Below are 57,671 nucleotides of genomic sequence, written 5' to 3'. Positions count from 1 at the left end.
CCTCGGCGCCGACGACGAGCTCGGCCGGGCCCTTGACGACTCCGGCGCCGACTGCGCCGACATCACCGTGCCCCTCGACTACACGGACCCCGGCGGCCGCACCGTCACCGTCGCCATATCCCGCCGGAAGGCCACCGACACCACCCACCGCGTCGGCGCGCTGCTGCTCAACGACGGGGGACCGGCCGGCGCCAGCCTCCACATGCCCCTGACCAAGCGGGAGGTGATGGGAGAGGTCGCCGACCGCTACGACCTCATCGGCATGGACCCGCGTTTCGTCGGCCGGAGCACCCCGCTGGACTGCGGCTGGGACCTCGGCTCGGCCCCCCTGCGCTCCGCGGGCGCCGACCGGGCGGCGTACCGCGAGGAGGTCGTCCTCGCGCGTGACCTGGCCGAGCGGTGCAAGCAGACCCAAGGCGACGTGCTGCCGTACGTCACCACCCGCAACACCGCCCGCGACATGGACGTCATCCGCGCCGCCCTCGGCGAGAAGACCCTCTCCTACCTCGGCTACTCCTACGGCACCTACCTCGGCGAGGTCTACACGCAGCTCTTCCCCGGCCGCACCGACCGCATCGTGCTCGACGGCGTGATGCCGCCGGAGCGCTACAGCTCCACCCTGCTGCGCGGCTCCGAGGCGGCCAACGAGGCGGCCCTGCACGCATGGGCGTCCTGGACCGCCGCACGGGACGACACCTACGGGCTCGGTGCCACGCGCGCCGAGGTCCTGGCGACGGTGGACCACATCCTCGACGCCGCCGCGGAGAAGCCGCTGCGGATAGGTAAGACGTACCTGCTTGACGAGCACGTCGTCCCCGCCTTCTTCATCGGCGGCCTCGGCAGCGACCTCGACGAGCGGCGCGCCGAACTGGCGGCGACCGTCCGCCTCCTGGCGCGCGCCGCGGACCGGAAGCCGGTCGAGCCGTCCGAAGAGCTCGCAGGGCAGCTGGAGTTCCTGCTGACCGGGGCGGGCTCGGCACCCGCCAGCCAGATGACCGCGATCCTCTGCGGCGACATGGCCGAGCGGCGTGGCGTCGGCAGCTACTGGCGCGCGGTCGAGGAGTCCCGCGACCGGTTCCCCCTCGCCGGGCCCCTGGCGAACAACATCAACCCCTGCGAGTTCTGGGACAGGCCGGTCGAGGAGCCGACCGTGCTCGACAACGACATACCGGCCCTGCTCGTCGCAGGGACCGGCGACCCCCGCACCCTCTACTCCGGTGCCCGGGCCATGCGCGAGCAGTGGTCGAGCTCCCGACTGCTCACGGTGGACGGCGCCCGCCAGCACGGTCTGTACGGGGAGTACGGCAACGCCTGCGTCGACGAGCGGGTCAACGCCTACCTGAGCACGGGCCGGCTCCCGGCGCACGACCTGACCTGCGAGGCGTAGCCGCGCGGGTGGACCCGGCGGATCCGGTGGACCCGGTGGATCCGGCGGGAAGCCGGACGGGCCGGGTCCGCCTCCTCACTCCAGGAACGCCGGCGCCAGCGCCGCCGTCATCAAGCGCTTCGGGGCGCCCGAGCCGTCGGCCGGGACGGTGTAGAGGTCGGCGCCGTAGTCGCCCGGCAGGGAGTAGGAGACCGTGCGGTCGTCGAGCCAGACCGCCTGGTCGTCGACGCTGCGGCGCTCGGCGAGCGCGGTCTCGCGCAGGGTGGACAGGTCCAGGGCGTATTCGTGCCAGGGCGCGTCGGCGGGGGCGCCCGCCACGCGCTTCTTGTACACGACCCGGGTCTCGTCGGGGGAGAGCGACGGACACTCGACGTTCTGGTGGAGCGTGGTGACGGTACGGGCCGTCAGGTCGCCGCGCACCAGATAGGTCTGGCCTGCGGTCGCCATGGTCGCGTAGAAGTGCCGGTCGTCGCGGGAGAAGGTGACGCCCCAGAAGTTGGTGTCGGCGGCGCGGTGGTCCTTGCCGTCCTTCACCACCCGGAACTCCTCAAGCGACGGGGTGAGCCGGTTCGTCGAGGTGTCCAGGACGGCGGTACGGGTGGAGAAGTTCGCGCTGGCGTACGAGTCGCCGCCGACGAACACCGTCCAGGCCACCAGCCGCCCCGACGGCGAGACCCGGGCGCGGGTCGGGATGCCGGGCAGCGGGTAGTGGGCCCGCTCCTTGAGCGCCGGGTCGAGGACGACCGCCCGGTAGCTGTCCTCCACCGCGCCCCGTACGGCCTGGAGGCAGATCCCGGTGCCGCCGGCCGCGTGGAAGCGCAGGCACTTCACCCCGGACGCGGTGCGCGGGCCCGAGGGGGTGCCGGCCGGCACGGTGACCAGCTCGTCGCGGTGCGGGCCCCAGGCCATGTTGCGGAAGACGATCCTGCGGTCGGATCCTGCGGCGAGCGAGACCCGTCCGGATCCGATCGCCGGGCCGCCCGCCTGCGGGCGGTCCTTCTCGGCGGCCCGGTCCGCCGCGTGCAGCAGCGACGCGGCGGCCACACCGCCGAGCACGGCGAGCGCCGCGAGCAGGACGAGCAGTTTGCTGCGCAGGGTCAGCGGGGTCATGCGGGGGATTCCTCCGAAACCGTGGGGGTGGGCGAGACCGTGCCGGGGCCGGTGGGCCGCAGGGCGTACGCGGCCGCCACGGACACCGCGAGCACGACGGTCGCCGCGCCGACCGCCCAGCGGTCGCCCCACGCGGTCCAGGCCGCCCCGAACGCGATCGAGCAGCCGAACCGGGCGAGCGCCTGCCCCGTCTGGATCAGCGCGAGCCCGGACGAGCGGAGCTCCGGCGGCACGCAGCCGGCTGCCGCCGCCATCAGGACGCCGTCGGTCGCCGCGTAGAAGCCGCCGTGCAGCGCGAGCACCAGATAGGGGAGGGCCGGGCTCTGCCAGCCGCTGAGCAGCGCTCCGTACACGAGCAGCAGGGCGGCGTGGCCGCCCAGGAACACCTGTCGGCGGCCGACCCGGTCGGCGAGCCGGCCGAGCGGCACGGCGAGCAGCAGGAAGGCGGCCGCGGTGCCGAGCGGCAGCAGCGCGAACCAGTGGTCGGTGACGCCGAGCCGCCGCTGCAGCAGCAGGTAGACGAAGGAGTCGCTGACCGTGGCGAGCCCCAACAGCAGCGCGGACAGGGCGAGTCGGCGGACATCGGGCACGCGCAGCAGGCCGATCGCGGCCTTGAGCGAGGCGCGCGGCGCGCCGTCCGGAGGTGCGGCCAGAGGCCGGGGGCGCGAGGGGACGAAGAGCAGCAGGACGAGGACGCCGATCGCGGCCACGGAGAAGCTGACCGTGAACACGGCGTCGTAACCGTCCGCCGCCCGGCGGAGGATCAGGAAGGCGACCAGCGGGCCGATCAGGGCTCCCGCGGTGTCCATCGCCCGGTGCACCCCGAAGGCGCGGCCGCGCGACTCCTCCGAGGACGCGAGGGAGATCAGCGCGTCGCGCGGCGCGGTCCGCAGGCCCTTGCCGGTGCGGTCGGCCGCCAGCACGGCGCTGATCAGCGGTACCGAACTCGCCACCAGGAGAAGGGGCTTGCACAGCGCGGAGAGGCCGTAGCCGAGCGCGGCCACGGTCTTGTGCCGGCCGCCGCGGTCGGCGAGATGGCCGCCGACGAGCCGGACGAGTGCGCTGAAACCGTTGTACACGCCGTCGAGCAGGCCGAAGCCGAGCGGCGAGAGGCCGAGCCCGGCGACCAGGTAGAGCGGCAGCACGGCCGTGACCATCTCCGAGGACACGTCCGTGACGAGGCTGACCGTGCCGAGTGCGAGCACGGTCGGTGCGACGGCGGCGCGCCGCCCGGGACCGAGGTCCCGGGCGGCGGCCGTCGCGGGGGTGCTGCGACTGTCCGCTACGTACACGTCACGGAGTCCAGATGCCGGTGATCGGGGCCGCGTTGGCGGCCTGGCCGGCGTGCGTGGTGCCGTACATGTCCTCGATCGTGCGGAGCAGGTTGTAGTGGTTGTACGTGGTCGAGGACGTCGAGCCCGGGACCACCTGCTGGCCGTAGAGGACGGTCGCGATCTTGTTGCCGGCGAGGCGGTTGTCCTCGTCGAAGGTGACGACGAGCAGGCTGTTGTGGGTCTTCGCCCAGGTCGCGTAGGCGCCCAGGTTGTTCTTCAGCCAGGTGTCACCGGTGCCGACGGAGCAGTCGTGCATGTCGTTGCACAGGTTCGGGACGACGAACGACACCTGCGGAAGCGTGGTGTAGTCGGTCGGGAACTGCGCCATGGTGTACGCCGACGAGGTCGGGACGTTGTTGAAGCCGAACCAGGGGTTGTGCTTGCGGGCGTACTTGCCGCTGCTGCACGTGGTCGAGCCCTGGCTGGGCAGCGTCTCGTTGTAGCTCTTCCAGGTCTTGCCCGCGGCGATCAGCTCGGAGGCCAGGTTCGGTGCGGACGAGAAGCCCGGCGTGTAGCAGGAGTCGTCCGTGATGCCCTGGGTGGAGCCCGAGAACATCGCGAAGTAGTTGGGCTGGCTGGGGTGGGTCTCGGCGTACGACTGGGTGAGGTTGGCGCCGCCTGCCTTCAGGGAGTTGATGTACGGGGCGCTGGAGCTGTCGATCACCTGGTTGTACGCGTGGTTCTCGAAGACGACGACCACCACGTGGTCGGGCGTGGGGACGGTCGCCGCGGTCTGGGCCTGCGACGTGCCGCCGAAGCCGGCCCACAGGCCGATCGACGTGGCCGCCAGGCCGAGGGCGGAAAGAAGAGCGGTGCGGCGATTCCTGGGCGCGCCGGACACGGCTACCTCCGGTTGAGGGTGGGGACTACGGAGCGGTGCAACCGGCAGGCTAAGAGTGAGCATGTCAACCTGGAAGGTGTTCCGCGTGAAGACCCGGGAAACGTCTCGTGCCACGACCCGGGACCCACCCGGAAATGCCCGCTCACCTGCCCGATCGTCCCCCTTTCCCGTCCTGTGCTCCTCTGCCCCCAGTGTCCTCCTGTCGGCGCTCGGCCGCGGCTGGAGGAAAGCGGCACAAGGCCCTATGCGGGTGGTGGGAGAACGCTGCGCGGCCCCGTGCAGCGGGCGCCTTCCCGCTCCACGCGCCGGCGCAGCTCGCGGTCGGCCGTGACCACCAGGCAGGGGCGGCCGTGCGCGTCGCGGGCCAGTTCGGCGATCAGGTCGTCGCCGCTGCCGGGCGCCTCCTCGACCCGCACTCCCGGTACGGAGGCCACGCCCCGGGCGCGGCCCTCGACGACCAGGACGATCTCGTACGGGCCGGGGTGCGGGCCGTCGGCCGGGCCGCCGGTCGCGGCGAGCCGGTCACGCAGCCGCTCGGCGGCCCCGCGCCGGTCGCGCCACCAGCCGTCCGGCACCGATCCCACGACGTTGGCGCCGTCCACGACCAGCAGGGGCCGGAGGGGCAGGTCTTCGGAAGTCACGGTTCCAGGATGTCAGGGAAACCCATCGGGAATCGTGGTGACGGTGGCCGGGAGGGCCCGGTAGTGTCGTGATCTTCGGTCGGCGGAAGCCGCCCGGAGTCCCCTTGAGGCTGCCGACGACGATGAACCTCGACGACACTCCCGCACGGCTCCGACTCGACCGCGCACTGGACCGCCTGGACCTCACCTTCCGCGGCATGACCGCCCGCGGTGACGAGGTCCAGTGCGAGTGCCACTGGGGCGGCGAAGAGGAGCTGGAGCGACTGAAGGCCCCGGACCTGGTACTCGCCCCGGACCTTCTGCGCCGTACCTGGGACGCCCCCGACTGGAGCGACCACGGCGCCGTGCTGCGCCGCATCCTGCCCCAGTTCGCCAGGGCGCTGGTCAAGGGCGAGGTGGAGCCCGTGTTCGGCATGTACGAGGTCGGGCGCTCCTTCGGGCGCGGGCGCTGGTGGGAGTGGCCTTCGCTCCAGAGCGCGGCGGTGTGGGAGTTCCTGCGCGCCTGGTGGGCTCACACCCTCGCCGAAGAGGACCCCGTCGTCCCCGCGTACGAGGTCCTGGCGCTGTGCGCCGAGGCCTCCGGCACGCTCGGGCCGTGGCTCCGGACCTGGGAGGCACTCGACGACCGCGTCGCCGACCGGCACCTGGCCGACGCGGTCGACCGCTGGGAGTACGACCTGCTGGGCGATGAACTCCCGTGGGACGCCTGGGACGACGCGGATGCCCTGTGCACCGAGCTGGCAGCCTGGTTGGTCCGCCACGCCCCTGCGCGGCTTCGGGCCCTGGACGCTCCCGAAGAGCTGCTGCACCGCGTACGGCTCATCGGACTCACCGGCGCCGCCCGCTGGGAGGACCCGCACTGGCCCGACTACCGCTACTGAGCCGGAGCCACCGCCACTGATCCCGAACTCGCGGTCCGTGTTCAAGAGTTGTGCGCGCGAGGGGTTGACGGGGCGGTACCGCCTCCATAACTTCACACCTTGATAAAAGCCTTGCCGTCTCGCGGTACGCGCAGCGGTCCGGGTTCGCCGGTCCGCTGTGCGGCGTGCCGTCCCCCACCGAAAGGCCTATCAGGTGCACTACAGTTCTTGGTCGCTCGCGCGGCGCGGTCGGTCGCGTCCGCGCCGCCTCGCCGCCGCCCTCGTGACCGGCGCCCTCCTCGCGAGCGGCCTGGTCATGGGCGGCCCCGGCGTCGCGCAGGCCGCCGGCGAGCGGGTCGACGTCTGGCTGACCACCACCTCCGACGCCGGAGGCCGTACCGTCACCCGGGGACTCGCCCCGCAGACCCCGACGGCCTTCGGCCCGGCCGGCGGCAGCGCGAGCCACACCATCGCCGTCGACGAGTCCACCACCTACCAGCAGTTCGAGGGCGGCGGCGCGTCGATCACCGACACCACCGCCCACCTCCTGCGCGGCGGGGCGATCAGCGCCGCCACCCGCGACGACGTGATGCGCAAGCTGTTCTCGCCGACCGACGGCATCGGGCTCTCCTTCCTCCGCAACCCCATCGGCGCCTCCGACCTCTCCCGTCCCGGCAACGTCTCCCTCGACGACACCTGCTGCGACCTCGACGACTTCGGGGCCAACGGCTACGACACGAACGTGCGGCTGCTGACCGGCCAGGCCAAGCAGCTCAACCCCTCACTCCGGCTGATGGCGGTGCCGTGGAGCGCCCCCGGCTGGATGAAGGACAACGGCCGCATGGACCAGATGGGCTGGCTGAAGTGGGAGTACTACCCGCTCTACGCCCAGTACCTGGCCAAGTACATCCAGAGCTACCAGGCGGCCGGGATCAAGGTCGACTACCTCTCCGTGCAGAACGAGCCCAACTGCTGCCAGGCGGCCAACCCCACCGCCATGAACTACCCGGGCATGAGCTGGAACCCCTCCGGCCTGGTCGAGTTCACCAGGAACCACGTCTATCCGGCCTTCCGCGCGGCGGGCATCGACACCAAGGTCCTGGTGCACGACTGGAACTACGGCGACTACGCGAACTTCGGCTCCGGCGTCCTCGGCGACGCGGGCGTGCGGAACGACCCGCTGTTCGGCGGCATCGCCTGGCACGGCTATGCCGGCGACCCGGCCGTCGGCAGCCAGGTCCACGACCAGTACCCGTCGGTGCGCCAGTTCAGCACCGAGCACTCCGGGGGCACGTGGATCGGCAACCAGCACAACGAGGACATGAAGGACATCGTCGACTACGCCCGCAACTGGAGCAGCAGCCTGACGAAGTGGAGCCTGGCGCTCAACCAGAACATGGGCCCCCACAACGGCGGGTGCGGCACCTGCACGGGCCTGATCACCGTCCAGGAGGGCGGCGCGCGCGCCGGGCAGGTCGACTACACGGTCGAGTACTACACGACCGGCCACCTCACCAAGTTCGTGCGCCCCGGCGCGTACCGGATCGCCTCGACGGCCGACTCCACCGTGCAGAACGTCGCCTGGCGCAACCCGGACGGCTCCAAGGCCCTCATCGCCCACAACGGAGGCGCCTCGGCCCAGTCCCTCCGCGTCGACTGGGGCGGCCAGTCCTTCACGTACACCCTGCCCGCCCGTACCACCGCCACCTTCACCTGGTCCGGAACGACGGCGGGCGCCCCCACCGGACCGATGACCGGCCTCGCCGGCAAGTGCCTCGACGTCGCCGGCGCGGCCACCGCCGACGGCACCCCGGTCCAGCTCTACACCTGCAACGGAACCACGGCCCAGCGGTGGACGCTCAGCGCCGACGGCACGGTCCGGGCCCTCGGCAAGTGCCTCGACGTCACCGGCGCGGCCACCGCCGACGGCACGAAGGTGCAGCTCTACACCTGCAACGGGACCGGCGCCCAACGCTGGTCGTACGACCCCGGCACCCACGACGTCGTCAACACGGCCGCGAACAAGTGCCTGGACGTCACGGGCAACACCTCGGCCGACGGCACACGCACCCAGATCTGGACCTGCACGGGCGGTGCCAACCAGAAGTGGACCCACCAGCCGTCCTGAACCAGCCCCCCGTACCCCTCTCCCGAGGAGCCCGCATGCCGCACCCGCGCCACCGAAGAAGGGCGAGCGCCGCCGCGCTCGCCGCCACCGCCGTCCTCGCCGGACTGCTCGCCGCCGCCGTGCCCAGCGCCGCCGCGCCCGACGAAGACCCGGCGCCCCAGGCCGTCGACCGCTTCGAGGGAGAGGTCCCCTTCGCCGGACCGCCCGCCGAAGGCCTCTTCACCTGGGGCAGCGACACCGACGACCACCCCGCCCTCACCCTCGCCGAGCGCACCGACGCCCCCGAGGGCGGACACGTCCTCGAAGGCCACTACGACATCAGCGGCTGGGGCGGATTCACCCACGACTTCGCCTTCGACGAGCCCGCCCGGGACTGGACCGCGCACAAGGGCATCCGCTTCTGGTGGTACGGCCAGAACACCGCCCCCCTGCCGCCCGGCTCCGGAAAGCGGATCAACTTCGAGATCAAGGACGGCGGGGCGAACGGCGAGGCGTCCGAACTGTGGACGACCTCCTTCACCGACGACTGGGAGGGCTGGCACCAAGTAGAGATCCCCTTCTCCGACTTCCACTACCGCGCCGACTACCAGCCCGTCGGCGGCATCGACCAGGTCCTCGGCCTCGACCGCATGTGGGGGTACGCGCTCACGCTGCCGACCGGCGCGCCCGGCCGCTTCGCCCTCGACGGCGTCGAGCTGTACGGGAAGGCGGACCCCGCCCGCAACACCCGGGTCACCACCGGCGCCGTGGTCCACCCCGTCCACGAAGGAGACACCGCCCGGATCGACGTCACGGTCGCCACCACCGGCTCCGCGCCGACCGGCGAGCCCGTCACCGTCACGTACACGACGGACGACAGCGGCCCCGCCGAGCCGGGCAAGGACTACACCCCGGTGACCGGGAGCGTGGAGTTCCCGGCCGGGACGCCGTCCGGGACGACCCGCTCGATCACCGTGCCCACCCTGAAGGACGGGGCCGGCGAGGAGGCCGAGACGATCCCGGTGAAGCTGACCGTCGACGGCGCCAAGGAACCCTCCGAGACACCGGTCGTCGTCATCGACGCCCACGGACTGCCCTACCTCGACAAGCGCCTGCCGGTGAAGAAGCGGGTCGCGGACCTCCTCTCCCGGATGACGCTCCGTGAGAAGGCCGGCCAGATGACCCAGGCCGAACGCAACGCCCTGCGCTCGCCCGGAGACATCGCCGGCTACGGCCTCGGCTCCCTGCTCTCCGGCGGCGGCTCCGTCCCCACCCCCAACACGCCGGAGGCGTGGGCCCGCATGGTCGACGCGTACCAGCTGCGCGCCCAGGCCACCCGGCTGCAGATCCCGCTGATCTACGGCGTGGACGCCGTTCACGGGCACAACAACGTCGTCGGCTCCACGATCATGCCGCACAACATCGGCATCGGCGCCGGACGCGACCCCGGCCTCGCCGCTCGGACCGGTGCCGTCACCGCGAAGGAGGTCCGGGCCACCGGCGTCCCCTGGGACTTCGCCCCCTGCCTGTGCGTGACCCGCGACGAACGCTGGGGCCGCTCGTACGAGTCCTTCGGCGAGGACCCGGCGCTCGTCACCGCGATGGAGACCGTGATCGACGGGATGCAGGGCGCGCCCGACGGCCGGGACCTCCACCGCAACGACAAGGTGCTGACCACCGCCAAGCACTTCGTCGGCGACGGCGGCACCGCCTTCGGCTCGTCGACGACCGGCTCGTACACCATCGACCAGGGCGTCACCCGCGTCACCCGCGAGGAGCTGGAGGCCGTCCACCTCGCGCCGTTCGCCGAGGCCGTGAAGCACGGCGTGGGCACCGTCATGCCCTCGTACTCCTCGCTCGACGTCCTCGGCGACGACCAGGGCCCCGTGAAGATGCACGCGAACGCCGAGATGATCAACGGCGTCCTGAAGGACCGGATGGGATTCGACGGCTTCGTCATCAGCGACTGGCAGGCCATCGACCAGATCCCCGGCGACTACCCGAGCGACGTGCGGACCTCGGTCAACGCCGGCCTGGACATGATCATGGTGCCGACGAACTACCAGGACTTCACCCGGACCCTGATCGCCGAGACGGAGGCCGGCCGCATCCCCAGCGCACGGATCGACGACGCCGTCGCCCGGATCCTCACCCAGAAGTTCCGCCTCGGCCTCTTCGAGAAGCCGTACGCGGACACCACGAATCTCGCCACCGTCGGTTCGGCCGAGCACCGCGCGGTCGCTCGGGAGGCGGCCGCCGCCTCGCAGGTGCTGCTGAAGAACGAAGGCGGCGTACTGCCGCTCAAGCCGACCCAGAACGTGTACGTCGCCGGCTCGAACGCCGACGACCTCGGCAACCAGGCCGGCGGCTGGACCGTCACCTGGCAGGGCGCCTCCGGACGGACGACCACCGGCACCACGATCCTGGAGGCCATGCGGAAGTCCGCCGACCCCGGCACCACGCTCACGTACTCCAAGGACGCCTCCGCGCCCACCGCCGGACACGACGTCGGTGTCGTGGTCGTCGGCGAGAAGCCGTACGCCGAGGGCATGGGCGACGTCGGCAACGGCCACGACCTGGAACTGAGCGCGGCCGACAAGGCGGCCGTCGACCGGGTCTGCGCCGCGATGCCCTGCGCGGTCCTCGTCGTCTCCGGCCGTCCCCAGCTCATCGGCGACCGGCTGCCCGCGATCGACGCCCTGGTGGCCTCGTGGCTGCCCGGCACGGAGGGCGACGGCGTGGCGGACGTCCTGTACGGCCGGCGGCCCTTCACCGGACAGCTCCCGGTGAGCTGGCCGAAGTCGGAGAACCAGCTGCCGCTGAACGTCGGCGACACGCGCTACGACCCGCAGTTCCCGTACGGCTGGGGCCTGAGCACACTCCGCGGCACCCCGCAGGGAGGCGAACCGGCGCTGCGGGCGATCGGGCTCGCCGCCCGGGCCCTCCAGACGGCCGGACACGGGGACTCCACCGCGGCCCGGCAGCTCGTCGCCCGGGCCCGGCTGATCGTCCAGAACCGCATCGGCCAGAACATCACGGAGCCGGTGGCGAAACCGTTCGCCGAGGCCGACCACCTGCTGCTGAGCGGTGACCCGGCGGGCGCGGTCGCCAGGCTGACCGCGGCCTTCCGCGCCGCCCGCTGACCGACCCACCCGGCCCCGCCACCCGCACGGGTGGCGGGGCCGTCGGCACGGGCACGCCCCCTCAGGGGGTGGACAGGCCGTTGTCGGGAGTCAGGCCGCCGAGCTTGTCGGGGTTGACCTGGAAGCGCAGGCGGTGAACGCGGCCGTCGGCGATGTCGAAGGAGAGCGCGCCGACCGTGTGCCCGTCGATGGCCGCGAGGACGCCGAGTTCGCCGTTGATGACGGCCGGCTCCATGGTCAGGGCGGCCGGCTCCGGCTTGGCCAGGAAACCGAGCAGCCAGCGCGCGACGTGGTCGACGCCGTGGAGCGGACGACGGGCGGCGGTGACCTTGCCGCCGCCGTCGGACCAGGCGACCACGTCCGGGGCGAGCAGTTCCCTCACGGAGTTCAGATCGCCGCCCGCGCAGGCCGTCAGGAACTGGTCGGTGACCTGCCGCCGCACCCCGGGGTCGGTGTCGAAACGGGGGGCGGCGGGCCTGGACGTGCGCACGGGCGCGATGGGCGATCTGACGGACCGTCGCCTCGGGCCGCTCCAGGGTCTCGGCGATCTCCGCGTGCGCGTAGCCGAAGACCTCGCGCAGCAGGAAGACGGCGCGCTCGACGGGGCTGAGGGTCTCCAGGACCACCAGCATGGCGGTGGAGACGGAGTCGGCCAACTCGGTCTCCGAGGCGATGTCCGGGGATGTCGGCAGCGGTTCGGGCAGCCACGGGCCGACGTACGTCTCGCGGGTGGCCCGCGCCGAGGCGAGGCGGTTGAGCGAGAGGTTGGTGACCGTGCGCACCAGGTACGCCTTCGGATGTCGGACCGTGTCGCGGTCCGTGGTGCTCCACTTCAGCCAGGCGTCCTGCAGGACGTCCTCCGCGTCGGTGACGCTGCCCAGCATGCGGTACGCGGTGGCGAACAGCAGCCTGCGGTGCTCGAGGTACGGGTCCTGCCCGGTGCCGGTGGAGATCACCGGATCATGCTGCCGGCGCCGCGAAAGAGACGGCAAGGAACGCGGCGCGGCGCCGGCGGCCGACGTGCCGTTCATGCCACGGGCTCGCGGGTGGCACGGCCACCCCTGGAGACGATCGTGGAGACGTTCACGCGCTTGCTGTACCGGTACGTCGTCAGCGGGCTGCCGCTGACGAACTCCTTGTACCAGACGGCGCCGCGCCCGGTCAGACGCATGCCGACGGGGCTGGAGTCGGCCTTCGTGAACTGGATGACGGCGTCTCGCCTGCCGAGGCTGACGGGCTGGTGGAAGTAGCCGAAGCGGAACGGCTTCACGGACTTGCCGCGCACCAGCCGTGCGATCGTGTCGGCGGTGTACTGGGCGGTCGGCAGCCCGCTCTGGCAGGAGCCGTGGAGCTGACCGTACGCGAGCCGGACGGCGGCGGCGTCACCGACCGCGTGGATCCGGGGGTGGGACACCGAGCGCAGGATGGCGTCGGTCAGGATCAGGCCGCGGTCGTCGGTGGCGATCCCGGCGTCGGCGGCCAGCGACGGGACCTTGACTCCGGCGGTCCAGAGGCAGGCGTCGGAGCGGAGGGTCCGCCCGTCGGCGAGCTCCACCGCGTCGGGCAGCACCTTCGCCACTCGGACCCCGGTCACCAGCGTGACGCCGAGGCGGCCGAGAGCGCGGTGCAGATACGCGCGGGCCTTGTCGCCCATCATGGAGCAGGGCTCCTCCGAGCTGATCAGGGTGACGTGAAGACCGGGGTGGGCCTCCGCGATCTCCGCGGCCGCCTCGATGCCGGTCAGGCCGCCGCCGCAGACGGTGACCGTGCCGCCGGCCGAGGCGACCTCGGTGAGGCGAGCGGCGAGGCGTCCGGCGACCTCCGGGCTGTTCAGCGTGAACGCATGGGCGGCGGCGCCGGGGACCGTACCGGTGTCGGTGGAGCTGCCCAGCGCGTACACGAGCGTGTCGTACGAGAGGGACGTGCCGCCGTCGACGGTGACGCGCCGGGCCTCGGGGTCGATGGCGGTGGCGGCGCCCCGTACGAACCTGACGCCCGTACCGTCGAGAAGATCGGTGATCCGGTGGTGGGGCAGCTCCTGACCGGCCGCGATCTGGTGCATCCGCAGCCGCTCGACGAACCGGCCCGACGGGTTGACCAGGGTGATCTCCACGCCGGTCCGGCGCGTGCGGTGAGCCAGCCGGATGGCGCTGAACATACCCGTGTAGCCCGCGCCGAGAACGACGATGCGGTGGCCGTCGGTCATCTCAACCTCCCTGGATCGGGCACCGGCCTCGGTGCCGGTGACGCCCATGGGACAAGCGACCCGCACCGGACGTGACAGCCCGCCGGTGTGAACCGGGTCACCCGGCGAAAGCGCTGCGGCCCGCCCCACCCTCGGTCACTCCGGACCGCCCTGCGTACACGGCTCTGCCCTGGCCAGGGGGCCGAGGCGGCCCGCGCCGGGCGGGGCCGGCCTCCTGGTGGCACGCTGAAGGAAGAAGGATCCGCGCCGCAGAGCCCCGGGAGGATCCGATGGGTCGTGACGTCCCGGCACTGACGTTCACACGCGACGACCGTCGCCGTTTCCGCGACAGGACGCACGCCTCCCTCGACGTCCTCGCCCGCATGCTCCGCGAAGCCCGCTTCGACGTCGAGCGGCCACGGGTCGGCCTCGAGATCGAACTGAACCTCGTCGACGAGACCTCCAGACCCGCCATGCGCAGCACCGAGGTCCTGGAGGCCATCGCCGACCCGGCCTGGTCGAGCGAGCTGGGCCGCTTCAACCTGGAGATCAACATCCCGCCCCGCCGTCTCACCGCGGGCGGCCCCGACACCTGGGAAGGGGAGATCCGCAACGCCCTGAACCACGCCGAGGAGAAGGCCGCCGCCATCGGCGCGCACCTGGTGATGATCGGGACGCTCCCGACCCTCGAACGCGAGGACGTGAACCGCGAAGCGCTGTCCGAGAACCCGCGCTACCACCTCCTGAACGACCAGATCTTCGCGGCACGCGGCGAGGACCTCCTCATCGAGGTCGACGGCGTGGAACGCCTGCGCACGTACGCGGACACCATCACGCCCGAAGCGGCGTGTACGAGCACCCAGTTCCACCTCCAGGTCGCGCCCGAGCAGTTCGCCGCGCACTGGAACGCCGCGCAGGCCGTCGCCGGCGTGCAGGTCGCGCTCGCCGCGAACTCGCCGTTCCTCTTCGGCAAGGAACTGTGGAGCGAGACCCGCATCCCCCTGTTCGAGCAGACCACGGACACCCGGCCGGACGAGATCAAGATCCAGGGAGTGCGGCCCCGCGTGTGGTTCGGCGAACGCTGGATCACCAGCGTCTTCGACCTGTTCGAGGAGAACACCCGCTACTTCCCGGCGCTCCTGCCGCTCTGCGACGACGAGGATCCCGTGGAGACCCTCGAGCGCGGCGAGATCCCGCACCTGGCCGAACTCACCCTGCACAACGGCACGGTCTACCGCTGGAACCGTCCCGTCTACGCGGTCGTCGACGGCGTCCCGCACCTCCGCGTCGAGAACCGGGTGCTGCCCGCCGGGCCGACCGTCGCGGACGTGATGTCGAACGGCGCCTTCTACTACGGCCTCGTCCGCGCCCTGGTCGACGAGGACCGACCGGTGTGGAGCCGGATGTCCTTCGCGGCCGCCGAGGACAACCTGCACGCGGCGGCACGCCGCGGCATCGACGCCGAGCTCTACTGGCCGGGTACGGGCCAGGTGCCCGTGACCGAACTGGTCCTGCGCCGCCTCCTCCCGCTCGCCCACCGGGGCCTGGACACCCTGGGCCTCGACGCGCAGTGGCGGGAACCGCTGCTCGGCATCGTCGAGCAGCGCTGCGTCTCCGCCCGCAACGGGGCCGTGTGGCAGGCGGAGATGTTCCACCACCTCCACGACGTCGCCCACCTGGACCGGCCGGCTGCCCTCCGTCGGATGACGAGCCAGTACATCGACTTCATGCACCTCAACGCCCCGGCGCACACCTGGCCGGTGGAGTAGACGGAGTCGTCCCGGGCGCCCTCCGGCGCATTCTCGCAAGAACATTTCCGGCAGTCCCTCCCCACTGCCCATGAATGGCCGAGAGGCCGTCTATCCGCGTAGACGAGGATCCCCCAGACTGTCGTCGCACTCGAACGCGCACGCGCACCTCCGTCATGCGACGACGCACGGCGGCATTCCGGCATGCCCGAACCCGAACGACCGGGCACCTGGGCAACGCCCTTGTCTGGAGGACACCTTGCTCGCAGGAAGACAGCTCCGCGCGGCACTCACCGGTCTCGCGCTGGGAGCACTGACCCTGACCACCCTTCAGGGCACGGCCACGGCGGCGACCGACACTCCCGTCGCGACGTCCACCCACACGGCCAGGACCTCCCCGGTCGCCTCGATCGAAGCCGCGACGGCCCGCGCGCTGGCCCGCTCGCTCGCCGAGCCCGCGTGGCAGCGCCAGATGGCCGAAGCGGCCGTGGCGAACAAGGACGTGGACCTGCTGGCGCTGACCGCGAAGTCCGGCGCCAAGCGGGTCAAGGACTTCCGAACGACCCTGGCCGAGGCGGAGGCGGACGTCGCCGAGGCGAAGGGGCTCGGCAAGGGCGCGCCGTCCCTGCTGCGGGTGAGCCTCGCCGGGCAGAAGGTCACCGAGTCCGCCCTCGCCACGACCGCGCCCCTGGTCGCGTCGGCGCCCGCCGACGACGACGCCAAGACGATCGTCGCCTACGACAGCGCGGGCAAGGCGCACGAACTGGACGCGGCGAAGACCCCGGACCGGCCGGTCTACCTGGTCGGCGTCGACGGGCAGAAGGCGCTCGCGGCCGGCCTCAAGGTGGTCGACGAGGAACTCGCCGCGAAGGGGATCGGCACCCCGGCCACGGACGAGGCCCATGCGCTCTCCACCGCCGACTCCGGCTTCTGGACGACGCGGATCCAGTCCATCAGCGTCGGGGACGTCCAGGAACCCTGGTTCAAGGGCGACGCCGAGATCTTCACCCTCGTCACCGGCTTCGGCACGGACGGCAAGGTCCGCGTCGACACGGTCACCATGCCGTACCTCGACGACGAGAACACGACCTACTACCCGAACCAGATCCTGGTCAACTGGTCGAACTACAAGTACAACCTGGCCGACGCCGTGATCATGGAGGACGACGGCGACACGAACTACTCGTCGCTCGCCAAGGCCCTCGCCGCGGTCCTGCTGACGATCACCGACCAGGGCGCGTACATCCCGCTCGTCGACGCGATCATCGACGCCATGCCCACGTCGTGGTGGACCGACGACCCGGACTACGTGGACTCCTTCTACACCCTGGCCAGGGAGACGACCGGAACCCGCGCCGGCGCCGCGGCGAACGCCCGCATGACGGTGGACCGGTACTACGTCTCCGCGCTCTGACCCTGCCCGCACAACGGCTGCTTCCCTCAGATCGACCGAGGCTCCGGGACGGGGCGTCAGCCGCGCTGTCCGCCCTCGAAGTGACGGAGGGCGGACAGTGGGGCATGTGGGAGGGGCGAGACCCCTCCCACATGCCGTCTTCAACTCCGGAGGTGCGAGGCTCCGTTGAGGTCGAGGATCGTGCCGGACGACCATTCGGCGGCGGGGGAGGCGAGCCAGAGCACCGCCGCCGCGATCTCCTCGGCCGTGCCCACCCGGCCGAACGGGCTCTGCTGCCGGATCGACTCGCCCTCGGGCCCCTCCAGGCGCGGTGCGACGCGCTCGGTGGCGAAGAAGCCGGGGGCGACCGAGGCGACGCCGATCCCGTACGGAGCGAGCGAGACCGCGAGTGACTGGCCCAGCGAGTGCACGGCGGCCTTCGTCGCCCCGTACGCCGGGTGGTCGGGCTCGCCCCGGAACGCGCCCCGGGAACCGATGTTCACGATCCGGCCGCCCGTGCCCTGCTCGATCATGAGCCGGCCGGCGAGATGACTCAGATTCGCGGTGGCGAGCAGGTTCACCGCCACGTGCTGCTGCCACACCGCCACCCACTCCTCGTACGGCGTCTCCGCCAGAGGATGGCGGACGTTCACCGCCGCGTTGTTCACCAGCACGTCGACCCCGCCGAGCGCCTCCGCCGCCATGTCCACCACGGCAGCCGCCCCCGTCGGGTCCGTGAGGTCGCCGCCGACCAGTACGTGACCGGCGCCGGTGAGGGACGCCAAGGTCGCGCGCGCCTCGTCGACACGCGAGCCGAAGTGGACGACGACCCGGTCGCCGTTGGCCGCGAACGCCTGGGCCACCGCGCGCCCGAGGCCACGCGACGCACCACTGACGAGCACGCGCCTGCCCGATGCCGGCAGATTCATGAGCATTCCTTTCGAGGCGCGCATGGTGCGGCCGCCCAGCCGTTCACGAAGATCACCGATTCCGCAAGCGTAGGAGATCGGGAGCGTGGCGGCCGTGCCGCCTCGGTCCCGGGGGCCGCCGACCCGTCTGATGGAGTGGACCGCATGACGACACCGCGGAGCGGACTCCTGCTTGCCCTCGGCCGGTTCAACGCCGCCCACCCCTGGGACCACAACGCCCACTATCACCGGTGGATCATGCGGCAGCTCCCGCGCGGCTTCGGCCCGGCCCTGGACGTCGGCTGCGGCACCGGCGACCTGGCCCGGCTGCTGGCCACACGCGCCAGGGCAGTGGACGGGATCGACCGCGACGAGGCGATCGTGGCCCGGGCACGCGAGCTGACCCCTCCGGACGCTCCGGTGACCTACGGCGTCACGGACGCGCTCGGCGAGCTCCCCGCGCCTTCGTACGACGTCATCACCTGCGTCGCCGCCCTGCATCACCTGCCGTTCACCGAGGCCCTCACCCACTTCCGCCGACACCTGGCGCCCGGAGGGACCCTGGTGGTGGTCGGTCTCTGGAGCGCGCGAACCCCCGTCGACCATCTGCTCGGTGCCGCCGCCATTCCGCTGAACGCCGCCACGGGCTGGCTCAAGAACAAGGGCCGGACCGCATGCCCGCCGGCCTCGATGACGGCTCCGGTCCGACCGGCGACCATGGGCTTCGCCGAGATCGTCCACGAGGCCCGACGCGTGCTGCCCGGCGCACGGCTGCGCCGTCGGCTGTTCTGGCGCTACACCCTGGTGTGGCACCAGGAGTGAGTCCAGAGGGCGCACAAGCCGTCGGACGGGCCCGCCCCATCATCGGCGACCGCGACTGTCAGTGCTCGTACCTAGCATGGCGACCATGACGGAGACGCAGGTGGGAGACGCTGAGCGGCTGCTGCGCGAGGTGCTCGGGGCGGCACGGCGGGACCCCGAGGGGGCGGGCGCGCCGCGTGGTGGCGCACTGCGGGCGCTGGAGCAGGCGCGGCCCGCGCGCTCGGTGGCGGCCGACGTCGACGCAGCGGGTGGGGTCGACGACGAGACGGCCGCGCTCCTCAGAGAGTCGACGGGGCGCCATCTCGGTGCGGACACGGCCCGTTGGCGCGCGTTGCACGACGCGCTGGCCGGGCATCGTGACGGTCTGTTCGATCTGCTTGCCGCGCCGCCGGTGACGTCGGCGTCCGACGGCCCGCTCGCTCCGCCCGCGCCCCGCAGCGTCCACCGCACGCTCGGCCTGCTCCTGGAGCACTCGGAGCCGCGGCATGCCGCGGCCGCGTTCGCCGCCCTGCCCGAGCGGGTGACGACGGAGCTGCTCGCCGGCGGGACCCTCCCGGCGCCCGCGCTCGTCGACGCCGTCGTCGACCACGGCGACACCCGCACCCGGGCCGCCCTGGCCCGCCATCCCCGGCTCGACACCCGGGCCCTGGCCCGGCTGGTCATGGTCGGCGACGCTCAGGTCGCCGCGGCCGTCTATCGCAACCCGCGCACCACCCAGTCCCTGCGCCGCACCGTCGTCGAGCGGCGCGACACCGTTCCGCTCGACGACGCGCTGCGCACCGAGCTGACGGCGCCGCACGGCAAGGTCCCGCGCACCTGGCTCACCCCGCTGCTCGTCTCGGGCGACCCGCAGCTCGTGGTGCCGGCCCTGCGGTGGGGCGTACGTCAAGCCGCGCAGCAGTACGCCCTGTTGAGGATCTGGGAGCGGACCGGCCCGGACGCCGTGCGCACCCTGCTCGACGACCCCGCACTGGCGTCCCTGCTGAACCCGGCCGTCGTGGGCACGGTCAACGAGGCACTCGCCGCACCGGACGGCACCGGACGACGTCGACTGCGCGCGGGGACCGAGCCGTACGAGGACCCGGCCCGGCTGCCCGCGCTGCTCGCCACCGCCCGGGGCACCAGCACCCTGCGTGACCTGCTGTCCGAGCCGTACGCCCACGATCTCGACGCGCTCGCCGCGGCCCATGCCGCGACCCCGTTCATGCCCAAGGCCTGCGAGGAGCTCGCCCGTCACGAGGCGGCGAGCGATACGCAGCGCCGGGCGTTCCGGTTGAGCGTCCTCAACGAGCCGTGGCGGGCCGGGGGCCGCCGCGCGGGGAACAGCACCCCGCCCGCACAGCGGCTCGCGGCAGAGGCGCTCGACCACAGCGCCGCCGACTGGGCGGAGGGCATGGCGGCGGCAGGGCTCCTCGACCCGGCCGAGCTGATCGGCACCGCTCGCCCCGCCGCCCACGCCCTGACCGCGCTCGCCCGCCTCGCCGAACGGAACCTGCTGGGCACGGCGGCGGCCGCCGACCTGCACGCCCTGACGGAGACCCATCTGGGGGAGAGGGGGCGGGCCTGGACGGAGCTCGATGCCCTGCTGCCCGAACACGGGGGCACGGTCGAGGAACTGATCGTCGAAGCGGGGAAGGCCCCGGACGAGGTCACGGGTGAGGTCGTTCACGAGGCCGATCCCCCGTCCGAGCCCGCACCACCGGCCTCGGAACCCTCACCCCTCGCCCTCCACCGGGGCCACCGTGTGCACGCCCTGGCCGCACTCGACCTGCTGTACTCCCTCGCCCCGGACGGTGCGCCCCGGCCGGAGGACCCCGAAGTGCTGCGCGCCCTGACCGCGTACGAGCAGGCGACCGCTCCCGGCCTTGCCACCCCGCGCTGGTTCACCGACGCCTGCGCCGCCCACGGCGTGCCCGCCTCCCGGACCGGCTTCGCGTACGAGGCCCCCGGCCTCGCGCAGCTGCGTGCGCTGATCCCCGGGCCGATCGGTTACGACGCGCAGCACACCGAACACGCCTACGCGCAGGGCGTGCTGCCCGCCGACGAACTGCTCGACCTCCTGCCCGCCAGGCGCCTGCTCCTGCTGCCCTACGACTGGCAGCGGCTCGCGTTCGCCGACGCGTGGCGGGCCGCGCTCGCCCGCCGGCTCCGCGCCGATCTCGGCACCGACCCCGACGCCTGGCTCCGCGTGGCCGCGACCGTTTCGGCCTCCGAAGCAGCCTCGGAAGGGCTGACCTGGACGGAATCGCTGGAGCGCGCGAAGGACGGTCCCGGTCCAGCAGCCGGCGCCGAGCCGCCCATCGGCAGGCCCAGGCCGGGCACGCCCGACGAGGCGATCAGCCTGTTGGAACACGGCGACCACCTGTGGGCCTGGCCGGCGGGCACCCTGCTCTGCCTCGCCGACGCCGAAGTGGTCGACGCCGTGCTGCCCCGGCTCGGACCCGACGCGCCCTGGCTGCTCGCCGCGTACCTGCTGCGCCACGACAGCACACCGCGCACCGCCCTCGACCGGCTGCTCGCGGGCCGCGACCCCGACGCTCTGCGCGTCCTCGCGGCCCAGTCCCGCTGGATGGAGCGGAGCGGCGCGGTGGAGCGCCTCGTCGACCTCGACGACCCCGAGGTCGACCTCGCCCTGCTGCGGCACTGGAACCCCCGGCCGATCGTCCACCGGATCGTGACCCGGTCGAGGCCCGGCGCCGGGCGGCCGTCCCTGGGCGCCCGGGTGCTGGCCGACTGGCGTGCCGAGGGATCCGCGTGCCCGGCCGGCGGCCTGATGTGGCTGTGCTCCGCCGAACCCGACCTCGTGGAGGAACTGCTCGAAAGAGAGGGCTCGAAGCTCGGCCTCGCGCTTCAACTGCTCGGCTGCCTGAGGCTCCTTGAGCACGGGGGCGCCGACCGGCTGACGCGGCTCGCGGGCAGGGACGCGCTGGGGCGCTCCGCCACCACCGCGTGCGCGAAGGCCCTGGCGTCCGCCGACCCCGCCGCCGTCCTCCGTGCCCGCCTCGACCGGGAACTGGCGCCGGAGAAGCTCGTACGGAAGCTGAGGCGCGCCCGGCACGCACCGCAGACGCGTGACCTCGTCACGTCCCTTCCACCGGGTGAACCCGTGCCCTGGGAGGCTCTCGAGGCCGCCCACGCCCAGGAACCGCTCCCGAACTGGCAGGACATCGTCCGCCTGGACGGCGTCCCCGAGGACGTACGACTGCGGCATGCGGCACTGCTGCCGGAGCCCGGCCCCGAGGGTCTGCCCGGCAGCCCGCGACTCACCCGGGAGCGGGCCCGGCACGGCCTCGGCGGCCTGTTCCACCGCGCGCCGTCCACCCAACTGGACGGCCTGCTCACGGCGGGGCTCCTCGACGGCGCGGACCTGGTGCGCCTCGCGACCCCGGCCGCGCGCCTGCTCGCGTACCTGGGCGGCGCCGCCCGCCGCACGGACGCGCCCCCCGAGGCCGCCGAGGCCCGCACCGTCCTCGCGGACCTCCTCCGCTCCAGACTCGGCACGAACCCGGCGTCCTGGCACCGGGTCGCCCAGCGGCTGAGCGGCCTCGACCCCGAGTGGAATCCGGTCTCCACGGTGGAGGCGCTGCTCGCCGACTAGGACGCGCCCGCCGACCGCCCGGTCCGGTTTCTCGCGGCGACTCCCTCCGGAGCCGCCGCCCTGCTGCCAGACTGGGGCGCATGGCCGCTGCCCCTCATTCCCCGAGACCGTCCATGCGTGAGCTGATCCAGCGCCGCAGGCGCGCGGCGTTCCTCGGGCGGACGGCGGAACTCGACGCGTACCGCCGGAACTTCGCCCTGGGAACCGACGACCCGGCGTACCGCTTCCTCTTCCACGTACGGGGCAACGCCGGCATCGGCAAGTCGTCCCTGCTCCGGGAGCTGGAGCGGATCGCGCGCGAGCACCAGGCGCTGACCGTGCTCACCGACGACTCGGTGAGCGGTGCCGTGGAGGTCATCGCGGCGGTCAGCGCCCGGTCCGGTGAGCTCGGACACCCGTTGAAGGCGGTCGACCGGCTCCTCAACACCTACCGGCAGCGCCGGCACGAGGCCGAGTCCGCCCTCGGCACGCCCGGCGGTGACGCGACGGACCAGGGCGCCCCGTCCCCGGCCGCGCGCGTCACCGCCCAGGCGGCGCTCACCGGGCTGGGCATGCTCCCGGTCGTCGGAGCGTTCGCCGGCGCCCTCGATCCCGCCCAGGTCGCCGAGGGCGCCGACCGGCTGCGCACCGTGCTCAGCGCCCGGCTGCGCAGCCACGACGACGTCCAGCTGGTCCTCGACCCCGTGTCGGTCCTCACCCCGGTGTTCGTGGCGGAGGTCGGCCGGGTCGCCGAGCAGGTCCCCTGGGTGGCGCTGTTCCTGGACACGTACGAGCGGACCGCGCCGTTCCTCGACCGCTGGCTGTGCGACCTGCTGGCCGGCGAGCGGTACGGGGCGCTGCCCGGCAACGTCGTCGTGACCCTCGCGGGCCAACGGTCCCTCGACCCGGCGTACTGGGCCGACTGGGCCGACCTCGTGGTGGACCTGCCCCTGGCACCGTTCTCCGAGTCCGAGACCCGCGCCTTCCTCAGCGGGCGCGGCGTGCAGAGCGAGTCCGTGGTGCGGGACGTGCTGCGGCTCTCCCACGGCCTGCCCGTCCTCGTCTCCACCCTGGCGGAGAGCGCGGCGCAGGCCGGCGCCGTCGACGACCCGAGCACCACGGCGGTCGAACGGTTCCTGAAATGGGAGGGCGACCCGGTGCGCAGGGCGGCCGCCCTCGCCGGGGCGCTCCCGCGCCGCCTGGACGAGGACGTCTTCCGGGCGGTGGCCGGCGAGCCCGCCGCCCACCTCTTCGGCTGGCTGCGCGCCCTGCCGTTCGTCGACGTCCGCGGCGGCCGGGCGCAGTACCACGACGTCGTACGGGCCCCGATGCTGCGCCTGCAGCGGACCACCTCCGCCGACCGCTGGCGGGCCGCGCACGAACGGCTCGCGCAGTGCCATTCCGGCCGCCGGGAGACCGAGGGCCAGGGCCTCGCCCCCCACCTGCGCTGGTCCGAGGAAGGCTGGCGGGCGGCGCGCCTGGAGGAGACGTACCACCAGCTGTGCGCGAACCCGCGCGAGGTGCTGCCCGCGGTACTGCGCGACGGCATCGACGCCTGCGACGAGGGACCCGAGGTGGCCCGCCGCTGGGCGGACACCGTCGCGGCGGCGGGCGACGACAGCGACGCGGCCGTACTGCGCGAGTGGGGGACCGGGCTCCTCGCCGCGCTGCGGGACGAGGAACGCGGCACGATCACGGTCCTCGACATGCTCCTCCGCCAGGCGGGACTCGCCGACTACGAGCGGGCCAAGGCGCTGTGGGTCCGAGGCCAGGCGCACCGGCTGCGCAGGCAGTACGCGGAGGCGTTCGCCGACTACGACCGGGCGATCGAGCTGGCACCGCAGGCTCCCCGGCCGTACACGGGGCGGGCGGTCATCCATCGCGACCTGGGGGCGTTCGACAGGGCCCTGGAGGACCACGACCGGGCCTGCGCCCTGGCATCCGACGGGGAGCGGGCCATAGGCCACCGCGGCGAGACGTACCGCGTGGCGGGCCGCCTGGACGAAGCCCTCGCGGACTTCGACCGGGCCCTCGACATCGCACCCACGACGACCTGGGCGCTGGCCAGCCGGGCCGACGTGCTGCGCCGCCTCGGCCGCCCGCACGAGGCGCTGACGGATCTCGACCGCGCACTGGCCCTGGAACCCGACTACATATGGGCCCTCGTACGGCGCTCACGACTCCGGCGCGCGCTGGGCGACACCGACGGCGGACTCGTGGACCTGGACCGGGCACAGGACCTCTCGCCGGAAGACCCCTGGCTGATGGGCGAGCGGGGCGAGACGCTACGGGAACGAGGCCGGTACGCGGAGGCCGTCGCCCAGTACGACCGTGCCCTGGAACTCGACCCCGCCTACACCTGGGCGCTCGGCAGCCGCGCCCTCGCCCAGCACGCCCTGGGCCGCAGCGACCTGGCCCTCGCCGACCTGGACCGGGCACTCGCCATGGACCCGGACTACGCCTGGGCCCGGGCGCGCCGGGCCGAGATCGTGGCGGTGAGCGCCGGAAACCAGGAGGACTCCGGGTGAACTACGGCCCAGGCAGGGTCAGGTCCGTCAGCCGTTCCTGCCGGCCCGTCCCAGCGGTCAGTTGTCCCCGAGCGCCAGCTTGATGCCGAAGCCGACGAGCACCGCACCGGTGACCGAGTCGATGACCCGCTGCACCGAGGCGCGGTTCAGCCACCGGCGGACGAGCTGGGTGCCGAAGATCAGCGCGCTGAACCAGACCAGCCCCTCCAGGTCGTGCACGGCCGCCAGGACGACCCCCATCAGCAGATGCGGGGCGCCACTGGGGATGAACTGGGGCAGCATCGCCATGTAGAAGACGCCGTTCTTCGGGTTGAGCAGGCTCGTGCCGAGCCCGCGCGCCCAGGCCCGCGCCCACGTCGCCTCCGAGGCCGTGGCCCCCGCTCCGTCCGCCGCGTCCCCCGCCGAGGCCCGGCCGCGCTCCTTGAGCGTCCGGCGGATCATGCCGATGCCCAGCCACGCCAGATACACGGCACCGGCCACGCGCAGCACGTCGTACAGCAGTCGGGACGCCGTGAGCACCGCCGAGGCGCCGACGGCGGCGGCCACGCCCCACACGAGCACGCCGGAGAGGATCCCCAGCGCCGTGGCGAACGCCCGGCGCCTGCCCAGGGTGATGGCGGAGCGCAGCACCAGAGCGGTGTCGAGGCCCGGCATGATGGTCAGCATGCCGGCCACGACGGCGAAGGAAGCGATGGCAGAGGAGACGGTCATGCGGCCATCCTGGAGCCGCGGCCGCGATCACGTCCAATGAGGTCTGCTGCACGGCGCATCAGCAGGACTGATGCCCCTGCTCGCCCGGTGCTTCGCCGGCATCTCACCCAGGGGGTTCGGTTTCCCGAACCTCGGGTTCGGGGGCGGGCACCATCGCCCGCAGACCCCCGGCCCGCCGACGATGAGTACATGATCGAAACGGCGAGGGACATCGATACGGGAACCGTCGCGCGGGCGGAGGACCTGCACCGCGTGTACGGGCGGGGCGGGGCGGCCGTGCGGGCGCTGAACGGGGTGTCGGTGGCGCTCGCGCCCGGCACGTTCACGGCGGTGATGGGACCCTCGGGCTCCGGCAAGACCACCCTGCTGCACTGCCTCGCGGGGATGGACCGGCCCACCGGCGGCTCCGTCCGGTGGGGCACCACCGAGATCTCCCGGCTGCCCGAACGGCGGCTGGCGGAACTGCGGCGCAGCCGGGTCGGGTTCGTGTTCCAGGCGTTCAACCTGATGCCGGCGATGACCGTCGCCCAGAACGTCGAGCTCCCCGGTCGGCTGGCCGGCGCACGCCCCGACCGGGGCCGGGTGCTCGACGCGCTCGCCCGGGTCGGGCTGGCCGGGCGCGAAAGGCATCGGCCCGGGCAGCTGTCGGGCGGACAGCAGCAGCGCGTGGCCATCGCCCGCGCGCTGGTCTCCCGCCCGCAGGTGCTCTTCGCCGACGAGCCGACCGGCGCGCTCGACCGGGCCACCGGCCACGAGATCCTCGCCCTGCTGCGTACCGGGGTGGACCAGGAGGGGCAGACCTGCGTGATGGTGACCCATGATCCGGTCGCCGCCGGATACGCGGACCGGGTGCTGCTGCTCGCCGACGGCGTGCTGGTCGACGAACTCGACCGACCCTCCGCCGCACAGGTGGGCGAACGCCTGAGCCGGCTGGGCGGGTGAGCCCGGTGATCACGCTCGCCCTCGGGCCGCTGCGCCGCCGTCCGGCCTCCTTCGTCGGCCTCGCCGTCGCGCTCTTCCTGGCCATCACCACCGTCACGATGTTCGGCCTGCTGTTCGCCGCCGACCTCACCGCCGGCGACGCCGTGCAAAAAGCGGACGTCGGGCCCGGACTGATGGTGATCGCGGGCGCGTTCGGGGAGATCGCCGTCCTGGTCGCCTTCTTCGTCGTGGTGAACGCGCTCGGCTTCGCCCTCCGGCAGCAGCACCGTGAACTCGCCCTGCTGCGCACCATCGCGGCGACACCCCGCCAGACGCGGCGCCTGGTCCGCGTCCAGGTCGTCGCGACGACGCTGGTGGTCGCCGCGCCGGCGTGGGCCGTCGGCACGGCCGCGGCGGGCCGCTTCCTCGCCGAGCTCCAGCGACGGGGCATGGCCGCGCCGGGCCTGCGCGTGCCGGAGACCTTCCTGCCCCTCCTGGTGGCACTCGCCGCCGCCCTCGCCGCCGCCCTCGCCGTCGGCCTGGCCGCCTCGGCCGTCGCCGCCCGGCGGATCTCCCTGATCGCACCCGCGGCCGCCCTCACCGCGAGCGCGACCGAGCACGGCCGCACCGGGGCGCCACGCCTGCTCGCCGGCGTCGCCGCTCTCGCGGGCGGCGCCGTGCTGCTGCGGCTCGCGGCGACGCGGCCGGTGGAACAGGCGGACAAGGCGGGGCAGGCGGCACTGCTCGGTTCGCTGGTGCTGCTGGTCGCGGTTGCCCTGCTCGGGCCGCTCGCGGCGCGCCTCCTGGCGGCCGTGTCGGGCGCGCCGGTCCGGCTGCTCGCACCCCGTACGGGGTGGCTGGCCGATGCCAACCTGCGCGGGTACGCGCGGAGGCTCTCGTCCGCCGTGGTGCCCGTCGCACTGCTCGTGGGCCTGTCGGGCACCATGTCGATCATGACAAGTACCGCCGGGAACGCTCCGGGCACGACGGCGACCAGCGTCACCTCGGCCACCGACGTCTGGCTGCGCCAGAGCGAGCTGGCGTTGCTGGTCTCCTTCGCGGCCGTCTCCACGGTCAACACCCTGGTCGCCGTGACCGCCGGCCGGCGCCGAGAGTTCGCCATGCTGCGCCTGGTCGGCGCGACGTCGTCGCAGCTGCTGCGCATGCTGACCGTGGAGGCGGTGCTGACCACGGTGGTGGGGGTGCTGCTCGGCGCCACGGTCGCGGGGGCCGCGTCCGCCGCCTTCAGTACGGCGGTGACCGGCTCGGCGGCACCGACCGTCCCGATGGCCGCCTGCGGGTGGATCGTGGCGGGCGCGGCGGCGCTGACGGTCCCCGTCATCCTGGTCACCGGGATGCGGGCGGTCCGCGGCCCGGCGGCGGAACGGGTGGGTGGCGGCGGTGGCTGAGCACGGCGGGAGGTCCGCTCCCGGGGACGTGGGGGCGGACGGGGCCCGCGCGGGGAGAGTGGAGGCCGAGGGCGGGGCGCGCCCGGCCGAGGGCGGGGCCCGCGCGGGGACGGCGGCGGCCGAGCAGAGGTCTCGGCTCTCTGCCGGGGCCCGCGAACGGCTCTCCGCAGGGGCGGAGGAGCGGCTCCCCGTATGGGGCGGTGCACGGTCCTCCGTATGGGGCGGTGCACGGTCCTCCGTATGGGGCGGTGCACGGTCCTCCGTACGGGGCGGTGCACGGTCCTCCGTACGGGGCGGCGAACGGTCCTCCGTACGGGGCGGCGAACGGCTCTCCGTACAGGCCGGTGAATGGCTCTTCGCCGTCCTCGGGCTGCCCCTCGCGCTGCTCTGCGGCGTGTACGCGATCGCCGTCCTGTACGCGGGCGTACTGCTGTCGCTGACGGTGCTGGGCCTGCCCTTCGTGGTCGCCGCTCTCCTGGGCGCGCGTGGTCTCGGCTCGCTGCACCGACGGCTCGTCGGCAGACTGCTCGGGGAGCGGATCGAGGCGCCGGCCGCGCCACCCCGTCCCACCGGCTCGGTCGCCCGCGGCCGTGCCGTACTGACCGATCCGGTCGGCTGGCGGACCCTGCTCTACCTGGTCCTGCGGCTGCCGCTCGGTGTCCTGGGGTTCGTCGCGGCGGTGGCGTTGCCCCTCGGCTGCGGCTGGCTGATCGGATTCCCGCTCTGGGCCCGGCTCCTGGAGCCGGAGCCGCGGCCGTTCGGCTGGGCGGACGCCGTCTCCGTACCACTGGGGCTTCTGCTGCTCGTCGCGGTGCCCGGCACGATCAGGGCGCTGAGCGGTGCGAACCGGCGGCTTGCCGGACTGCTGCTCAGCCCCGCCCCAGCACAGCAGCGGGTCAGGAAGCTGGAGGCGGCCCGCGCCGTGCTGCTCGCGGAGAACACCGACCGGCTGCACCGCCTGGAGCGCGATCTGCACGACGGGACCCAGGCCCGTCTCGTCGCCCTGGCCATCACCCTCTCGCTGGCCGACGACGCGCTCGCCACCGCCGAGGGCCCGGACCTGGCGCGGACGCGCGGCCTGGTGGAGCGTGCCCGCGGCCAGACCGACGACACCATCACCGAACTGCGCGGACTCACCCGGGGCATCCGGCCGGTCGCGCTCGACGGGGGCCTCGCCCAGGCGCTGCCCGGCCTGACCGCCACCTCGCCGGTTCCGGTCTCCGTCCACCTCGACCTGCGGGAACGTCTGGAACCGGCGGTCGAGAGCGCCGTCTACTTCTGCGCCGCCGAACTGCTCACCAACGTCGCCAGACACAGCGGTGCGCGTTCGGCGGAGCTCGGGGCGAGCGCCGCCGGCGGGCGGGTCCGGCTGACCGTGCGCGACGACGGGCGTGGCGGTGCGGCGCCCGGTGCCGGGACCGGCCTGACCGGTCTGGCCGAGCGGCTGGCGGCGGTGGACGGCGTCCTGACCGTCGACAGTCCGCCCGGCGGGCCCACCACGGTCACCGCCGAACTGCCGTCGCGTCTGTGAGCGTTGCTCAGCCGGTGCTCTCGGCCAGGTACGCCAGGACGGCCTTCACACGCCGGTTGTCGGTGTCCGTCGCCCGCAGGCCGAACTTCAGGAAGACGGCGGCGACATGCTTCTCCACGGCCCGCTCCGACACCACCAGCGACGCGGCGATGGCGCGGTTGGAACGGCCCTGGGCCATCAGCTCCAGCACCTCGCGCTCGCGCGCCGTCAGCGTCTCCACCCGGCCGCGCCGCCCACCCCGCATCAGCCCGGTGACCACCTCCGGGTCGAGCGCCGTGCCCCCGTCGGCGACCCTGTGCAGCGCCTCCACGAACTCGTCGGTGCGGGCGACGCGCTCCTTCAGCAGATACCCGACGCCCGCCGCACCGTCCGCCAGCAGCCGGGAGGCCCAGACGGTCTCGTTGTGCTGGGAGAAGACCAGGATGCCGACCTCGGGCGTCCGCGCCCGGATCTCGACGGCGGCGCGGATGCCCTCGTCGGTGTGCGTGGGCGGCATGCGGATGTCCACCACGGCCACGTCGGGCCGGTGTTCGTCGACCGAGGCGACCAGTTCGGGGGCCGTCCCGGCGGTGGCCACCACCCGGCAGCCCCGGGAGCCGAGCAACTCGACCATGCCGTCCCGCAGGATCACGGAGTCCTCGGCCAGCACCACACGCAGCTGTCCGTCGATCACGACGCCCTCCCTCGCCCGCGGCCGTCCTCAGACGGCGACGGACAGCAGGTCCACCACGAAGACGAGCGTCGAGCCCGCCGGGATCAGCGGCGTGGGCGACTGCTTGCCGTAGCCGAGGCGCGGGGGAACGACGATCTCGCGCCGGCCGCCGACCTTCATGCCCCTGATCCCGCGGTCCCAGCCCTTGATGACCCTGCCACCGCCCACGGCGAACTTGAACGGCTGTCCCCGGTCCCAGGAGGCGTCGAACTCCTTGCCGGACTCGAAGGTGACCCCGACGTAGTGAACCTGGACCACGTTGCCCGGCTTCGCCTCGGGCCCGTCCCCGACGACGAGGTCGCGGATGGTCAGCTCGGTGGGAGCGTCGCCCTCCGGGAGGACGATCTCGGGCTTCGTCGGTTCGCTCATCGCAGTCTCGTTTCTCTCCGCCGGAAGCCCTCGTACGGCCCCCGGGCGCATGGTCACCCTATGCGGTGGATCATCACGCCACCGAGAAGGCCGTCCGCGAGGCGCGGGGCCTCAGCCGGTGCTCAGTGCGGGACGGACGGGGCGGGACGGCGTGACGTCGAGCGGATCGTGGCGTACGCGGTCCGAGGCCAGGCCCGTCGCGGCGAGGTGTCGTGCGACGGTGGAGACCATGACGGGCGGCCCGCTCACGTAGGCGACGTGTCCGGACCAGTCGCCGTGACGGGCCAGAGCCTCGGTGAGCGAGCCGTCCTCGGTGGACCCGGGGCCCTCACCGATCACCGGGGTGACGCGCAGCCAGGAGTGGCGGGACTCCAGCTCGGAGAGGGCGACCGTGTCGTACAGGTCGTCCAGGGTGCGGGAGCCGAGGAACACGTGCGCGCGCCGGTCGCGCGGCCGGCGCGCGGCCAGGTCGTCCAGGAGCGCCTTGGCGGTGGCCCATCCGGTTCCGCCCGCGACGATCAGCACGTCCCCCGGCGGGGCGTCGTCGAGCGTCATCCTTCCCTGCGCCGGCCCGAGGCGCAGCTGATCGCCCACGCGGGTGCGTGCCACCAACGCGTCGCTCACCCCGCCCGGGCCCGTCCGGCGGACGTGGAACTCCAGCTCCCCGTCCGTCCGGGGCGCGCAGGCGACGCTGTACGGCCGCCAGGCGTGCGGCAGCAGCGGGGACTCCAGCCGGGCGTACTGTCCGGCCCGGTACGGGAAGGGTTCCGCGGTGCGGACCCGGAGGACGGCGACTCCGGGACCGCACCGCCGGTGTTCCGTCACCGTCGCGTTCCAGGAGGCGGGCTCGGCCAGCGCCTCGTGCGCGCCGTCGACCATGGCCGCGACCGCGAACCGCACCATCCGCACCCAGGCCCGCTCCAGCTCCTCGGCCCACCACTCTGCCGCGCTGCGGCGCAGGGCGGAGACGAGCGAGGACTCGAACACCTCGTAGTGCACGGGCCGTACCCCCAGCTTGCGGTGGTCGCGGCCCAGACGGAAGCAGAAGTCGGCCACCTCGTCCGGCCGGTCCAGGTTGTCGATCAGGTACCAGAAGGCGCGTTCCAGATGGGCCCGCTGGAACTCCATCGAGTCGGGGAACAGCCCCCGCAGATACGGGTGCTGCTCGAACATCGCCTGATAGAGGTGATCGATGAGCTCGCTGAACGGGGTCACCAGCGGCAGATGCCGCCTGATCGTCTCCTGATCGCGGACTCCGTCGTACGAGTGCCCCGACTCCGCCGGCCGGACGCTTCCCGCCGGCTGCAGCAGCCGCTGACGCAGCCGCATCGCGTCCTGGCGCGCGAGGAGCGCGTGGTACTCGTCGTACGCGTCGCTTGTGAGGGTGCTCAAGTGCTGGCTCTTTCCCTGCCGTGTGTACCGTGTCACCGCCCCGGCCGAAGGCACGTCAGTCTCGCACCGCGGTCCCTCCGCCGTCCGGCCCCATCAGGCAGGGCCGTTCGGCCCTGGCGCTCCCCGCCCCACCGCGTGGGGGAGCCGGGCCGAACGGCGCCACATCAGTCCCGGTCCCTGCTCCTCCCCAGGTCCAGGGCCGCCCAGCAGGCCGCGTCCTCCCGTACCTCGCGGTGGCGACGTACCACCGCGCACGCGCGCACCGTGGCGCTCGTCGTGGCACCGGCGGCCGCCCCGGCCAGGAGGAGCGGGGCCTGAACTCCCAGGAGGAGGAGCAGGGCCGTCACACCGGCCGTGGCCCAGCCGGTGACGCACGCCGTCGCCGCCAGGCGGCGGGAGGCGGGTCGGTCGGCGCCCGCGCGCAGGTCGACGAGCGCGGGTACGTACCAGACGCAGCCGGAGGCGGTCACGGCACCCATGCCCAGGGCGAGCACGGCCGGGGTCACCGGTGGCTCACCGCCTCGTCCGGCTTGTTCTCCAGTCGGTCGAGGGCGGCGATCTCCGGATGGTGGAGGTCGAACGCGGGGGACTCGGAGCGGATCTTCGGCAGGGTGAGGAAGTTGTGCCGCGGCGGCGGGCAGGACGTCGCCCACTCCAGTGAACGGCCGTACCCCCACGGGTCGTCGACCTCGACGCGCTTCCCGTACCGGCCGGTCTTCCAGACGTTGTAGAAGAACGGCAGGAAGGACAGGCCGAGGAGGAAGGAGCCGATGGTGGACACGGTGTTGAGGGCGGTGAAGCCGTCGGCGTTCAGGTAGTCGGCGTACCGGCGCGGCATTCCCTCGGCGCCGAGCCAGTGCTGGACGAGGAAGGTGGCGTGGAAGCCCACCGTGAGGGTCCAGAACGTGATCTTGCCGAGGCGCTCGTCGAGCATCTTGCCGGTGAACTTCGGCCACCAGAAGTGGAAGCCGGAGAACATCGCGTACACGACCGTGCCGAACAGCGTGTAGTGGAAGTGCGCGACGACGAAGTACGAGTCGGAGACGTGGAAGTCCATCGGGGGCGAGGCCAGGATGACGCCGGTCAGACCACCGAAGGTGAAGGTCATGAGGAAGCCGACGGCCCAGAGCATCGGGGTCTCGAAGGACAGCGAGCCCTTCCACATCGTTCCGATCCAGTTGAAGAACTTCACGCCGGTCGGAACGGCGATGAGGAACGTCATGAAGGAGAAGAACGGGAGGAGCACGCCACCGGTGACGTACATGTGGTGCGCCCACACGGTCACGGACAGACCGGCGATCGCGATGGTCGCGGCCACCAGACCGATGTAGCCGAACATCGGCTTGCGGCTGAAGACCGGGACGACCTCGGAGATGATGCCGAAGAACGGCAGGGCCAGGATGTACACCTCGGGATGTCCGAAGAACCAGAAGAGGTGCTGCCAGAGCAGCGCTCCGCCGTTCGCCGCGTCGAAGACGTGCGAGCCGAACTTCCGGTCGCATTCGAGGGCGAAGAGCGCCGCGGCGAGGACCGGGAAGACCATCAGCACCAGCAGGGACGTGAGCAGCACGTTCCAGGTGAAGATCGGCATCCGGAACATGGTCATGCCCGGGGCGCGCATGCAGATGATCGTGGTGATGAAGTTGACCGCGCCCGCGATGGATCCGAAACCGGAGAGGGCGACGCCCATGATCCACAGGTCGGCACCGAGGCCGGGCGAGTGGATGGCGTCGGAGAGCGGCGCGTAGAGGAACCAGCCGAAGTCCGCGGCCCCGCCGGGGGTGAGGAAGCCGCCGGCGGCTATCAGCGAGCCGAAGAGGTAGAGCCAGTAGGCCAGCATGTTCAGGCGGGGGAAGGCGACGTCCGGCGCGCCGATCTGCAGCGGCATGATCCAGTTCGCGAAGCCCGTGAAGAGAGGCATGGCGAAGAGCAGCAGCATGATCGAGCCGTGCATGGTGAACGCCTGGTTGAACTGCTCGTTCGACATGATCTGCGTGCCGGGGCGCGCCAGCTCCGCGCGCATCATCAGGGCCATGACACCCCCGATGACGAAGAAGAACAGAGCCGAGCAGAGGTAGAGCGTGCCGATCTGCTTGTGGTCGGTGGTCGTCAGCCACCCCACCCACGAGGGCCGGACCGGCCGCGCGGGGCCCTCGGCGGGCTCCGGGAGACGTGTCTCCCCGGCCTTCATCTGAATGCTGCGTGCCTCGTCCACCGGACGACGACCTCCAATTCCACGTGCAGTGCCAACGGGCCGGGAAGCGTCCTCGAACGGGGGCTGCCTCGGGCGCTTCCCGGCCGCCGCCACATGATCGGCGGAGGGCACCCGGGGCCCGATAGGGTCGAACAGTCCTCCGGCGTTCCGCGAGGCAGGGCCGAACGGCCCTCACCCCGCCGCGTGCACCACGCGTACGCTGCACGGCGGGAAGCCGCCCCGGCGCGAGCCGCGGAGGACAGGACCCGAGCAGGACCCGAACGATGACGAGAGCCGATCACCACGCATGCCCGACACAGCGACCCACGCGCGCCCGCCCTGGCCTCGCATCGACGTCCCCGACCGGATGCACGGACTGCTCACCGCGGTGATGGACCTCGGCCGCGACCTCGAACTCCCGCAGGTCCTGCGGAGCATCGTGGAGGCCGCGGTCAGCCTCACCGACGCCGAGTACGGGGCGCTCGGCGTCATCGACGACCGGCAGAAGCTGTCGCAGTTCCTGCCCGTGGGCATGGCCGACGAGCTGGTGGCGCGGATCGGTCCGGCGCCGTGCGGCCACGGCATCCTCGGCGAGCTCATCAGCAATCCCACCCCGCTGCGGCTCACCGATCTCACCCGGCACCCCAGCAGCTTCGGCTTCCCCGCCCACCACCCGCCGATGCGCACCTTCCTGGGAGCGCCGATCCGGGTGCGCGACGAGGTCTTCGGCAACATCTACCTGACCGAGAAGCGGGGCGGCGGCGCGTTCGACGCCGACGACGAGGCGGTGCTGACGACGCTGTCGATGGCGGCGGGCGTCGCCGTCGACAACGCCCGCCTGTACCACGACAGCCGTCGCAGGGAGCACCGTCTGGAGGCGCTGGGCGAGATCACCCGGACCCTCCTCGCGGGCACCGACACCGACGAGGTGTTGCGCCTGATCGCCCGACGGGCCATGGAGGTCGCCGACGCCGACCTCGCCGCCGTGCTCCTGCCTGCCAAGCCGACCCGTGCGGTACGGACGGACTCGGGACCGACGGACCCGGTACCGGCAGGCGCCGTACCCTCAGCACCCGTCGGCGCGGGGTCGGACAATGCGACGGCGTCCACCGGACCGGCACCGGCCGGCCCCGCCTCCACCGGCGACCTGATCGTGCGGGTGGCGCACGGCGACAGCGCCGAAGCCGTCCGCGGAGCCGTTCTCCCGGCGTACGGTTCGCTCGCCGGCCTCGCGGCGCGCACGCGCGGACCGGTCGTCAGCGCGGACGTGCGCGCCGACCCCCGGGCGCTCGCGCTCGACGGCAGGACCGGGGACGAGCACGGCCCCGTGGTGGCCGTTCCGCTCCCCGTCGACGACGCCGTGTGCGGGGCCCTGCGGCTGAGCCGCAAGGCCGGGCGGCCGGCCTTCGACACGGCCGAGACCATGCTGATCAGCGGCTTCGCGGATCAGGCCGCGATCGCCCTCGAACTCGCCCGGCGCCGCGCCGAGTCCGAGGAACTCGCCGTGCTCCACGACCGCGACCGCATCGCCCGCGACCTCCACGACGTCGCGATCCAGCGGCTGTTCGCCACGGGGATGACGCTCCAGAGCGCGACCCGCGTCATCGAGCACCCCGGAGCCGCGGAGCGGGTCGCCCGTGCCGTGGACGATCTCGACACCACGATCCAGATCATCCGCTCGACGATTCTCCAGCTGCGCACGCCCGGCGACGACCGCAGCGGGCCCGCTCTGCGGCGACGCATGGCGGAGACGGTCCAACTGGCCGCGCAGCACCTCGGGTTCACCCCGTCGCTGCGCATCCTGGGCCCGGTCGACACGGGCGTCCCCGAGGCGCTGGCCGAGCACGTCCTGGCGGTGACGGCGGAGGCCCTGAGCAACACGGCCCGGCACGCCCGGGCGCATCGGGCCGACGTGGTGCTCTCGGTGCCGGACCCGGCCGATCGGCTCGTGCTCACGGTCACGGACGACGGCATCGGGCTGGGCCGGGCCGCCCCCACGGGCGGACTCCTCAACATGCGCTCACGCGCGACGCAGTGCCACGGGACCCTCGGCCTGGGGGAGCCCGGGGGCGGCGGCCTGCGGGTCACCTGGAGCGCACCGCTGCCGACCGACTGAGAGGCGCCGGGCGGCCTACGGGCTCCGCATCACGGATGGTTCCCCTGCGGCTCCCTGAGCCGTTCGGCGATCATCGCCGCCTGGATCCGCCGCCCCACGCCCAGCTTGCCGAGGATCGACGACACCCGGTTCTTCACCGTCTTCTCGGCGAGGAACAGCCGTTCGCCGATCTGCCGGTTCGTGAGACCCAGGCCGATCAGGTCGAGGATCTCCAGCTCGCGCGGCGACAGCCGGTCGAGTTCACCGGGCGCGGCCGTCTCGGGCGCGGGCTCCGGGCCCCGAAGCCGCGCCATGACCCGGCTCGTCATCCTCGGGTCGAGCAGCGACCTGCCCGTCGCCACCGTGCGGATGGCGGCGACCAGGTCGGAGCCGCCGATCTGCTTGAGCACGTACCCGGCCGCGCCGGCCATGATGGCATCGAACAGGGCCTCGTCGTCGTCGAACGACGTCAGCATCAGACAGGCCAACCCCGGCAGGTCCGCACGGAGTTCACGGCACACCTCGACGCCCTCGTGGTCGCCGCCCGTCGCGCTGCCGAGCCGTACGTCGAGCACGGCGACGTCAGGTCGCGCCGCGGGTATCCGGGCGAGCGCCTCACGGGCGTCGGCGGCCTCGCCGACGACCACGATGTCCTCCTCGGCCTCCAGGAGATCGCGCACGCCCCGGCGGACGACCTCGTGGTCGTCGAGCAGGAAGACCCGCACCGGCGCGGCCACGGCGGCGGGCTGATCGGTGGTCAGCACGTCGCACCCCCACCGGCAGGGCACGCGAGAGCGTCCGTGAGGGACGCTGCCGCCGCCGCGTCGAGCGGGCGGCCGAAGGGAGCCGTGAGGGGGCGCGGACAAGAGGGGCGGGGCTTCACCGAGTACTCCTGGACAAGGGCGACAAGGCCACCACGACGGCGGTGGCACGGCCACCACGACAGTGGCGGTCGCGGCCGGGCCGATGCCCGGCCGCCTGCGAAACGAGCGTCAGTATGGCACCGGCCCCCGCGGGCCCAACGGCCCTGGTCGGGCAGGGCCGAACGGCCCTATCCGGCCGTCCCGTCCCCGTGATCGACTCACCTCCGCGACCCGGGGTGCCGGACCCGGAGCGGCCAGGCCGTCCCCCAGGCCCCCGGTCGGCACCCCCGGGCCGCTGCAGGCCGTCCCGTACGCCCGTGAATCGCCGCGTCACAGCAGACGCTGCCAGTGGTCCCAGAAGCGGGTCGCGATCAGCGACAGCACGCTCCCGCACCACACGACCGGCACGACCCAGGGGAACTCCGCCGCGCCGGCCACCACATACCCGGGCGCGCGCAGGACCCCGTGCCTGAGGTTGTGCACCGTCGTGTACCAGAACAGGACGATCGTCGCCGCCCAGGCCAGGCAGCACCACAGACACAGGGCACCGATCTCGTAGAGCGCCCGGGTCGTCAGCCACATGCAGAAGCCCGCGCCGAGCAGGGTCCCGAACTGGAGCCCGAGCCAGAACCAGCGGTGGTGGCGGGCCCCGGCGAGCGAGCCGGCGCCGATCGCGACGACGACGGCGTACGCGGCGAGGCCGAGCATCGGGTTCGGGAACCCGAACACCGACGCCTGCTCGCCGCGCATCACCTCGGTGCAGGAGAGGACCGGGCCGAGGTCGCAGGACGGCGCGAACGCCGGGTTCTCCAGGAGGAGGTACTCGTCGAGCGTGATCACGAAGGAGGCGAGGACGCCGAGCGCTCCGGTGATCACCAGAAGCCATGCGAATCCTCGGGTGGCCCCGGCCGTGCGATCGGCCGGTGCGGCCGCGGGGGCGGCGGCGACGCGGTCATCAGGCAGAACGCTGGTCATCCCGGCTTCCCCTCGCCGAGGGCGGGACCGGGGAGGAGGCCGAAGCCCTGACCGACCGGCGGGCAGCCCCCACCGGCCACACGACCTCCACCGCCACTCCCCGGGCCCGCGCGAACGCGACCATGTGGGCCGTCGCGTCACGGCCGTCGGTCGGCGATCCGTCCCAGACGGCCAGGAGCCGTCCGCACTGGGCGACCAGCGCCTCGTCGGCCCGCACGCAGGCGTCGCGGTCGTTCGGGTCGTAGGCCAGCAGGCGCACCTCCTCCGCGAGCACGGTCACCTCCCGGGCCGGCCCCAGGTCGTTCGGCGGCATCGGCGCGGGCACCGCCCCCTGCGCGGGCAGGAGGACGACGAGCGGCCTGCCCGACGCACGCACCGCACGACCGAACGCCGCCGAGAGTCCGGAGCCCGCCCGGACCAGACCCGGCGCCGGATCGCCGAGCCGCTCCATGCGCGCGCGTAGCTCACGCTCCACTGCCCTCAGCGTTTCCACGGACAGGTCGGCATGTCCCACCGCCGCGATCATCCGTCCCCTCGCCTCCTCGCCCTCCGGGCGCTCGTCGGCCGCTCCGGCACGGGCTCAGTGAACCGGGCCCGGTCACGGGGCCGACAGGGGCCGAACGGCCCTTCCGGGACCCGGCCGTGTGTCCTCTACTGAGGAGCGTCGGGGCCGACGGCCCCGCACCGCGCCGACGGCCCCGCACCGCGCCGACGGCCCCGCACCGCGCCGGCGGCGCGCGACACCACCGAACCCCGGGAAGGCACCGTGCACGACGAGTCAGTCCACGACGTGAGGGACCCGTGGGTCGGACCCGAGACGGACCCGCGGCGACGCCTGGTCGAACTGGACCCGGAGGAGGCACCGCGGCGACGCCTGGTCGAACTGGGCCCCGAGGAGGCGCTGCGGCTCCTCTCCGGGACCCCGCTCGGCCGGATCGTCTTCACCCGGCACGCACTTCCCGCGATCCGCCCCGTCCACCACATCGTGGACGGGGGCGACATCGTCATCCGTACCCACGAGGACGCCGCCCTCACGACGCGCGCAGAGGAGGCCGGCGCGCACGGTGTGGTCGTCGCGTACGAGGCCGACGACATCGACCTCCGCACGCGCCTCGGCTGGAGCGTCGTGGTGACCGGTTACTGCCGACTGGTCACCGATCCGCAGGCGGCGGCCCGTTACAAGGCCGTGCTCCACCCCTGGACCGACCAGCACATGGAGCAGGTCGTCCGCATCCGACCGGACCTGATCACGGGCATCCGCCTTACCCGCGCCGACTGACGCACCGCACGACCGGCGCTCCGCACGGCGACGGAGGGACTCCGCAGGCCGGTTCAGGCCGAGCAGCCGGAGTCCGCGAGGACGTAGTAGCCGGGTGCCGTCTGCTTGAGGGTGTGGGTGGTGAACGTGTTGTACAGCCCCATGGCCTGGCCGGAGCCCGTGGCGTAGGTGTAGCCGCCGCTCTGGTAGGCGCGCCCGGCGGTGGTGTGCTGGTAGTTGTTCGCCGTGTAGCAGGTGGGCGTGTAGCCGGTGGTGGTCGCGGTCACCGAGGAGGAGACCGTCCCCACCGCCCCGGCCGCGTCCACGGCGGCCACCGTGTAGGCGTACGCGGTGCCGGTGGCCAGTCCCGTGTCGGTGTAGGCGGTCGACGTGGTGGTGCCCACCTTCGTACCGCCGCGGTAGACGGTGTAGGAGGAGGCTCCGTCGACCGGGTTCCAGCTCAGGGAGACCGTGCTGTCGGTGGTCCCGCCGACCGTCAGACCCGCGGGCGCGGGCAGGGTGCCCGGGTTCTGCCCGCTGCCGCCGTCGCCGCCGTCGAGCCCCCAGAAGCGGGCGGTGTGGTAGCTGGAGCAGATGGTGTCGAGGTAGTAGGTGCCGGTGGTGCCGCACTGGTCGGGGCCGCTGCCGGGGGCGACCGCCAGGCCGTGGGCCATGCCGGAGATCGAGTAGACCGATACGGCGGGCCTGCCGGAGGCGTCGTCGTACTGGCTCAGCGTGGTGTCGCCGGAGAGGCTCTCGGTGCGGGAGGGCGTCTGGCCGATGCCCCATACGTTCGTCCACTGGTCGCGCAGCTCGGTGGCGTTGGCCGGTGCGACGGTGGTGTCCGATGTGCCCTGCCAGATCGCCACGCGGGGCCAGGAGGAGGTGCCGACGGGAGCGGCGGAGCGCACGAGGTCGCCCCACTGCGCGGGCGTCTTGTTCGGCGGGCTGTACATGCAGGTGTACGCGGCGGACACGCTGGTCGCGCAGTACGCGGGCAGCCCGGAGTCGATGGAGCCGCCGGCGAAGACGTCGGGGTAGGCGGCGAGCATGTTCGCGGTCATGCCGGCTCCCGCGGACAGACCGGTGATGTACACCCGCCGGGTGTCGCTGCCGTAGCGTGCGACGGCGGCGTCGACCATCTGCCTGATCGACAGCGCCTCGCCCTGACCGCGCGTGCTGTCACCCGAATCGAACCAGTTGAAGCAGGAGTTGGCGTTGTTCGCGCTGGTCGTCTGGGGGAAGACGAGGGCGAACCCGTACGCGTCGGCGAACTTCGGCCAGCCGGAATGGGCGTAGTAGTCGCTCGCGCTCTGCGTGCAGCCGTGCAGGGCGACGACGAGCGGTGCGCCCGCGGCGAGCCCGTCCGGCACGTACGTGTGCATGGTCAGGTTGCCCGGGTTGGAGCCGAAGCCGGTGACCTGGGTCAGTCCGGCGGCCGTCGCCTGGGGGCTCACGGCCACGAGACCTCCGGTCAGGGCGAGGGCTCCCGCCGCGGCCGTGAGCCAACGGCGGATGCCGCCGAACACACGGCCCCGTACGGGGCGGAACGGAGGGTGGGGAGGGTACGGCTGTCCCATGACGCATGCCTTCCGAGGGGGATGGGGGGCACACCGGCGGCATGCGCGGCTCGCGCCGCCGGTGTGGCGTGCATCATGCGAGACGGCTCACCGGCCTGGACATGGGCGGGACAGCCAGCCTTGACGGAGGCCGAGTGTGACGGCCGAACACATGTCCCGCCCCTGATCCTCCGCGCCGCCGGCCGCGGCGCTCGGCCTGTGCGGGCCGTACGTCAGTGCAGCCCGCACAGGTGCGACGGAGGCGTCACCGCGTACGGCCGTGCCCGAGTTGGGTGAGGGCCAGGTCGAGCATGGCGGTGAAGAAGTCGGCCGCGGCGGTGTCGATGCACAACGGCGGCTTGATCTTGAGGATGTTGAGGTGGTCCCCGGTCGGCTGGACGATCACGCCGAGGTCGAGCATGCGGTCGCAGAGTTCGGCGGTCTCCTCCGTGGCGGGTTCCAGGGTGACGCGGTCCCTGACGAGTTCGAGGCCGAGGTAGAGGCCCGAGCCGTGGACGGCGCCGATGATGTCGTACCGGTGGGCCAGGTCCTCCATCCGGCGCTTCAGATGGCCGCCGACGCGCACCGCGTTGCCCTGGAGGTCCTCGTCGCGCAGGGCGTCCAGGACGGTGAGACCCACCGTGCTGGAGACCGGGCTGCCGCCGGTGGAGGAGAAGAAGTAGCCCTGCTCCCGGTACCGTTCCGCGACCGACCTCGACGTGATGACGGCGCCCAGGGGGTGCCCGTTGCCCATCGCCTTGGCCACGCACACGATGTCGGGGACGACCCCCTGCTGCTCGAAGCCCCAGAACCAGTGCCCCAGGCGGCCGTACCCGACCTGGACCTCGTCGGCGACGGCCAGTCCGCCGTGCCGGCGGACCGCCGCGTACACCTGGGCGAGATAGCCGTCGGGGAGCGCGACCCCGCCGGCGTTGCCGTAGAAGGTCTCGCCGATGAACGCCCCCGCCGGGCGGCCGGCGGCGGCCAGCTCGTCGATCACCGCGACGGCCTCGGGCCCGTAGCGCACGGCATCGCTCCCGCGGTGCCGGCCGCGGTAGGAGTTGGGCGAGTCCACGGTGTGGACCCAGCTCGGGCGGGTGGCGAGGGCGTTCGGGTTGTCCTGGAGGGAGGTGGAGACCGCGTCGGAGGCGTACGTCCAGCCGTGGTACGCCTCGCGCAGCGCGACGACGTCGTCGTTTCCGGATGCGCCGATGGCCAGACGGAGGCCCAGATCCACGGCCTCGGAACCAGAGTTGACCAGGAACACGGTGTCCAGGGGCTCCGGGAGGAGGGCGGCGAGGCGTTCGGTGAACTCCACCACCGAGGCGTAGTGGAAGCGCGAGTTGGTGTTGAGCCGTCGCAGCTGGCGGGAGACGGCCTGCTCGACCCGGGGGTGGGAGTGGCCCAGCGGAGTGACGTTGTTGACGATGTCGAGGTACGCGCGGCCGTCGGTGGACAGCAGGTGATGGCGCCAACCTCGTTCGATGCGGGGCGGGTCGGCGTAGTAGTGCCCCTGTACGGTCGCGAAGACGGCGTCGCGTCGGTCCAGCAGGTCCGCGCGTGCGGCACGCCCGACGATCGGGAGTCCGAGGAGCGGGGCGGGGTCGGCGGTGAGCGCGAGCCAGCCGGAGGCGTACTCGGGGCGGACCAGAGGAGGGACGTCCGGGCTGCCGGCAGCGCGGAGCGCGACGCGGACGGAGGTTCCGGAGGGGAGGCGGACGAGGTCCGCGCTCGCCCGGACCGTCGCACCGGCGCCGACGACCGGGGCGATCGAGCGGGGGAAGGACAGTTCCAGCACCTGGGGGCCGTACGTCATCTCGACACGGCCCGGAGCGGCGGCAAGGACCTTCCCCGCGGCGGGAGCCTGCACCACGGCGTCGCGACCGAGCCACAGGTCGATCCCGGTGGGCACCGTGGCGGGAGAGACGCCCGCCAGCGCCGGTGCCTGGCTGAGTCGCGCCCGGGCGTACCGCGTGGCGACCGCGGCCGCCCCGTCCGCGAGCGCGGCGGCCGCAAGCCGGGCCTCGGCGCCGGCGTCGCTCCAGGCTCCGTCGTCCATGGCGTCGGCGTCGGTGGACAGGTCGACGACGGCGATGTCGTCGGCGGGCAGGTCCCGCAGGAGAGGCAGCGGCGGCGAATCGGCCCGGGCGGGCTCGTCCGCCAGGCCGATCGCGTCCCCGACGAGGCGGGTCATGACCGCGAGGGGCAGCTGGACGGCCTGCTCGAATATGCGCCACTCGCGGTCGAGCGCCGCCTCGGCGTAGGCGTTGTCCCCGTCGACGGCGGTCTGGTGGCGCCCGCTGACGACCAGGCAGGCGGCGCGCAGGACCACGAGCGGCCACAGCGCCTCCGCCTCCTCCGGGGAGAGCGGCCGGACGGCGTGGAAGGCGCGGACGGCCGGCAGGACGTGGTGGGGCTCGACCCCGTCGTGGTGCAGCATCGAGGAGATCGACACGGCGAGCTCGCCGACCGCCCAGCTGGTCGTCACGTCACCGAAGTCGATGACGCCGTCCGGCAGGGGAGGACGGCTGTCGGGACGGCGGATCAGGTTGTCGTCGGTGAGATCCAGGTGCACGGCCTGCGAGGGCAGCGCTTCGGCGAGCCGCTCGACGTGTGCCCAGGCCTCGGCGGTCGCGGCGTGGACGGCGGCGCGCCGGTCGGGCTCGCCGATGTGCCTGGCGAGCCGGGCGACGACGCGGTCGGCGTGGCGCGGATCCCACTGGAGCACACGATCGAGGCCCGGGTGCCGGAAGTCCCGCAGCGCGGTGCTGACCTTTCCGGCGATCGTGCCCATGGCGGCCACGGTGCCGGGGGAGAGGTGCCGGGGCCCCGAGAGCGTTCCGCCGGGCAGATGCCGCAGCAGCCTCGCGACGGCCGGCCCGCTCTCGGTGTCCACCGCCGCACGACGCGGGGAACCGTCCGGACACCGCAGGACGGTGGCGATGCGGAGTTCCGGATGGGCCGAGGAGACCAAGTCGGCGGCGGCGTCCTGGGCTTCGATCTCCACGGTACCGAAGGCGGGGTTGGCGATCTTCAGAACGGCGGCGGCCGACCCGTTCTCGTCGCGCAGCAGGAAGTTGGCGTCCTGCTGGCTTCCCAGCGCCTCCGCCCGCGCGTCGATCCCCAGGTGCTGGGCGGCGATGTGCTCGGCGTCGGCCGGTGCGACCCGCGGTGCGGGAAGGGCGTCCTCGGTGAAGAAGTCGACGGTGCGGTGCTCGTCGTGCGGCATTCGGGGTTCCTCGGCTGGTACGGGACGGCTGGGCTGGGACGGCTTCGGCGCGCTCAGTCGACGTGCCACAGGAAGCGGTGGGTGTGGATCGCGAAGTAGGGGAAGTTCTCCACGGCGGCGACGCCCTCGACGGGCCGCACGACGTCGTTGATGAAGTCCAGAAGATCACGCGGCTGAGCGCACACGACCTCCGCGAACAGGTCGAAGCCGCCGGACGTCAGAACCGTGTACACGACCTCGTCGTGCCGGGACAGCTCGTCGGCCACCGCCCGGGGATCACCGTCGACGCGCAGCCCGAGCAGCGCCATCGCCTGCTGGCCCATGGTCATCGGATCGGTCACCCCGACGACCTGGACGGCCTTGGCGTCGATCATCCGCTGCAGCCGGAGCCTCGCGGCCGAGGGCGACAAGCCCACCTTCGGCCCCAGTTCGGCATAGGGGATCCGCCCGTCGACCTGAAGCTCCCGCAGGATGGCCCGATCGATCTCGTCCATGAGACACCTCTCGCCGCTGCCCGAACGGCAGGCGTTGTGCTTGTTTCCGTCACAGTGCCCGACTCGTGCGATCGAATCAAGAGTGCTGACGCTCGAATCGCGCGTGTCGAGGGTTCTGGCGCGTGATCGCGCCGTCGAGGTCGCTCGACATCCGCATGCGACGGCTCGTAGCGCCTCACGGTGTGCCCTCAGGACCGCCCCGGCCGAGTTGATCTAGATTGCCCCGCTATGGGAGAAAGCAGCGGCATCAGCCGCCGATCGCTACTGAAGGCCGTCCCCCTCGCAGGTCTCGCGGCCGCACCCGGCGGAATCCTGGCCGGGCAGCCGGCGGCCGCTGCGACGGCGCCCTTTCCGCAGCCCGCCGAATCGGCCGCACGCCCGGTGCCCGGCTTCGCGTCGCCGGTGGTGGAGGAGACGCTCGACGTACGGTTCACGGACGTCTCCGTGCCGGGCCACGGGCGGATCACCACCCGCACCTACAACGGGACGATCCCGGGCCCGACCCTGCGCGTACGCGGCGGGCAGACCCTGCGGCTGACGCACGTCAACGGCCTTCCGCCCAACCCGCCCCACACCGGCGGCCACAACACGCCGCACCACCCCAACAGCTTCAACCTGCACACCCACGGGATGCACGTCTCCCCGTCCGGGTGCGCCGACAACGTGCTGCGCGAGTTCGCGCCCCGCACCGCGGACGAGGTCGCCGCCGGTGCCGCGGAACCGCGGTACCTGTCGACCGTCCACGTGCCGGCCGACCATCCCGCCGGGACCTACTGGTACCACCCGCACCTGCACGGAGCCATCGCGGAACAGATCGTCGGCGGCATGGCCGGGGTGATCGTCGTCGAGGGCGACGTCGACGAGGTCCCCGAGATCAGGGCGGCCGCCGACCTCGTCGTGTGCGTCAACGAACTCAAGGTCAAGGACGGCAAGGTCCCCGCCTTCACCTCCGGCGGCTGGGTGACCGGCGTCCCCTCCGTCTTCACCGTCAACGGGACGGTCAACCCCACCCTCCGGCTGCGCCCCGGCGAGGTGTAGCGGTGGCGCCTGGTCGCCGCGACCGCGTTCACCGCCCTGCGGCTCCGGCTCGTCGGAGAGCGCGGCGGCCTGCCGATGCACCAGATCGCACAGGACGGCGTCACCTTCAACAGGCCCGTCGCCCTCAACCTCCTGGGCCTGGCCATGGGCAACCGCGCCGACGTCCTGATCCGGAGCGGAGCGCCCGGCCGGTACGCACTACGGGCCGAGGGGGTGCCCGGCCCGCTGATGACGATCGAGGTCGCGGGAGAGCCCGTCGAGCCGCCGATGGAACTGCCGGCGTCGCTCCCGCCGGGCAGGCCCTTCCTCGACGAGAGGGACGTCGCCCACCCCGACGCGGACCGCGAGGTGGTCTTCCACGCCGACGCGGGCGTCTTCCCCGGGGCCTTCCCCAACGCCTTCCGCGTCCTGGGTACGAACGCGACCCCCGCGGCCGATCCCCACGGCGACCTCACCCGCGACCCCGCCTACGGCCTGTTCGACCCCGACCACACCAACCACACCCTGCGCCTCGGCACCGTCGAACGATGGACGGTCCGCACCGACGAAACCCTGCCGGCGCACGGCCACCCCTTCCACCTGCACACCAACCAGGTCCTGCTCACCCACCGGAACGGCGAGAGGCTCGACCCGCCGATCTGGCACGACACCATCGGCCTGGCCGGCGGCAGGCCCGGAGAGAGCGCCACCTTCCTCGTGGCGTACGAGGACTTCACCGGCCGCACCATCGCCCACTGCCACCAACTGCACCACGAAGACCTCGGCATGATGCAGACCGTCGAGTACGTCGCCCCGTGAGCCGGACGCCGCCGCCTTCAGCCCGGGACGGCGGCGGGAAGGGTCACGACGCCTCCGGAGCGACGGGTACGGCCTCGGGGGCGAGCCCCAGGACACGGTCGAGGTAGGGGTTCGCGAAGAGGCCGGTCGGGTCGAGTTCGTCGCGCAGGGCGACGAACTCGTCGAAGCGCTCGTAGCGGGACCGCAGGGTCGGGGCGTCGAGCGTGTGCATCTTGCCCCAGTGCGGCCGGCCGCCGTAGGAGCCGAGGATCTCCTCGCACGCGTCGAAGTAACGGCGGTACGGCATCCGGTGGTACTGGTGGAAGGCGATGTAGCAGCTCTCCCGCCCGTACGCGGTGGACAGCGGGATGTCGTCGGGGGCCGCGAACCGCACCTCCAGCGGGAAGGACACGCGCTCGCCGGTCGTGTCGATCCACCGCTTGAGCTCACGGAGCGCGTCGACGGCGTGCTCGCGCGGGATCGCGAACTCGCCCTCGTGGAACCGTACGTCGCGGGGCGAGGCGAAGACCCGGGGGGAGAGGTCCGTGAACTCCCGCGCGGACATCGCCCGCGCGGCGAACCGGGCGATCGGCGGCACCAGCGCCGGGACCGCGGTGCCGAGCCGGCACAGGGCGTCGAACCCGAGGCCGCTGACCGTCTCGTCGATGCGGCGGGACAGGGCGCCGATCGGCTTCAGGGGCGCGGTCGCCGGCAGCCTGTCGAAGCGCCGGGTCAGGGCGGTCTCGCTGTGCGGGAACCAGAAGAACTCGAAGTGGTCGTCGTCCTTGGTGAGTTCGTCGATCCGGTCGAGGACCTCGGCGATCGGCATCGCCGTGTCCCGGGCGTGCAGGGCGAACTGCTCGACGCACTGGAGCGTGACCTCGGTGACGACGCCGAGCGCCCCGATGCCGACCCGGGCGGCTCGGAACAGCTCGGGCCGCTCGTCGGCCGAGCAGCGCACGACCGAGCCGTCGGCGAGGACCAGCTTCAGCGCCCTGACCTGGGTGGCGATGCCGCCGAAGCGCAGCCCCGAGCCGTGCGTCCCGGTCGAGATCGCCCCGGAGACGGTCTGCCGGTCGATGTCGCCCATGATCTCCATGGCGAGCCCGTGGGAGGCGAGCAGCGGGCCCAGCCTCCACAGCGGCATCCCGGCGTCGACCGTGACGAGCCCGCTCCCGGCGTCCACGGAGCGCAGACCGGCCAGGCGGTCCAGCCGCAGCTGGACGCCGGACGCGACGGCGGCGCCGCTGAACGAGTGGCCGGAGCCGATCGCCTTGACCCTCAGCCCGTCCCGGACCGCCCCCTCGACGGCGGCGACCACCTCCGCCGTACTTTCCGGCCGCAGGACCCGGACGGGGTGGGCCGTTTCGTTGCCCGACCAGTTGCGCCACACCTCGGTCATGCCGGACGTCCTCTCGACGGAATGAACGGATTCGACGGATTCGACGGATTCGACGAATCGACGGCGGCGCTCGCCGAGGCCGCGCGGTCCCCGGAAGACTGAACTTGGACCGCTGACCAAGTCAAGGGGTCCGGACGCTTGACCTGGACAACCGACCAAGAGAAAGTGAGCGCCACCCGAGCAGGTCCCGGTCCCGGCCCGAGAAAGGCATACGCCATGGGACGTCCCACCCCCGCCACGGACACGAACCGCTCCACGGCCCCAGGCGCGCGCCCGGCGCCCCGGCCCGCGAGCTTCCCGGACCTCCAGCGCGCCACGGCCGGTCTCCAGCCGCCGTTCGCCGTCGTCGACCTCGGGGCGCTGCGGGCCAACGCCGCGCAGATGGTCCGCCGCGCCGGCGGCAAACCGATCCGCCTGGCCAGCAAGTCACTCCGCTGCCGCCGGCTGATCGACGACGTCCTGGACCTGCCCGGCTATGCCGGAATCCTCGCCTTCACCCTCCCCGAGGCGCTGTGGCTGGCGGAGGACCACGACGACGTGCTCGTCGGTTACCCGACGGCGGACCTGCCCGCCCTGCACCGCCTGGCCGGCGACGAGCAGCTCGCGGCGCGCGTGACCCTCATGGTCGACTCGGTGGAGCACCTGGAGTTCATCGCCGCCGCCGTCGGCCCGGACGGTCCGCCGCTGCGCGTCTGCCTCGACCTGGACGCCTCCCTGCGCCTGGCCGGCGGCCGTCTCCACCTCGGGATGCGCCGCTCGCCGCTGTACGCGCCCCGGCAGGCCCGCGACCTCGCCCTCGCCGTGCTGGCCCGGCCGCGGTTCCGGCTCGTCGGCATCATGGCGTACGAGGGGCAGATCGCCGGCGTCGGAGACGCCCGGCCCGGCCCGGCCCTGGCCCGCGCGGCCGTCCGGCTCGTGCAGCGCGCCTCCGTACGCGAACTGCGCGAGCGCCGTGCCGCAGCGGTCAGAGCCGTACGGGACCTCGCACCGCTGGAGTTCGTCAACGGCGGCGGAACGGGCAGCCTGGAGACCACCTCAGCCGAACCGGCCGTGACCGAACTCGGCGCAGGCTCCGGTCTGTACGCCCCCGGGCTCTTCGACCACTACCGCCGCTTCAGCCCCCTGCCCGCCGCCCACTTCGTCCTGGACGTCGTCCGCAGGCCCGCGCCGGGCCATGTGACCGTCCTCGGAGGCGGCTGGACGGCCTCCGGCCCGAGCGGCCCCGACCGCCTGCCCCTGCCGGCCAGGCCGGCAGGGCTGCGACTGCTGCCCCGCGAAGGCGCGGGCGAGGTCCAGACCCCGCTCGCCGGCGCCGCCGCGGACGACCTGCGGATCGGCGACCGCGTGTGGTTCCGGCACGCCAAGGCCGGCGAACTGTGCGAGCGGGTGAACGAGCTGCACCTCGTCGAAGGCGACCGGATCGTCGGCGCCGTCCCGACCTACCGGGGCGAAGGCCACGCCTTCCTGTAGCCGTGGGCCACCGGGGTACGTTGACCGGGCCCGCCGCACCACACCTCACCCAGGGAGAACACATGGCCCGCCAGTCGGCCGACGAACGCCGCGAACAGCTGGTCGAGGCGGCCATCCGCGTCATGATCCGCGACGGCGTCGCCAAGGCCACCACCCGAGCGATCGTCGGCGAGGCGGGCGCCCCCCTGGGAGCCTTCCACTACTGCTTCCGCTCGAAGCAGGAACTCCTGCACGGCGTGATCGAACGGATCATGCTCCGCTCGCTGGCCTTCCCTCCCGCGCCTCTCGCCGACGGCGCCTCCGCGCCCGACGTCATCCGCGCCACCCTGCACGCGTACTGGGACGGGATCCGCGAACGCCCCGACGAGCACCAGCTCACCTACGAGCTCACCCAGTACGCGCTGCGCGAGCCGGGCCTCGCGGACGTCGCCCGCCGCCAGTACCAGCACTACCTCCAGGCCAACATCGACCACCTGGAGTCCGTCGCCCGCCTCGCCGGCATCCGCTGGACCACGGAGATCCCCGTCCTCGCCCGCTACGGCCTCAACCTCCTGGACGGCCTCACCCTCAACTGGCTGATCGACCGCGACGACGCCCAGGCACTGGCGGCCCTCGACGCCTATGCGGCACACCTGGCCGCACTCGCCGTCCCCGAGCCGTCCGACATCAGGAGCTGAGCAGCTCCTCGGGGCTGCTCAGCCCCCGTCGACGAGGTGCTGGATGCCGGGGGCGTAGAGGTCCGCGAGCCGTTCGGCGGTGGTGTGGGCGGTGGCGCCGTCGGGGCGATGGAGACTCAGGGTGGCGCCGAGGCCCAGGAGCTGGCCGGAGACGAGCTCGGCGCGCAGCCGGGCTTCGGGGCCGGTGAGGACTTCGGCAAGGCGATCGGTGACCTGCTCGCGGAAGCGGGCGCGCAACAGGGTGCGTTCGTCCTCGATGCCGAGGGAGAAGACCACGCGCAGGAGCGGGTCGCCGCGGAGCCGGTCGCGGAGGTCGACCATGGTCAGGACGAGGTGCCGGCCGAGGTCGTCGAGCGGGGCGCTGAAGAGCTCGTCGGCGGCCGGGCGGAAGTCGACGACCGTGTTGAACAGCGCCTCCTTGCTGCCGAAGCGCTTGACGATCAAGGACGGGCTGACCCCGGCCGCCGCGGCGATGCCGCGCATGGTGACCTCGGCGTACGGCCTGAGCGTGAACGCCCGCCGTGCGGCGCGGATGATGGCCTCGCGTCCGGTCTCAGGACCCGCTTCCCCTCCTTCCGTTCCCTCCATTCCCTCCGTTCCGTCCGTTCCGTCCGCGGGGGAGTTCCCGGCCTCCTCACGGACGGTTCGATCCGCGTGGGCCGTGGCCAGGGAAGTCTGGGGGGTGGGTTCTTCGGCGGTGCTCATGCGTTCCCTCGGGCGGCGCTGGTGTGCGGTGACGCCGTGACCGTACCGCCCGACCGTGCCCCGTCGCTCGCGGCGTCCCGGCCCGGCCGGTCGGACGGCAGGAGGAGGGTGGCGACGAGGGCGGCGAGAGCCGCCCCGGCGGCGATCAGGAAGACCAGCAGATAGGCGTGGAGCGTCGGAGCGGTGCGGCCGTCGACCACGAAGGTGATCCGGGCCAGTACGGCGATCACCACGGCGCTGCAGCAGGCCTGGCCCACGGAACGCATCAGGGTGTTGAGGCCGTTCGCCGACGCGGTCTCGCTCACCGGCACGGCCCGCATGACGAGGGCGGGCAGCGCGGAGTACGCGATGGCGGTGCCGCAGGCGACCACGGTGGCGCCGGCGACGATGAGCCAGAGGCTGTGACTGGTGAAGAAGCGCACCACGTAGCCCAGGGCCATGACGACCGCCGCGACGGCGAGCGCGGTGCGGGGGCCGTACGTGGCGGATATCCGCGCCGACAGCGGAGAGAGGGCCACCATCGCGAGTCCGCCGGGCAGCAGGCAGAGTCCGCTGACGACGATGGACGCGCCGAGGCCGTAACCGGTGCTCGTGGGCTCCTGCACGAGCTGGGCGGTGACCAGGGAGTTGGCGTAGAACGAGAAGCCGATGAACAGGGCCGCGACGTTGGTCAGCAGCACGGCGGGCCGGGCGGACACCCTCAGGTCCATGATCGGCGACGGGGTACGCAGCTCGTACCAGCCCCAGAGCAGGCCGACGGCCACCGAGGCGCCGAGGAGGCCGAGCGTCAGCGCGGAGGTCCAGCCCCAGTCGGAACCCTGGGTGATCGTCAGGAGCACGCCGACCAGCACGACGGCGAGGCCCAGCGTCCCGGGCACGTCGAAGCGTCCCCGGGAGCGCACGGCCGACTCCGGCACGATCCACAGCACCAGCAGGAGATCGAGCATCCCGAGTGCGGCGGACGCCCAGAACATGGTGTGCCAGTCGAAGTTCTCCGTCACGACGGCGGCCAGGGGCAGTCCGATCGCCGCGCCGATGCCGAGCGAGGAGCTCATGAGCGCGATCGACGGCAGTACGCGCTCGGCGGGCAGCTCGTCGCGGATGATGCTGATGCCGAGCGGGATCACCGCGAGAGCCGCGCCCTGGAGGGCCCGGCCGGTGATCAGTACGCCGATGTCGGAGCTGACCGCGCAGAGCAGGGAACCGAGGGTGAGCACCCCGAGCGACGCGAGGAGCACCCGCCGCTTGCCGTACAGGTCGCCGACCCGGCCGAGCACCGGAGTGAACACCGCGCCGGTGAGGAGGGTGACGGTCACGAGCCAGCCCGCCGCACCCACGCTCGCCCCGGTCAGCTCGGGCACGTGCGGCAGCAGCGGTACGACGAGGGTCTGCATGACGGCGACGACCGTGCCGCAGAAGGCGAGGACGGGCACGACGAGCCGGGAACGGGCGCGTCCGGGGGTCGTGCCGGACAAGAGTTCGACGGAGGTCATCGTGCTCCAGAGGCGGTGCGGGAACCGGAAAGGGCAGGGGTGTACATCCGTTCACCCCCCTTCAGGGTAAACAAGCGTGCACCCCATGCCAAGAGAGGGGTCCGAGGGCCTCGCCGAGCGGTACCCGCAGTCGTGCCGGCGCCGGGCGCGGTCCCGCCCACGGCCCGCTGCGCGTGCGGGGAAGCCGGGTTCCGATTAGCGTCGGCCGGGACCACGGACGCCGCTCCCCACGAGAAGAAGCCGCTCCCGGCCAGAACAAGGAAGGCGGTCGCAGTGTCCCGTAATCGCCGTTTGATCCTCAGCTCGCCGTCCAAAGTGTGGAGCCTGCTGTCCGACGGCTATCGCTACGGGGAGTGGGTCTCGGGTACGCAGCAGGTCATGGTCGCCGACCCGCACTGGCCCGCGGTGGGCGCCCGGCTCCGGGTCCGGGTGGGCGTCGGTCCTCTCACCCTCGACGACACGTGTGTCGTCCGCATCTGCGAGCCCGAGCGCCGATTGGAACTGGAGGCGAAGGCGGACCCCTTCGGTGCGGCCCGCATCGCCATGAACCTGATCCCCTGGGGCGAGAACACCCTCTTCCTTCTCGAATGGCATCCCCTGCGGGGCCCCGGCACCCGCATGCACGGACTCCCCGTCGACTACATCGTGTCCATCCGCAACGGCATGATGCTGACGAAACTCGCCCGGATCGCCGTTCGGGAGCAGCAGGGGAACGCCACCGAGGCCCCGTCAGGGACCGCCGCCCGGTGACGCGTCGAGCACATCTCGCGGCGGGGCCCCGCAGACAGGGCACCGGACGGGAGTCGGCCGCACCGCCTCTCCTATCCTGGGGACATGAGTGCGCATGCCGGTACTGAGCGGCGACCGGAGCCGAGCGCGGCGCTGACCGGGGACGAGTTGGCCCGCTGGTACTGGACGCTGGCCGAGCTGACCGTGCTCGCCCGGGAACTCGGGGTACGGCGAGGCGGCGGGAAGGCCGCCCTGACGGAACGGCTCCGGGCCGCCTTGGACGGCGTCGCCCCGCCGGTCGAGCCGCCTCGGAAGCACAGCACCGGCAGCCGGCTCGCCGCGCCGGTGGACGGGTCCACCGTGATTCCCGAGGGGCAGCGGTGCAGCCAGGTGCTGCGCGAGTACTTCCGCCGCGAGATCGGGCCGGCCTTCCACTTCGACGCCTCCATGAGGGCGTTCGTCGCCGACGGGGCCGGGCGCACCCTGGCGGACGCCGTCGCCCACTGGCACGCCACGCGCCAGGCCGCCGCCGAACCACAGGAGATCGGCTCGCAGTTCGAGCTCAACCGCTTTCTGCGCGACTGGAACGCGGAGCATCCGGGTGGCGGCCGCACCGGAGCGCTCGCGGCCTGGCGCGCCCACCGCGACCGCCCCCGCGACCCGGCCTCATCGGCGTCGTACCGGCCTGCCGTTGAGCCATGACCTGGACCGAAGAAGAGTACGTCGACTGCCTGGAGGCCGAACGGCGCGGCTACGCATGGGTCATGCAGCACCACGGCGGGCTGCCTCCGGAGGAGGCCGAGCAGGCCGCCCTGGAGTGTTACCCGTACGAGCCGGCTGAGGACCCGTACCGCGGACTCGTCTTTCACGACGAGGCGTGGCACTGGGCGATGAAGGCGATCCACGGCGATCGCTACGTAGGGGAACACCCCGAGCTGGTGGATCCGTCACCTGACTACCGAGCCCTTGGGTAGCCGATCAACGACCCCCCCCGTGATCCGTCATCCGACGTGTCCAGACCGCTCAGCGCGGCCCCCAGGCGGACGACTCCCCGTGCGTTGACCAGCGACGTCCCGTGGGCGTCCACTCGGCGCATCAGCGGTGTGATCAGAGGCAGCCCGGTCGGGGGCCGTTCCGCGCCCACGGCGACGTGCAGGCGGGCTACGAAGCGGGCGAAGCCGGCAGGGCTCGCCGGGTCGTCGGGGTCGCCCGCGAAACGCTCGGCCCCGGCCATCGCGGCCTCCGACTCCCCGACACGTCCCGTGGCGCGCAGGACGAGCGCCAGCAGCACCCCCGACATGTGAAGGCGCCGGGCACAGCCGGTCTCCTCCGCCCAGGCGAGCGCCTCGCGCAGGTCCGTCTCCGCCGCCGCGTACTCGCCGACCAGACTCGAAAGCCAGGCCCGCGTGTGCAGCGCCCGGGCGCGGTACTCGGGCTCACCGGCCTCGGCCGCCCGCCGGGCGGCCGATCCGGCGAGCCGGCAGGCGTCCTCGTAATGCCCACGGCTCGGGAACAGGCTGCAGACCGCGATCAGCGTCAACAGGTCCACGGCCGTCCGCAGGGCGTCGGGGACCGACGCCAGCGCCTGTTCCACGGCAGAGGTGAGCACGGCGTGCTCCGCGCGGAACCAGGCGCGGGCCTGCTCGGTGTCCTCGAAGGCGATGCCCCCGTGGCCCACCGGGTGGAGCCAGGGGGGTGAGGGCACGTCGCCGGGCAGCGCAGTCCGTGCCACACGCACCGCGCTGCCGTAGAGGAGGGCCAGGACCCGGCGCAGCGCCGCCGCCCGGTCCTCGGCACGCTCGGTGGAATCGGCGAGGCGTCGGCCGTACAGCCGGAGCAGGTCGTGCAGGCGATAACGACCCGGAGCGGGGGACTCCAGCATTCCGGCGTCGACCAGACCCTCTGCGAGGTCCTCGGCCGCGTTCTCCTCGCCGCCGAGCAGAGCGGCGGCGACGGGCAGCGGCACGTCGGGGGCGTCGAGGAGCGACAGGAGACGAAACGCCCTGGCCTGATCGGACGTCAGGGCCCGGTAGCCGAGCTGGAAGGCGGACTCCACCGCGTGGTCGCCGTGGCTCAGCTCGCCGAGCAGGGTGCGGGCGTCGGCCAGCCGCTCCCCGAAGGCCTGCAGGCTGTGGCGCGGCAGGGCGGCGAGGCGGGCCCCGACGATGCGTACGGCGAGCGGCAGACGGCCGCAGGAGTCGGCCAGGGCCCGGGCGGCCTCGGGCTCCGCGGCCACGCGCGCGGAGCCCGCGAGGGCGCCGAGCAGCGTCACCGCCTCGGCCTCGGCGAAGACGTCCACGGCGAAGGAACGGGCTCCGGGGACCGCGATATGAGGAGCCCGGGTGGTGATGAGCACCGCGGAGCCGGCCGTTCCGGGCAGGAGGGGACGGACCTGGGCGGCGTCCCGGGCGTCGTCCAGGACCAGCAGCACACGGCGGTCGGCGAGCAGGGTACGCAGGAGCGCGGCCCTCTCCTCCAGGTCCAGCGGCAGTCGCTCGGGCGGGGTGCCGAGCACGGAGAGGAGATCGGCGAGGACACCGGCCGGGTCCGCGGGAGCGGCGCCGGCACGCAGGCCGACGTACAACTGTCCGTCGGGGAAGGCCGCGCGCAGGCCATGTGCCACGTGGACGGCGAGCGCGGTCTTGCCGACGCCGCCGATGCCGGTGACGGTCGCGACGGTCATCGCCGGGCCGTGCTGCCCGGAGCGGGCCTGGAGCAGGTGGTCCCTTATCTCGCCGACGAGCCGGCTGCGTCCGGTGAAGTGGCCGATGTCGGCGGGGAGGGGAGCCGCAGCCCTCCTCATGCCGCCCACGGCCGCGAGTGCTCCGGTCCGCCGGTCCGCCCCCGTGGCCGGCTGCCCCTGGTGGCCCATGGCACCGGCCGATCGGTGCACGGAGAGGTACGGGACGGCTGATGTCCCCCCACCGGCCGTTCCCCGTCGGCGATCGTCCGCGGAGGCCGTGCGGGACGAGGGCACCGGACGGACGCCGGTGCCACCGGGCCACGCGAGGGACCGCGCCCTTCCTCCCGTACGGAGTCCACGATGCAGGTCCCTCAGCTCCGCCGACGGCTGCGTCCCCAGTTCCCGCGCCAGCACCTCGCACGCCTGGTCGTACACCCGGGCGGCCTCCACCTGGCGCCCGGTGCGCTGCAGAGCCACCATCAGCAGCCCGTACGAGCGCTCCCGCAGCGGAAACTCCCGGACCATCGCGCCCAGTTCGGTGACCACCTCCCTGTATCGCCCCAGCTCGACGGCCGTGGCGTACAGGTCTTCGCGTGCCGTCGCGAGGGTCTCGGTCAGCTGTTCGCGGCGGCGCTCCGCCCAGGGCCCCGGCACCCCGGCCAGCGGGACGCCCTGCCAGCGCCCGACCGCACGCGTCAGCCGCCCGTACACGGCCTCGACCGAACCGCCCCGGTCCGCGGTCTCGTGCGCGAACACCTCGGCGTCCACGACGACCGCCGGCGTCGGGAACCGGTACCCGCCCTCCGCGGTCACGATCATCCGGCTTCCGGACCGCAGGGGCCGGTCCGGCTCCAGGGCCGTGCGCAGCTGGGAGACGTACGTGCGGACGGCCGAGGACGCACTACGCGGTGCGGCGGCCGATCCCCACACCCCCTCCACCAACTGCCCGACCCCGACGACGTGGCCACGCCGCAGCAGCAGCATCGCGAACACCGCCTGCTGCTGCGGCGGTCCGAGATCGATCCGCTCCCCGCCCAGCCGGGCACCGACCGGTCCGAGGAGCCGCACCGCCAGGTGCCCCGCTCGTGCCGGTGACTCCGTCAACTCCTGCATGACCACTCTCCCCGGCCCCGGACGTAAGTGAGTCCCTCCCGTCGAAGGCGGCGGTCTTCGACGGGAGGGGCGCTGCGGACGAGAAGAGGGCTACGCCTCGACCTCCTCCGAGTCGCCCGGCTCATCCGGCCGGCTCTGTGCGTCCGCGGCGTCGACGCCGATCTCGCTCTCGTCGATCGGCGCGAACCGGTCTCCCGGGCGGGCTCCGTCCATGCTGTCCTCCTCGTGCGATCGCGCGTGAGTGCGCTGGGTGATGGCCGCCGGAACCGGCCGGCGCTCCAAATCGAGAATTCCGACTTGCAGTAGGCCAGCCGTCGATGCACGGCTGATCAACAACCGGTCAACGGCCCTTCCGCTACTGGAGCTTCCACTGCATGGAGTCGAGACCGTCCGTGGTGGCGCAGGAGGCGACCGTCAACTGGCCCTCACCCGTGGGCGCGCTCAGGCACAGGTCGCCCTGCTTCGTGCGGACGCTGTACCAGCCGGGGCGGTCGGGCGTGGCACGGAACCGCCAGAGCTGGTTGTCGCTCCCGCCGCCGTTCACCTGGTGCGACCAGGCCGTGCCGTTGGAGAAGTCGTAGTCCAGGACCCGGGCGTTGGCTCCGGTCAGCCCGCTGCGCTCGGTGTAGCGGTTCTCGATGAGGAAGTAGCCGTCGCCCTTGTCCCAGAGGTGCCACTGCTGGTTCTCGGTCCCCGTCGCGTGATAGCCGTAGACGGCGGCGCCGTTGTCCGTCCGGTACGCGAAGAGGTCCGCGACGTTGCTGTTCCAGTTGGTCAGGGTCGTGACCTTGTCGTGCGCGGGCTGGCCGGCGGCGCCCTGCAGGGCGCGGAAGACGGCGAAGGCGGCGTCGCGCCAGGCCGCGCCGGCGGGGTCGTTCCCGAGGCTCCCCGAGAAGTTGCCGATCTGGGTGGGGCCGCTGTCGAAGGTGTCTCCGTTGAGGAGGGGGCCGCCGCTCGCGCCGCCGGAGAGGTCGCTGTCGCCGGTGCAGGGGCCACCGGCGCCCAGGATCTGCGGCGGGCTGTCCGGCCCCCAGTAGGGCTGCTTCACGCACGTGTGGAACTGGTTGCTGCTGGCCGGTATCCCCGCGAACACGACCTGCGCCGGCAGCGAGCCGACGTCGAACTGGTAGCCGGAGGAGCCGACGGCGTCCTGGACGTGCGTGCCGTTCCGGGTGTTGAGCGCCAGGAAGGCGGTGTCGTCCGTCTGGTGGCCGGCCGCGAAGCTTCCGACGACACCGACGCTGCGGAACGTCCACGTGCCGTAGGGGGCGTGTTCGACGTCGCCGTC

The 57,671-nt window shown here is 73.0% G+C and carries 45 protein-coding genes and 1 pseudogene (2 of these 46 only partly in view); 21 read left to right on the top strand and 25 right to left on the bottom strand.

What is annotated here, in order from left to right:
• A protein-coding gene (locus GGE06_RS23815) for an alpha/beta hydrolase (RefSeq protein ID WP_184931666.1) crosses the window boundary here: on the top strand, window positions 1-1,387 show its 3' portion. The gene continues 149 nt to the left of window position 1, outside the view; 1,387 of the gene's 1,536 nt are visible here — the last part of the coding sequence; its start codon lies off the left edge, out of view; the stop codon is at window positions 1,385-1,387.
• A 75-nt stretch (window positions 1,388-1,462) separates the two neighbouring features.
• On the opposite strand, the gene GGE06_RS23810 is transcribed toward GGE06_RS23815, so the two are convergent.
• From GGE06_RS23810 to GGE06_RS23795, 4 genes are all read right to left on the bottom strand, one after another.
• A complete protein-coding gene (locus GGE06_RS23810; protein ID WP_116165787.1) occupies window positions 1,463-2,488 on the bottom strand; it encodes a TolB-like translocation protein in 1,026 nt (341 codons plus the stop codon).
• 5 nt (window positions 2,489-2,493) lie between these two features.
• Window positions 2,494-3,789 (bottom strand): MFS transporter, encoded by a 1,296-nt coding sequence (locus GGE06_RS23805; protein WP_184931665.1) that lies wholly within the window; start codon window positions 3,787-3,789, stop codon window positions 2,494-2,496.
• 1 nt (window position 3,790) lies between these two features.
• A complete protein-coding gene (locus GGE06_RS23800) occupies window positions 3,791-4,672 on the bottom strand; it encodes an alkaline phosphatase family protein (protein ID WP_312883261.1) in 882 nt (293 codons plus the stop codon).
• A 242-nt stretch (window positions 4,673-4,914) separates the two neighbouring features.
• A complete protein-coding gene (locus tag GGE06_RS23795; protein WP_116164630.1) occupies window positions 4,915-5,313 on the bottom strand; it encodes an NTP pyrophosphohydrolase in 399 nt (132 codons plus the stop codon).
• A 122-nt stretch (window positions 5,314-5,435) separates the two neighbouring features.
• Here GGE06_RS23795 and GGE06_RS23790 point away from each other — a divergent pair, with 122 nt between their 5' ends.
• The 3 genes from GGE06_RS23790 to GGE06_RS23780 all read left to right on the top strand — a co-directional run bounded on the left by GGE06_RS23790 (window position 5,436) and on the right by GGE06_RS23780 (window position 11,423).
• Window positions 5,436-6,194: a hypothetical protein gene (locus GGE06_RS23790; RefSeq protein WP_184931938.1), complete on the top strand. Its 759-nt coding sequence runs from the start codon at window positions 5,436-5,438 to the stop codon at window positions 6,192-6,194.
• A gap of 262 nt (window positions 6,195-6,456) precedes the next feature.
• Window positions 6,457-8,301: a ricin-type beta-trefoil lectin domain protein gene (locus tag GGE06_RS23785; RefSeq protein WP_312883297.1), complete on the top strand. Its 1,845-nt coding sequence runs from the start codon at window positions 6,457-6,459 to the stop codon at window positions 8,299-8,301.
• Between the two features lie 35 nt (window positions 8,302-8,336).
• Window positions 8,337-11,423: a glycoside hydrolase family 3 protein gene (locus tag GGE06_RS23780; protein WP_184931664.1), complete on the top strand. Its 3,087-nt coding sequence runs from the start codon at window positions 8,337-8,339 to the stop codon at window positions 11,421-11,423.
• A gap of 61 nt (window positions 11,424-11,484) precedes the next feature.
• Here the strand turns inward: GGE06_RS23780 and GGE06_RS23775 are convergent.
• Both GGE06_RS23775 and GGE06_RS23770 read right to left on the bottom strand, forming a co-directional pair.
• Window positions 11,485-12,307, bottom strand: a pseudogene (locus GGE06_RS23775) (RNA polymerase sigma-70 factor).
• A gap of 143 nt (window positions 12,308-12,450) precedes the next feature.
• Window positions 12,451-13,629: an NAD(P)/FAD-dependent oxidoreductase gene (locus GGE06_RS23770; protein WP_184931663.1), complete on the bottom strand. Its 1,179-nt coding sequence runs from the start codon at window positions 13,627-13,629 to the stop codon at window positions 12,451-12,453.
• A 269-nt stretch (window positions 13,630-13,898) separates the two neighbouring features.
• Here GGE06_RS23770 and GGE06_RS23765 point away from each other — a divergent pair, with 269 nt between their 5' ends.
• Both GGE06_RS23765 and GGE06_RS23760 read left to right on the top strand, forming a co-directional pair.
• Window positions 13,899-15,377, top strand: a complete 1,479-nt coding sequence (locus GGE06_RS23765; RefSeq protein WP_184931662.1) for a glutamate-cysteine ligase family protein — start codon at window positions 13,899-13,901, stop codon at window positions 15,375-15,377.
• A 238-nt stretch (window positions 15,378-15,615) separates the two neighbouring features.
• Entirely contained in the window at window positions 15,616-16,770 is a 1,155-nt protein-coding gene (locus tag GGE06_RS23760) for a DUF3103 family protein (RefSeq protein ID WP_116164641.1), read from the top strand.
• A 140-nt stretch (window positions 16,771-16,910) separates the two neighbouring features.
• On the opposite strand, the gene GGE06_RS23755 is transcribed toward GGE06_RS23760, so the two are convergent.
• A complete protein-coding gene (locus GGE06_RS23755) occupies window positions 16,911-17,678 on the bottom strand; it encodes an SDR family NAD(P)-dependent oxidoreductase (RefSeq protein WP_116164643.1) in 768 nt (255 codons plus the stop codon).
• Window positions 17,679-17,822: 144 nt separating this feature from the next.
• Here GGE06_RS23755 and GGE06_RS23750 point away from each other — a divergent pair, with 144 nt between their 5' ends.
• From GGE06_RS23750 to GGE06_RS23740, 3 genes are all read left to right on the top strand, one after another.
• Window positions 17,823-18,479: a class I SAM-dependent methyltransferase gene (locus tag GGE06_RS23750; protein WP_116164645.1), complete on the top strand. Its 657-nt coding sequence runs from the start codon at window positions 17,823-17,825 to the stop codon at window positions 18,477-18,479.
• Between the two features lie 85 nt (window positions 18,480-18,564).
• The gene (locus tag GGE06_RS23745; protein ID WP_184931661.1) at window positions 18,565-22,077 is read left to right on the top strand and encodes a hypothetical protein; all 3,513 of its coding nucleotides are present in this window, start codon (window positions 18,565-18,567) and stop codon (window positions 22,075-22,077) included.
• 113 nt (window positions 22,078-22,190) lie between these two features.
• Window positions 22,191-24,584, top strand: a complete 2,394-nt coding sequence (locus tag GGE06_RS23740; protein ID WP_184931660.1) for a tetratricopeptide repeat protein — start codon at window positions 22,191-22,193, stop codon at window positions 24,582-24,584.
• A 57-nt stretch (window positions 24,585-24,641) separates the two neighbouring features.
• Here GGE06_RS23740 and GGE06_RS23735 read toward each other — a convergent pair whose 3' ends face one another.
• On the bottom strand, window positions 24,642-25,295 hold the full coding sequence (locus GGE06_RS23735) for a LysE family translocator (protein WP_116164651.1): 654 nt from the start codon (window positions 25,293-25,295) through the stop codon (window positions 24,642-24,644).
• Window positions 25,296-25,484: 189 nt separating this feature from the next.
• Between GGE06_RS23735 and GGE06_RS23730 the strand changes: the two genes are divergently transcribed.
• From GGE06_RS23730 to GGE06_RS23720, 3 genes are read left to right on the top strand one after another with little or no spacing between them, the layout of a single operon-like run.
• On the top strand, window positions 25,485-26,237 hold the full coding sequence (locus tag GGE06_RS23730; protein WP_116164653.1) for an ABC transporter ATP-binding protein: 753 nt from the start codon (window positions 25,485-25,487) through the stop codon (window positions 26,235-26,237).
• Window positions 26,238-26,242: 5 nt separating this feature from the next.
• Window positions 26,243-27,625, top strand: coding sequence for an FtsX-like permease family protein (locus GGE06_RS23725; protein WP_184931659.1), 1,383 nt, complete (start codon window positions 26,243-26,245; stop codon window positions 27,623-27,625).
• Entirely contained in the window at window positions 27,618-29,156 is a 1,539-nt protein-coding gene (locus GGE06_RS23720) for a sensor histidine kinase (protein WP_312883260.1), read from the top strand. Before GGE06_RS23725 ends, GGE06_RS23720 begins: the two co-directional genes overlap by 8 nt.
• Window positions 29,157-29,163: 7 nt before the next feature.
• On the opposite strand, the gene GGE06_RS23715 is transcribed toward GGE06_RS23720, so the two are convergent.
• From GGE06_RS23715 to ctaD, 5 genes are all read right to left on the bottom strand, one after another.
• Entirely contained in the window at window positions 29,164-29,829 is a 666-nt protein-coding gene (locus tag GGE06_RS23715; RefSeq protein ID WP_184931658.1) for a response regulator transcription factor, read from the bottom strand.
• Between the two features lie 27 nt (window positions 29,830-29,856).
• A complete protein-coding gene (locus GGE06_RS23710) occupies window positions 29,857-30,237 on the bottom strand; it encodes an FKBP-type peptidyl-prolyl cis-trans isomerase (protein WP_116164657.1) in 381 nt (126 codons plus the stop codon).
• Window positions 30,238-30,348: 111 nt separating this feature from the next.
• Window positions 30,349-31,629 carry a globin domain-containing protein gene (locus tag GGE06_RS23705; protein WP_246532716.1) on the bottom strand — a complete coding sequence of 427 codons (1,281 nt, stop codon included), beginning with the start codon at window positions 31,627-31,629 and terminating at the stop codon, window positions 30,349-30,351.
• 164 nt (window positions 31,630-31,793) lie between these two features.
• A complete protein-coding gene (locus GGE06_RS23700; protein WP_312883259.1) occupies window positions 31,794-32,135 on the bottom strand; it encodes a hypothetical protein in 342 nt (113 codons plus the stop codon).
• Complete coding sequence (gene ctaD, locus GGE06_RS23695) at window positions 32,132-33,844, bottom strand: aa3-type cytochrome oxidase subunit I (protein WP_446696914.1); 1,713 nt, start codon at window positions 33,842-33,844, stop codon at window positions 32,132-32,134. The genes GGE06_RS23700 and ctaD overlap by 4 nt, the downstream gene beginning before the upstream one ends.
• 346 nt (window positions 33,845-34,190) lie before the next feature.
• On the opposite strand from ctaD, the gene GGE06_RS23690 reads away from it, so the two are divergent.
• On the top strand, window positions 34,191-35,939 hold the full coding sequence (locus GGE06_RS23690) for a sensor histidine kinase (RefSeq protein ID WP_184931934.1): 1,749 nt from the start codon (window positions 34,191-34,193) through the stop codon (window positions 35,937-35,939).
• Between the two features lie 29 nt (window positions 35,940-35,968).
• Here GGE06_RS23690 and GGE06_RS23685 read toward each other — a convergent pair whose 3' ends face one another.
• The 3 genes from GGE06_RS23685 to GGE06_RS23675 form a co-directional block, all read right to left on the bottom strand.
• On the bottom strand, window positions 35,969-36,682 hold the full coding sequence (locus tag GGE06_RS23685; RefSeq protein ID WP_116164661.1) for a response regulator: 714 nt from the start codon (window positions 36,680-36,682) through the stop codon (window positions 35,969-35,971).
• A 429-nt stretch (window positions 36,683-37,111) separates the two neighbouring features.
• Window positions 37,112-37,756 carry a vitamin K epoxide reductase family protein gene (locus tag GGE06_RS23680; RefSeq protein WP_116164663.1) on the bottom strand — a complete coding sequence of 215 codons (645 nt, stop codon included), beginning with the start codon at window positions 37,754-37,756 and terminating at the stop codon, window positions 37,112-37,114.
• Window positions 37,737-38,282, bottom strand: a complete 546-nt coding sequence (locus GGE06_RS23675) for a hypothetical protein (RefSeq protein WP_184931657.1) — start codon at window positions 38,280-38,282, stop codon at window positions 37,737-37,739. The genes GGE06_RS23680 and GGE06_RS23675 overlap by 20 nt, the downstream gene beginning before the upstream one ends.
• A 318-nt stretch (window positions 38,283-38,600) precedes the next feature.
• Between GGE06_RS23675 and GGE06_RS23670 the strand changes: the two genes are divergently transcribed.
• On the top strand, window positions 38,601-39,035 hold the full coding sequence (locus GGE06_RS23670) for a pyridoxamine 5'-phosphate oxidase family protein (protein ID WP_184931933.1): 435 nt from the start codon (window positions 38,601-38,603) through the stop codon (window positions 39,033-39,035).
• Between the two features lie 53 nt (window positions 39,036-39,088).
• On the opposite strand, the gene GGE06_RS23665 is transcribed toward GGE06_RS23670, so the two are convergent.
• The 3 genes from GGE06_RS23665 to GGE06_RS23655 form a co-directional block, all read right to left on the bottom strand.
• On the bottom strand, window positions 39,089-40,594 hold the full coding sequence (locus GGE06_RS23665) for an extracellular catalytic domain type 1 short-chain-length polyhydroxyalkanoate depolymerase (protein WP_184931656.1): 1,506 nt from the start codon (window positions 40,592-40,594) through the stop codon (window positions 39,089-39,091).
• Window positions 40,595-40,838: 244 nt separating this feature from the next.
• Window positions 40,839-43,802, bottom strand: a complete 2,964-nt coding sequence (locus GGE06_RS23660; protein WP_184931655.1) for an aminotransferase — start codon at window positions 43,800-43,802, stop codon at window positions 40,839-40,841.
• A 53-nt stretch (window positions 43,803-43,855) separates the two neighbouring features.
• The gene (locus GGE06_RS23655; protein ID WP_116164671.1) at window positions 43,856-44,296 is read right to left on the bottom strand and encodes an Lrp/AsnC family transcriptional regulator; all 441 of its coding nucleotides are present in this window, start codon (window positions 44,294-44,296) and stop codon (window positions 43,856-43,858) included.
• 228 nt (window positions 44,297-44,524) lie between these two features.
• Here GGE06_RS23655 and GGE06_RS23650 point away from each other — a divergent pair, with 228 nt between their 5' ends.
• Both GGE06_RS23650 and GGE06_RS23645 read left to right on the top strand, forming a co-directional pair.
• The gene (locus GGE06_RS23650) at window positions 44,525-45,334 is read left to right on the top strand and encodes a multicopper oxidase domain-containing protein (RefSeq protein WP_184931654.1); all 810 of its coding nucleotides are present in this window, start codon (window positions 44,525-44,527) and stop codon (window positions 45,332-45,334) included.
• 75 nt (window positions 45,335-45,409) lie between these two features.
• Entirely contained in the window at window positions 45,410-46,132 is a 723-nt protein-coding gene (locus tag GGE06_RS23645; RefSeq protein WP_184931653.1) for a multicopper oxidase family protein, read from the top strand.
• A gap of 43 nt (window positions 46,133-46,175) precedes the next feature.
• On the opposite strand, the gene GGE06_RS23640 is transcribed toward GGE06_RS23645, so the two are convergent.
• Window positions 46,176-47,513 (bottom strand): D-arabinono-1,4-lactone oxidase, encoded by a 1,338-nt coding sequence (locus GGE06_RS23640; protein WP_184931652.1) that lies wholly within the window; start codon window positions 47,511-47,513, stop codon window positions 46,176-46,178.
• Between the two features lie 216 nt (window positions 47,514-47,729).
• Between GGE06_RS23640 and GGE06_RS23635 the strand changes: the two genes are divergently transcribed.
• Window positions 47,730-48,983 (top strand): amino acid deaminase/aldolase, encoded by a 1,254-nt coding sequence (locus GGE06_RS23635; protein WP_184931651.1) that lies wholly within the window; start codon window positions 47,730-47,732, stop codon window positions 48,981-48,983.
• A 62-nt stretch (window positions 48,984-49,045) separates the two neighbouring features.
• Window positions 49,046-49,660, top strand: a complete 615-nt coding sequence (locus tag GGE06_RS23630) for a TetR/AcrR family transcriptional regulator (protein WP_116164679.1) — start codon at window positions 49,046-49,048, stop codon at window positions 49,658-49,660.
• Between the two features lie 18 nt (window positions 49,661-49,678).
• Here the strand turns inward: GGE06_RS23630 and GGE06_RS23625 are convergent, their stop codons facing one another.
• Complete coding sequence (locus GGE06_RS23625; protein WP_184931650.1) at window positions 49,679-50,248, bottom strand: TetR/AcrR family transcriptional regulator; 570 nt, start codon at window positions 50,246-50,248, stop codon at window positions 49,679-49,681.
• Window positions 50,249-50,361: 113 nt separating this feature from the next.
• Window positions 50,362-51,858 carry an MFS transporter gene (locus tag GGE06_RS23620; protein WP_184931649.1) on the bottom strand — a complete coding sequence of 499 codons (1,497 nt, stop codon included), beginning with the start codon at window positions 51,856-51,858 and terminating at the stop codon, window positions 50,362-50,364.
• A gap of 273 nt (window positions 51,859-52,131) precedes the next feature.
• On the opposite strand from GGE06_RS23620, the gene GGE06_RS23615 reads away from it, so the two are divergent.
• The 3 genes from GGE06_RS23615 to GGE06_RS23605 all read left to right on the top strand — a co-directional run bounded on the left by GGE06_RS23615 (window position 52,132) and on the right by GGE06_RS23605 (window position 53,561).
• Window positions 52,132-52,608: an SRPBCC family protein gene (locus GGE06_RS23615; protein ID WP_116164683.1), complete on the top strand. Its 477-nt coding sequence runs from the start codon at window positions 52,132-52,134 to the stop codon at window positions 52,606-52,608.
• Between the two features lie 84 nt (window positions 52,609-52,692).
• Window positions 52,693-53,289, top strand: coding sequence for a DUF6434 domain-containing protein (locus tag GGE06_RS23610; protein WP_116164685.1), 597 nt, complete (start codon window positions 52,693-52,695; stop codon window positions 53,287-53,289).
• Complete coding sequence (locus GGE06_RS23605) at window positions 53,286-53,561, top strand: hypothetical protein (protein WP_184931648.1); 276 nt, start codon at window positions 53,286-53,288, stop codon at window positions 53,559-53,561. Before GGE06_RS23610 ends, GGE06_RS23605 begins: the two co-directional genes overlap by 4 nt.
• Here the strand turns inward: GGE06_RS23605 and GGE06_RS23600 are convergent.
• The 3 genes from GGE06_RS23600 to GGE06_RS23595 form a co-directional block, all read right to left on the bottom strand.
• Complete coding sequence (locus GGE06_RS23600) at window positions 53,543-56,383, bottom strand: AfsR/SARP family transcriptional regulator (protein WP_184931647.1); 2,841 nt, start codon at window positions 56,381-56,383, stop codon at window positions 53,543-53,545. The two genes, GGE06_RS23605 and GGE06_RS23600, sit on opposite strands and share 19 nt — an antisense overlap.
• A 90-nt stretch (window positions 56,384-56,473) precedes the next feature.
• Window positions 56,474-56,596 carry a hypothetical protein gene (locus GGE06_RS43495; protein ID WP_281402369.1) on the bottom strand — a complete coding sequence of 41 codons (123 nt, stop codon included), beginning with the start codon at window positions 56,594-56,596 and terminating at the stop codon, window positions 56,474-56,476.
• A 142-nt stretch (window positions 56,597-56,738) separates the two neighbouring features.
• Window positions 56,739-57,671, bottom strand: the 3' portion of a protein-coding gene (locus GGE06_RS23595) for an RICIN domain-containing protein (RefSeq protein WP_184931646.1). The gene runs 555 nt beyond the window's last position; only the last 933 of its 1,488 coding nucleotides appear in the window; its start codon lies off the right edge, out of view; the stop codon is at window positions 56,739-56,741.

The sequence above is a fragment of the Streptomyces nymphaeiformis genome (genome assembly GCF_014203895.1).
Classification (GTDB): Bacteria; Actinomycetota; Actinomycetes; order Streptomycetales; family Streptomycetaceae; genus Streptomyces; species Streptomyces nymphaeiformis.
This window is presented reverse-complemented; position numbering and strand designations above follow the sequence as displayed.

Excerpts from the sequence above, each read along its gene's own strand:
- GGE06_RS23790 (WP_184931938.1), top strand. The coding sequence starts at position 5,436 with ATGAACCTCGACGACACTCCCGCACGGCTCCGACTCGACCGCGCACTG.
- GGE06_RS23780 (WP_184931664.1), top strand. The coding sequence starts at position 8,337 with ATGCCGCACCCGCGCCACCGAAGAAGGGCGAGCGCCGCCGCGCTCGCC.
- GGE06_RS23770 (WP_184931663.1), bottom strand. The coding sequence starts at position 13,629 with ATGACCGACGGCCACCGCATCGTCGTTCTCGGCGCGGGCTACACGGGT.
- GGE06_RS23765 (WP_184931662.1), top strand. The coding sequence starts at position 13,899 with ATGGGTCGTGACGTCCCGGCACTGACGTTCACACGCGACGACCGTCGC.
- GGE06_RS23755 (WP_116164643.1), bottom strand. The coding sequence starts at position 17,678 with ATGAATCTGCCGGCATCGGGCAGGCGCGTGCTCGTCAGTGGTGCGTCG.
- GGE06_RS23750 (WP_116164645.1), top strand. The coding sequence starts at position 17,823 with ATGACGACACCGCGGAGCGGACTCCTGCTTGCCCTCGGCCGGTTCAAC.
- GGE06_RS23745 (WP_184931661.1), top strand. The coding sequence starts at position 18,565 with ATGACGGAGACGCAGGTGGGAGACGCTGAGCGGCTGCTGCGCGAGGTG.
- GGE06_RS23740 (WP_184931660.1), top strand. The coding sequence starts at position 22,191 with ATGCGTGAGCTGATCCAGCGCCGCAGGCGCGCGGCGTTCCTCGGGCGG.
- GGE06_RS23735 (WP_116164651.1), bottom strand. The coding sequence starts at position 25,295 with ATGACCGTCTCCTCTGCCATCGCTTCCTTCGCCGTCGTGGCCGGCATG.
- GGE06_RS23730 (WP_116164653.1), top strand. The coding sequence starts at position 25,485 with ATGATCGAAACGGCGAGGGACATCGATACGGGAACCGTCGCGCGGGCG.
- GGE06_RS23710 (WP_116164657.1), bottom strand. The coding sequence starts at position 30,237 with ATGAGCGAACCGACGAAGCCCGAGATCGTCCTCCCGGAGGGCGACGCT.
- GGE06_RS23690 (WP_184931934.1), top strand. The coding sequence starts at position 34,191 with ATGCACGGACTGCTCACCGCGGTGATGGACCTCGGCCGCGACCTCGAA.
- GGE06_RS23680 (WP_116164663.1), bottom strand. The coding sequence starts at position 37,756 with ATGACCAGCGTTCTGCCTGATGACCGCGTCGCCGCCGCCCCCGCGGCC.
- GGE06_RS23675 (WP_184931657.1), bottom strand. The coding sequence starts at position 38,282 with ATGATCGCGGCGGTGGGACATGCCGACCTGTCCGTGGAAACGCTGAGG.
- GGE06_RS23665 (WP_184931656.1), bottom strand. The coding sequence starts at position 40,594 with ATGGGACAGCCGTACCCTCCCCACCCTCCGTTCCGCCCCGTACGGGGC.
- GGE06_RS23660 (WP_184931655.1), bottom strand. The coding sequence starts at position 43,802 with ATGCCGCACGACGAGCACCGCACCGTCGACTTCTTCACCGAGGACGCC.
- GGE06_RS23655 (WP_116164671.1), bottom strand. The coding sequence starts at position 44,296 with ATGGACGAGATCGATCGGGCCATCCTGCGGGAGCTTCAGGTCGACGGG.
- GGE06_RS23650 (WP_184931654.1), top strand. The coding sequence starts at position 44,525 with ATGGGAGAAAGCAGCGGCATCAGCCGCCGATCGCTACTGAAGGCCGTC.
- GGE06_RS23645 (WP_184931653.1), top strand. The coding sequence starts at position 45,410 with ATGCACCAGATCGCACAGGACGGCGTCACCTTCAACAGGCCCGTCGCC.
- GGE06_RS23640 (WP_184931652.1), bottom strand. The coding sequence starts at position 47,513 with ATGACCGAGGTGTGGCGCAACTGGTCGGGCAACGAAACGGCCCACCCC.
- GGE06_RS23635 (WP_184931651.1), top strand. The coding sequence starts at position 47,730 with ATGGGACGTCCCACCCCCGCCACGGACACGAACCGCTCCACGGCCCCA.
- GGE06_RS23630 (WP_116164679.1), top strand. The coding sequence starts at position 49,046 with ATGGCCCGCCAGTCGGCCGACGAACGCCGCGAACAGCTGGTCGAGGCG.
- GGE06_RS23625 (WP_184931650.1), bottom strand. The coding sequence starts at position 50,248 with ATGGAGGGAACGGAAGGAGGGGAAGCGGGTCCTGAGACCGGACGCGAG.
- GGE06_RS23620 (WP_184931649.1), bottom strand. The coding sequence starts at position 51,858 with ATGACCTCCGTCGAACTCTTGTCCGGCACGACCCCCGGACGCGCCCGT.
- GGE06_RS23610 (WP_116164685.1), top strand. The coding sequence starts at position 52,693 with ATGAGTGCGCATGCCGGTACTGAGCGGCGACCGGAGCCGAGCGCGGCG.
- GGE06_RS23605 (WP_184931648.1), top strand. The coding sequence starts at position 53,286 with ATGACCTGGACCGAAGAAGAGTACGTCGACTGCCTGGAGGCCGAACGG.
- GGE06_RS23600 (WP_184931647.1), bottom strand. The coding sequence starts at position 56,383 with ATGCAGGAGTTGACGGAGTCACCGGCACGAGCGGGGCACCTGGCGGTG.
- GGE06_RS43495 (WP_281402369.1), bottom strand. The coding sequence starts at position 56,596 with ATGGACGGAGCCCGCCCGGGAGACCGGTTCGCGCCGATCGACGAGAGC.